The organism is Serinicoccus sp. CNJ-927 (genome assembly GCF_001942435.1).
Classification (GTDB): Bacteria; Actinomycetota; Actinomycetes; order Actinomycetales; family Dermatophilaceae; genus Ornithinicoccus; species Ornithinicoccus marinus.
The window spans coordinates 53,432-103,450 of record NZ_MKKF01000003.1 but is presented as its reverse complement, the minus strand read 5'-3'; the positions used below and the strand labels follow the sequence as shown (position 1 = coordinate 103,450).

Sequence of the window (50,019 nt, the reverse complement as noted above, 5' to 3'; positions counted from 1 at the left end):
TCGCGCGCTCACGCAACTCGTCGCTGTACTTCCTCGGTGCAGGCATGACTCCACTCTCCCGTAGAGATCAAGACCCTCCACCAAACCCGGGGCGGTTCACGTGGACCACCCCGGTTCTCAGGTCCAGGTCGGCGCGGCCCAGCTCGGCCATCTCCCCGAACCGCAGCCCGCACCAGGCACCGAGCAGGACCAGGGCCTGGTACCGGTCGGGCATGTGCGCCACGAGGACGGTGAGCTGGTCCAGGGTGGCTGGTTCGACCCGGCGGGCCCGGGTGGTGGTCCCGGCGCGCGGACCCGGCAGGGGTTCGCGGCCAGGATCTCATCGGCCACCGCGGTGGCCAGGATCGAGCGCAGCAGGGCGTAGGCGTGGGCGCGCTGGGTGGGGCGGTGCGGGTCCAGGCCGGCGTGCCAGCCCCGCACCACGGCCGGGGTGATGTCCCGCAACGCCACCTGCTCGAACTCGGGCAGCAGGAACCGTTCCAGCAGCCGTTGGTAGAGGGCGCGGGTGCGGGGCTTGACGTCGCGCTGGGACAACCAGGCTCCCGCGTATGGGCCGAACGCCTCGGCGGTGCGGGCAACCTTCGCCCGGCGCGAACGGGTCGGGGACCAGGTGTCCTCCTGGATCAGGCGCCGCTCGTGCGCCAGCCACGCCTCAGCGTCGGCCCGCGTCTGGAACGTGGAGGGGGCCCGGTGGAAGTCCTGGTCCGGGCCCATGTAGAACGCCTGGTACCGCCCGCCCGACCGGCGCCGGATCGTCCCGAAGTCACGCTTGGTGCGCGTCATGGCCCCTCCCCCGGCGCTGGGTCGTGGAACCGGCCACGCTTGGGCATAACAGGAGTCATCTCGTGTCCACTCGTGTCCACCATGACGGCGCCCGCTCACGCCCGGCCCGGAGCGTGTCGCCCATCCGGCGCGGGTACCGGGCGCAACTAGGCGAGCGCGACCTTGGGCATAACTGGGGCATAACTAGTGTCATCTCGTGTCCTCTTGTGCCCGAACCTTTCACGCGCTACTGACCTTCCATCGCAGGTCAGGCACTTACGACGCAGGTCAGGCAGTCGGTGACCGTGGCGGAGTGATCTTTTCAAATCCTGTCACCCCGACCAGCAGAGACCGACCCAGACCGGACCACCCGGTCGGGGTCGGTCTTTCTCGTGCCTGCTCTCCCGCGGCCCTCCGAGGGGTTGGTAGATTGCTCCCATGATCCGCCCGGTCGACCGATGCCTCGCTGGCACCGGCCTGTCCAGGGCGGGTCGGCGATGAGCCTGCTCTGGACGTTGGTCATCTCCGCGGTGACCGTCGTCGCGACCTTCCCGCTCACCCGCCTCCTGGGTCGGCACGCCGGGTGGCCGATCGCCGCTCTCTACCTCGCTGCCGCCGGGGCATACTGGCCCGCCGCCACAGAGGTCATGCACCACGGCACCGTGGCGTGGTCGATGCCGTGGGTGCCCACCCTCGGCCTCGAGCTCTCGCTGCGCGCGGACGGACTGGGCACCGTCTTCACCTTCATCGCGCTGGTCATCGGCGCAATCGTGCTGGCCTACTCCACGGCATACCTCAAGCCGGGGCGCAACCTCACCTTCTACTTCTACATGGCGATGTTCACCGTCTCCATGGTCGGGCTGGTGCTGGCGGACGACCTGATCCTGCTGTTCCTGTGCTGGGAGCTCACCAGCCTCGCCAGCTTCTTCCTCATCGCGCGCTCGGGGTATGCCGGTGAGGCGGCCTCGATGCGCACCCTGCTCATCACCTTCCTGGGCGGGTTGGGGCTGCTCGCCGCGGTGACCGCCATCATCGTGCGCACCGGCACGACCACGCTGTCCGAGGCGCTGGCGCACGAGGTGTGGGACACCAGCCCCGGCTTCACCGCGACCGTGGCGCTCCTGGTCATCCTCGCGGCCTTCACCAAGTCGGCGCAGTTCCCCTTCCACGTGTGGCTGCCCGACGCCATGGCCGCCGCGACCCCGGTCAGCGCCTACCTGCACGCCGCCGCGGTCGTCAAGGCCGGGATTTTCCTGCTCATGCGCTTCTCCCCGGCCTTCCACGACGTGCTGGTGTGGAACGTCCTGCTCGTCGTCACCGGCCTGGTGACCTGCGCCATCGGCGGCTGGTTCGCGCTGCAGAAGACCGACCTCAAGAAGCTCATGGCCTACTCCACGGTCAGCCAGCTGGGTCTCATCGTGGCCACCATCGGCATCGGCACGGAGTACGCCCTCGCCGCCGCGATCCTGCACGTCATCGCGCACGCGCTCTTCAAGTCCGGGCTGTTCATGATGGTCGGGGTCGTGGACCACGCGGCCGGCACCCGCGACGTGCGGCGGATGCCGGTGCTCTCCTCCGCCATGCCGGTCGCCTTCTGGGTCACCGTGCTCGGGTGCGCGTCGATGGCCGGGGTGCCGCCGATGCTCGGCTTCGTCTCCAAGGAGAGCATCCTCACCGCGATGCTGGACTCCCCCTTCGGCACCGTGGCCTCGTGGGCCGCCTTCCTGGGCGTCGCCCTGACCGCGGTGCTGACCTTCGCCTACTGCGCCAAGATCGTCTTCAACGGCTTCTACGACGGCCGTGGCGCGGCCAAGTGGCCCGAGGACCGGCCGCTGCACACGACCCCCTGGGCACTGGGCACCTTCGCCGCCATCCCGATCGTCGTGGGCCTGCCGCTCGCCTTCGTCGTGGGCATCCTCGACACCCCGGTCGGCCGCGCGACCGCCGCGATGCTGCCCGCCGACGCCGAGGAGCCGCACCCGCACCTCGCGCTCTGGCACGGGCTCAACCTGGAGCTCTTCACCACGCTGGCGATCATCGCCGTCGGCGTCCTCATCATCCTGCGGCGCCGCTTCTTCTTCCCGGCCCGGGAGCACGACACCTTCTCCTTCGACGGCGCCGACGTCATCAAGGTCATCAACGACACGGCCGCGGACGTCGGGCAGTCGCTGGCGATGCTGGTGCGGGCGGACAACCCGACCCGGCACGTGGCGGTCCAGTTCATCGCGCTCGGCGCGCTGGTCCTCGGCGGGGTGACGGTGCTCGTCTCCGGCGACCACCTCCTGCCGGTCCAGGAGGGCCTGGTGAGCCCGGTGGACGTCGTCGTGCTCGTGGTCATCGCCCTGGCCGTCGGCGTCCTGTGCCGCGCCAACTCCCGGCTGGCCGCCGTGGTGGCGCTGTCCACCGTCGGCGTCGCGGTGACGGTGCAGATCTTCGCGCTCGGCGCGCCCGACGTCGGCATGACCCAGCTGCTCGTCGAGGCCCTCACGGTCCTCATGATCATGCTCGTGCTGCAGCGGCTCCCGCAGACCTTCGGCCGCGGGCCGCGCTGGGGCAACAAGATGGCGCTGCTGCTCGCCGCGATCGGGGGGCTCTCGGCCGGCGTGGCCACCTGGGCGCTCACCGGGCGCCGGGACCGCAGCGACATCGCCCTCTACTACCTGGAGGAGGGCCCGGTCGAGACCGGCGGCGACAACGTCGTCAACACCATCCTCGTGGAGTTCCGGGCGCTGGACACCTTCGGCGAGCTCACCGTCCTGGGGATGGCCGCGGTCGCCATGGTCGCGATCGTCTCCACCGTCCGCGACAAGTACCTCGACCCGCCCCCGGAGGCCGACCGCAACCACGTGCCGCTGCCGGAGGTGCCGCTGCGCGAGCGCGGCTCGACGGCCTACCGCGCCGTCACCGAGGCCTGGGGCAACGCGGTGCCCCTGCAGCTGCTCGTGCGCGTCACGGCCCCGCTGCTGGCGATCATCTCGGCGATCCTCTTCCTGCGCGGGCACAACGCCCCCGGCGGTGGGTTCATCGCCGCCCTGGTCGGCTCCTCGATCGTCGCGCTGATCTACCTCTCCACCTCCCGCGACCGGATGATCGGCCCGCCGCGGCTCCCGCTGCGCCTCGTGGCGATCGGCGTGCTCATCGCGGTGGCGACCGGGCTGCTCGGGCTGGTCGGGCACGTGTCCTTCCTCGAGCCGCTGCACACCTACATCGGCAGCTACAAGCTCATCTCGCCGATGGCCTTCGACCTCGGTGTCTACCTCGCGGTGCTCGGCCTGGTCATGGAGGCCTTCAACCTGCTCGGCGCGACCGGCGGCCGCGAGGGCACTCGCGAGCGTGCCGACGAGTCGGTGGAGGGCGAGATCAGCGGGCCGATGGACACCTCCCGCGGCGAGCGGTATGCCGAGACGCGCCTGGGCATACCCAACCGCGCCTCGAGGTACCTGCAGCAGGACCTGCCGCCGCGCAGGGGAGGTGATCGCCCGTGATCCTGCCCATCACGATCGGCATCCTCACCGCCGGCGCGATCTACCTCATGCTGCAGCGCGGCATGGTACGGATCATCTTCGGCCTGTCGCTGCTGGCGCACGCCGCCAACCTGCTCATCCTGTCCGCCGGTGTCACCGCCTGGCGGGGGGAGCCGCTGCCCGGCCGCGCCGGCGTCGAGGACGCCGGTGACCCGTTGCCGCAGGCCTTCGTGCTGACCGCCATCGTCATCGCGCTCGCCGTCACCGTGCTCATGCTCGCCATGGCCGTCATCGGGCACAACGACGACACCAAGCGGATGCCGGAGACCGGGGAGGCGCGCCGCCGATGATCATGACCGCCGCCCTCCTGCCGCTGCTCGCCGCGATCCCGATCGCGGCGGCCGCGGCCACCGTGCTCTGGCGCAACCCGGTCTGGCAGCGTGCCTGGCTGCTGGGCATACCCGTGCTCACCGGGCTGGCCGGGCTCGACCTGCTCGGCCAGCACCGGGACACCCCGGTGCTGGCCGAGAACGTCGGCGCCTTCGTGCCCGGGGTGGCGATCCCCTTCGTCTCGGACACCTTCAGCGCGCTCATGATCCTGGTGACCTCGTTCACCGTGCTCATGTGCCTGGTCTTCATGGTCATCACCCGCGAGGACCGCTACCGGCTGCTCACGCCGCTGGTACTGATGCTGATCGGTGGCGTCAACGGCGCCTTCCTCACCGGCGACCTGTTCAACCTCTTCGTCTTCGTCGAGGTCATGCTGCTGCCGAGCTACGCGCTCATCGCGATCACCGGCACGTGGCGGCGGCTCGGGGTGGGCCGGACCTTCGTCGTCGTCAACCTGCTGACCAGCACGATCCTGCTCATCGGGGTCGGCCTGGTCTACGCCACCGCCGAGACCGTCAACCTCGCGCTGCTCGTGGGCGCCGGCACCGACCCGCGCACCGCGCTGAGCTCGGGGGTGGTGCTGCTCGCGCTGGCGATCAAGGCCGCGCTCGTGCCGATGCACACCTGGTTGCCGCGCAGCTACCCCGCCACCTCGGCCGCGGTCATGGGGCTCTTCTCGGCGCTGCACACCAAGGTCGCGCTCTACGCGCTGTTCCGGATCACCTCCACGCTCTACGAGGGACGGCCGCCGTGGGCGCTGGTCCTGGCCGTCCTCGTCGGTCTCTCGATCGTCATCGCGTCCTACAGCACCTTGGGCGAGCGGGTCATGCGCCGGGCGCTGTCCTGGCAGCTGGTGGCCAGCACCGGTCACGCACTGCTGGGCCTGCTCCTCTTCACGCAGTTCTCACTCGGCGCCGGCATCTTCTACACGGTCCACAGCATCGTGACCATGGGGGCGCTGATCCTCGGTGCCGGGGCGATCGAGCAGGTCTACGGCTCGGGGCGCTACGAGCGGCTGTCCGGGATCATCCGGCGAGACCGCATGCTCACGATCGGGTATGCCCTCGCGCTCATGTCGATCGTCGGGCTGCCGCCCAGCGCGGGCTTCTTCGCCAAGGTCGTCCTGGTGCAGGCGTCGGCGCAGGCCGGCGGCGCCTGGCAGGCGGTCTTCGTCACGCTGATCTGCATCGGGGCGCTGGGATCCCTCGTGGCGATGCAGCGGTTGTGGGTCGGCGTCTTCTGGGGCCCGGACATGGAGGACTACCTCCCCGACTCCCCCGAGACGGGGCGCGGCCCGAAGACGAAGCTCACCGACGACGTGCGGGTCACTCCCCGGCTCATGGCACCGATGGCCGTGCTCGTGGTAACCCAGCTGGCGATGTTCGTCCTCGCCGGGCCGCTGATGGAGATCACGACGCGGGCCGCGACCGGCCTGGTGGACCTCGCCCCCTACGTCGAGGCGGTGCTCGGATGATCGTCAACCCGCTGCGGGTCGTCGTCTACGGCGGCTGGCTCGCGTCCGAGGTGATCCGCGGCGCGCTGCGGATCGGCGTCGACGTGGTGACGCCGGGGCTGCGCATGTCCCCGGCCATCGTCGCGCTGCCGCTGCACTGCGAGACCGACCTGGAGATCAGCACCATGGCCTCCTCCATCACCATCACGCCGGGGACCATCACCGTCGGCATCGCCCCCCGGACGGGAGACTCCCCGCCGACGCTCTACGTGCACGCGCTCTACGGCACCGACCGCGAGGAGGTCGTCACCGAGCTGCGCGGCATGGAGCGTCGGCTGCTGACCGTGACTCGCGGGCCCCGCCGCAGCGAGCGCACGATGGAGGTGGAGCCCTCGTGAGCCTCATCGTCTGGACGACTGTCGGCATCCTGCTGCTCGCGGCGGTGCTGGGGCTGGTCCGGGTCATGACCGCCCGCGACGACGCCTCGGTCGCGGCGGTCAGCGACCTGGTCTACTTCTGCGCGGTCGGGATCTTCCTCATGATCGGCATGGCCTCGGGGTCGGTCGTCCTGCTCGACGTCGCCTCGTTGGCGGCACTGGTCGGCATCCTCGCGACCGTCTCCCTGGCCCGCATCCTCACCAGGGGGCAGCGATGAACGTCGTCCTGCTCGTGGTCGTCGGCGTGCTGTGCATCGGCGGCGCGCTCTTCGTGCTGACCAGCGCGCTGGCGATGCTGCGGGCCCGCGACGGGCTGTCCCGGATCAACGTGCTCTCCGGCGCGACCGGCATGGGCATCCCGTGGATGGTGACCGGCGTCTACGTCCACCACGTCTGGACCCACGGCTTCGACGTCGTCGACCTGATCAAGCTCCTGGTGGCGATCGCCGGCTTCATCATCATGAGCTCGGTGGCCTCCAACGCGCTCGGCCGCGCCGCCTACCGCTCGGGCGCCCCGCTCGACCCGGCGACCGAGCCCAACGACCTCGCCTGAGGGTGCGCACCGCTGGCTCGGCCCACGTCCCGGCCGAGCGTCGTCCGTGGTTGCTCAGACGCCGCCGTGCAGCGCCGCGAGCTCGGCCTCCATGACCTGCTCGTCGTCCGCGTCCAGGCGCACGTGCGCGAGCAGCGTGTGCAGGACCCGCAGCGCGGACGCCGCCCGCTCCCCCCAGGAGGACAGGTAGCTGAACTGCCACCACCACATCGCCTCGGTGGGTCGGCCCGCCACGAAGTGCTCACGCCCGTGCGCCAGGTCCGCCGCCACGGCGACCAGGTCGTCGGTCAGCGACCCACGGGTGACCTCGCCGGTGAGCACCGGGTCCTCCAGGTCGCAGTAGTCGTCCAGCCCGCCGAGCAGGTCGTGCAGCTGCTCCCGGATGCGCTCCAGGTCGGCGTCCGGGCCCGCGTCCGGCTCGAAGCGTTCGCGCGGCACCACGTCGACCAGGGCACCCAGTCGGGCGCCGGCGGAGCAGAGCTGTCCCACGCTGAGCAGCAGCAACGGCAGCACCGTCCCGGCCTCGTCGCCGGAGGCGACCGTCTCCAGGCTGGTGAAGTAGGCCTCCACCTCGGCGTGCATGTCCTGCGCCGGCTGCGTCCAGTCCTCGTCGACCATGCACCCACCCTAGGGGTAGATGACCGCGGACCTCAGGACCAGAATCCACTCGACCTGCGCCGCCCCGTGCGCAGGCCCGGCGGCAGTGCTGGCTCAGCCCGCGGTCGAGGTGGGCGCGGAGATCATCCGGCGGCCCTCGAAGGCGCGGCCGAGGGTGACCTCGTCGGCATACTCCAGGTCGCCGCCCACCGGCAGCCCGGAGGCGAGCCGGCTGACCCTCACTCCCTCGTAGGGCTTGAGCAGCCGGGCGATGTAGGTGGCCGTGGCCTCCCCCTCGAGGTTGGGGTCGGTGGCGATGATGACCTCGGCGACCTCGCCGTCGGCCAGGCGCGCGACCAGCTCACGGACGCGCAGGTCCTCCGGCCCGACCCCGCCGATCGGGTTGATGGCCCCGCCGAGCACGTGGTAGCGGCCCCGGAACTCGCGGGTCCGCTCGATCGCCGCGACGTCCTGGCTCTGCTCCACGACGCAGATCATGCTCGGGTCACGCCGGTCGTCGAGGCAGATGCGGCACCGCTGCGCCTCGGCGACGTTGCCGCAGATCTCGCAGAAGCGGACCTTCTCCCGGATCTGCAGCAGCGCCTCGGCGAGCCGGGTGATGTCCTCCGGGTCAGCCGCCAGCAGGTGGAAGGCGATGCGCTGAGCACCCTTGGGACCGACGCCGGGCAGCCGGCCGAGCTCGTCGATCAGGTCCTGGACCACGCCTTCATACACAGCACGCCACTGTATGCCGTGCCACCGACACCCGTGCCCACGGCACGCCCGCCGCCCTGGCCGCCGTCGGGACGCGCTCAGGCGGGCAGGTCGCCGGAGCGCTGGGCGTACTCCCCGGCCCACTCCTGCCCGGACATGGCCAGGATGCGCTGCATGACCTCGTCGGTCAGCTCGCGCCGGGCGCGTCCCTGCGGCACGCCGTCGAAGCGCCCGGCGACCTCGATCGGGGTGCCGAACTCGACGCGCACCTTCGCCCGACGGGGGAGCCGGGAGCCGACCGGCTGGATGTCCTGCGTGCCCTGGAGCGCCACCGGCACGATCGGGCAACCTGCCTCGAGCGCCAGCCAGGCCACCCCCGTCTTGCCGCGGTAGAGGCGGCCGTCGCGCGACCGGGTGCCCTCGGGGTAGATGCCGAAGGCGCCCCCCTCGCGCAGGTGCGTCAGGGCCAGGTCCAGCGACTTCTGGGCGGCGCGGGTGTCGTCGCGGTCCACGGGGATCGAGCCGACGCCGGTGAACCACTCGCGGCTGATCCAGCCGCGCACGCCGGTCCCCGTGAAGTACTCCGACTTGGCCAGGAAGGCCACCTGCCGCGGCGAGGTGAGCGGGATGACCACGCTGTCGATGAAGGAGCGGTGGTTGCTCGCGAGGATCACCGGGCCCTGCATCGGGACGTGCTCCCGGCCGACCACCTCGGGCCGCCAGATCGCGGTGGCCAACGGCGTCACCACGGGGTGCAGCAGCTCGTAGATCATGGCCGGCTCGTCCTCACGCCACGGGGTCGTCGTTGATGGCGATGACAGTACCGCCCAGCACGCTCTCCACCACCGGCTGGCCCACGGCCCCGGAGGTCGCCAGGTCCTCGTCGTCGTCGCTCGGCGCATCCCCACCGGGTGCCCGGTCGCGTGCGGACGTCGGTTGGTCACGAGCGCCGAGGGTCGAGCGATCGGGGCCCGAGGAGTCGGGCCCGGAGGGATCAGGCCCGGAGAGCTCGGGAGCCGTGTCGTCGTCCGCGCCCGCCCGCTCGCCCGGGCCCGGCGACCCGCCGGTGGCCCAGTCAGGTGCCCCCTGCGTCCCGCGGGCCTGCTGCGACCACTCGGGCTGGTCGGCGGCCTGCGGACGGCCCCCTCCGGCGCCCAGCTGCTCGGCCAGAGCGGCGTCACCGGTCGACGCCTCTCCCGGTGACGCGGGAGGTCGGCCACCACGACCCCGGACCGGCGCCGCCCCGCTGTCCGACCGCTGGGTCGGGGTGGAGGACCGGTCGGCACGGGTGCGGATCCGGCCGCGCATGGGGGTGTCGGGTATGCCCTGGGGCACCGCCTCGGCGCTCGGGGCACCGCCGAGGTGTCCGGGGGTGGGTGCAGCGCCGTGCTCCGCCTCGCCGGCCCCGACCTCGTCCTCCGGCCCGTGGGGCGGTTCCTCGGGCGGAGGTCCCTCGTCCCCGGCCACGGTCGGCGACGCGACCTCCGGTGCGGCCTCGGGTGCGGGCTCCGCGCCGCCCCCCTCGCGCCCCTCGCGCCCCGCAGCGGGGCCACGGTCACCAGCGGGCCCGCTGCCCGGGCCTCCGGGACCGCTCGGGGGTCCGTCGCCCCCACCGAGCACGGTCGCCTCGATCCTCGTGTCGAGCGCCAGCGCGTCGAGCACGCCCTGCCGCAGCGCCTCCTCGTGGGAGGTGCCCATGAAGTGCCGGATCCAGCGCTCGTCCGGCATCCCGACGAGCAGCCGCTGCCCGTCGTAGTCGACGACCTGCATGGAGTCCAGCGCGCCGGCGGTGCGCCGGCTGATCTGCCGGACCGCCGCGATGATCTCGGGCCACTGCCGGCGCAGGGCCGCGGTGTCGAGGTGCCCGGGCTGCTGGGTCTCCGCCGGTCGCGGGGCCTGCGCAGGCCGCTCGCCGCGGTGGGAGCCGCCGGCGCCCCCGGAACGGTCCGGGCCCGGGACAGCACCCTCGGGCCGGGCGGGACCCGGCGCATCGCCCCCGGCGCCGAGCCGCCGCTCGATCCGCTCCAGCCGGGTGCCGTAGCCGTCCTCGCCCTGGGCGGCCGGCAGCAGCAGCCGGGCGGCGAGCAGCTCCAGCATGAGGCGGTAGGACACCGCGCCGGTCATCTCCGACAGGCCGCGGCTCACCAGGTCTGCCGCGCGCGAGAGCGCGGCCGTGCCGTGGGCCTGCGCCTGTCGCCGCATCCGCTCGACCTGGTCCTCGGGCAGCCCCGGGAGCAGGCCGCCGGAGCGCTCGCCCACCGCCGCCAGCACGATGAGGTCGCGGTAGCGCTCCAGCAGGTCCTCGACGAAACGTCGCGGGTCGTGCCCCGACTCCATGACCCGGTCGATCTGCCCGAAGACGGTCGCGGCGTCACCGGCAGCCACCGCCTCGACCACCGCGTCGAGCAGCTCCACGTCGGTGAAACCCAGCAGCGCGGCGGTCCGCTCGTAGGTGAGACCGCCCTCGCCGGCCCCGGAGATCAGCTGGTCCAGCACCGAGAGCGAGTCGCGCACCGACCCGCCGCCGGCGCGGGTGACGAAGGACAGCACCCCCGGCTCCAGCTCGACGCCCTCGGCCCGGCACAGCTGCTCGAGGTAGGCCGTCAGCCGTTGCGGCGGGACGAGGTGGAAGGGGTAGTGGTGGGTCCGGGAGCGGATGGTCGCCAGGACCTTCTCCGGCTCGGTGGTCGCGAAGATGAACTTCACGTGCGGCGGTGGCTCCTCGACGATCTTGAGCAGCGAGTTGAAGCCCTCCCGGCTCACCATGTGTGCCTCGTCGATGATGTAGATCTTGTAGCGCGCCGCCGCCGGGCCGAAGGCGGCCCGCTCGCGCAGCTCCCGGGTGTCGTCGACCCTCCCGTGGCTGGCCGCGTCGATCTCGATGACGTCGACCGAGCCGGCGCCGTCGCGCGCCAGCGCCACGCAGGACTCGCACTTCCCGCACGGCTCCGGGGTCGGCCCCTGCTCGCAGTTGAGGCACCGGGCGAGGATGCGGGCGCTGGTGGTCTTGCCGCAGCCTCGCGGCCCGGAGAAGAGGTAGGCGTGGTTGACCCGCTCCGCGCGCAGCGCCTGCATCAACGGCTCGGTGACGTGCTCCTGCCCGATGACGTCGGAGAAGGTCTCGGGCCGGTAGCGGCGGTAGAGGGCGGTGCTCACGACACCTGACCCTAACGGCCCCCACCGACGCCGGGGGCGGCCTCGTCCACAGGACGCAGGATGGCGCTGCGGTGCGCGGCACGGGTGAGCACGACGTAGAGCGCGCGGACCCCACCGGGGGACTCGGCGACGATGCCGTCCGGGTCCACCACCACCGTGGCGTCGTACTCCAGCCCCTTGGTGGACAGCGGGTCGACGAGCACGACCTGCTCGCCCGTCACCACCGGCTCCAGCCCTCCGTGCCAGGACCACGGGGCGATGACGGCGATCTGTCCCGGCACCTCGTCGCGCAGCTCGCGCACCGCCTCCGCGACGGCCCCGGGGATCGCGGCCGTCGGCAGTGAGAGCTCCTGCGGCTCGTGCCCGGTCTCGCGGACGGCCCGCGGGATGTCCGCCTCGGGGACGTGCTCGGTGATGACCCGGGCGGCCAGGTCGAAGATCTCCCGCGCGTTGCGGTAGTTGGTGTCCATGTGGAAGGCCTGCCGCGGCGCGGTGCCGAAGGCCTCCTCCCGCGCCTGGCCGGCCTCGCGCAGGTCGTCCCAGGAGGCCTGGGCCAGGTCACCGACGACCGTCCACGACGCCCACCGGCCGCGCCGGCCGAGCATCCGCCACTGCATCGGGGAGAGGTCCTGCGCCTCGTCCACCAGGACGTGGGCATACTCCTCGGCCTCCGCGGGGCGCCCGGCGAGCAACCGCTCCCGAGGGTCGGCCGACACCCGCGACCCCGCCCCGCCGCCGGACACGGCGGCGACGGACTCGCCGTCCGCGCCCACGCGCAGCGCGGAGACGCCGTACTGCGAGGCGTCGTCGAGCTCCTCGATCTCGAAGAACCCGCGGTCCTCGCTCGGCAGCTCGACCGGAGGGCCCAGCCGCGCGGCCAGGTCGTCGACGAGCGCCACGTCCGCGACGCTCCAGGTGCCGAGCTGCAGCGCCTCGCGGTAGGACGCCGCCAGGCCCGCGGCCTGCTGCGGCGACACGCCCCCGAGCCGCCCGACCAGCTCGTCGTCGGCGAGCCACAAGAGCATCTCGCGGGGGTCCACCGGTGCCCACCACTGCCGCATGAAGGCCTCGACGTCGCCGGAGTCGGTGAACCGGTCGACGAAGTCCTCCCGCTCCCCCTGGTCGACCTGTGCCCATGCCAGCTGGGCCAGCGCCTCGACGGCGGCGTCGTGACCGGCGTTGCGGTGGTGGTGCCGCAGCACCTGCGCGCGGGCGCGGTCCAGCGCCGGGGCGTCGAGCCGGATCGCGTGCCCGCCGACGAAGGTCCGCAGCTGGGTGGGCGCACCGGGGATGGGCTCGCGCACGAGGCGCGCCAGCAGCCGACGGATCCGCAGGCTGCCCTTGGTCGCCGCGACGTCGGGCGGGTCGAGCCGGGTGGCCGTGATCCCCGCCAGCACATCGCCCAGCGAGCGGAGCACGACCGAGTCCTCGCCGAGCGAGGGCAGGACCCGCTCGATGTATGCCGTGTAGGCCGCGGACGGTCCGACGACCAGCACACCGCCTCCCTCGAAGCGGCGCCGGTCGGAGTAGAGCAGGTAGGCGGCCCGGTGCAGGGCGACCACCGTCTTGCCGGTGCCGGGCCCACCGGTGATCTCGGTGACGCCACGGGCCGGGGCCCGGATCGCCTCGTCCTGGTGCTGCTGGATGGTCGCGACGATGTCGCGCATCCGCGAGCCGCGGCTGCGGGTCAGGGCGGCCATCAGGGCACCGTCGCCGACCACGACGACGTCGTCCGGCGGGTCGGCGACCATGAGGTCGTCCTCCACCCCGACCACCTGCTCGCCGCGGCACCGGAGCACCCGGCGGCGGAGCACGCCCTGCGGGTCGACCGGCGTGGCGCGGTAGAAGGGTGCGGCGGCCGGCGCACGCCAGTCCACGACCAGCGGCTCGTAGTCGTCGTCGCGGACGCCGAGGCGCCCGACGTAGCGGACCTCCCGGGTCGAGCCGTGCTCGTCGGCCACCTCGTGCTCCAGGTCGAGCCGGCCGAAGACCAGCCCCTCGTGCTGGTGCTCCAGCGAGGCCCGGCGCTTGCTCGCGGAGTAGACCAGCGCGTCCCGCTCGAACAGCCCCGCCAGCTCCTCCTCCCTCGGGTCCCCCGTCCCCCGACGGTCGGTCTGCCCCCGCGACATCCCCTCGGCGTGCACGAGCTCGACCCGCGCGGCTGCCTTGCCCAGCTCGTCGTAGACCCGGTCCACGTGCGCCTGCTCCGCGGCGATCTGCGCCGCGACCTCGCGGTCGGTCGACACCACGTCCGTCATCCGCCCACCTCATATCCGGTGCGTAGGCCCCGGGGCGGTCACGTCCGCCCCCGCAAAGACCGCAGTCTATCCCGCGGGTCCCTCAGACCCAGCCACGCCGCACGGCCTGCGCCCCCGCGTGGAAGCGGGTCGCGGCCCCGAGGTGCTCCATGATGTAGCGGACCCGGCGCTCCACCGTCCGCACCGAGATCCCGCGGCGGCGGGCGATCACCTGGTCCGAGGCGCCGCTGGCCAGCAGCGCGAGGATGGCCTGGTCCCGCTCGTCCAGCGGCGCCGAGGAGCCCCCGACCTCCTTGCGCTCGGCGGCCTCCTGCATCGGCCGCATCGGGGCGGCCAGGGTCCAGGTCCGCTCGATGAGGTTGGCCACGGCGGCCACGGGCGCCGCCAGCCGCGCCTCGAAGGACCCCACGCCGTCCGGCTCGAACCGGCTGATGTCGATGAGCGTCGCGTCGCTGTCGCACACCACCGCGCTCACCGGCACCCCGTTGCCGGTCCGCACCGCGGCACCCTCGCGCAGCGCGGCCTCCATGACGGCGACCGCGCTCGGCAGCTCCAGCAGCGAGGTGTCGAGGATCAGCCGTCGGTCGACCCCCTGGCGGACCGACAGCAAGGAGGGGTCCTCGGCGGCCCGCGCGAGCAGGGTGCGGCTCGCGACCGACCCGTCCACGGCCCACCACAGCCGGTCCGTGGTCGCGATGTGCATGGCGGTGATGCGGCCGATGATGTCGTCGACCCCGCCCAGCAGGTCCATCCCCGGCAACCGTTCGGCCGTGGCGTCCAGCGTCGACCGACGCCACGCACGCTCCAGCTCGCCGGCGGTCGCCCGGGCCAGCCGCAGCCGGTGCTCGGTCACCTCGGCGTGCCGGGCGACCGCCTCCCGGGGCGGGATGACCACCCAGGTGTCGGGGTCGTCACCGGCGCGCAGGAAGCCGCGCGCCTCCAGCTCCGCCGTGGCGTCGTCGATCTCGGCGTCGGTCAGTCCCTCGCCGCGGAAGAGTTCGCGCGTCGGGATGCCGAAGCGGACCGCGCGACGGAACACCCCGATGACGAACTCCTCGTAGGCCGAGCCGTGCAGCCGGGCGGGTGCAGAGGCATCCATGGCACCCATCATGACGGATCTCCGTCAATGGCAGCCCCCGACACGTCTGGGCGTGACATCGCCCCCGCGATATGTCACTGTGGAGCATGTCGGCTTCGGTCGACAGCAGGGAAGTGCGAGTCGCACGGGCAGCCCCCCATCAGTCCGTGCAGACCCTGCCCTGCAGGTGGTCCCCTGGGAGATACCCCCCCTGCCTCTCAGGGGACCACCCCTGTCACCCCGCCGTGCGGCCCGGTCCCGGTCGGTCACCGTCGGCGGCGCGCACACCCCGTCCGACCGGTGGCCCCGGCCCCCGGACCCGCCCACTAGGCTGACATCCCGTGGTGGTCCTCGTCCTCGGCTCCGGTGCGCGCGAGCACGCGCTGGTCCGCTCCCTGACCCTCGATCGCTCGGTCGACCGCGTCGTGGCGCTGCCCGGCAACCCGGGGATCGCCGACCTCGCCGGCTGTCTCCCCGGCGATCCGGCGGACCCCACCGCCGTCGTCGACGCGGCACGCTCCGAGGGTGCCGACCTCGTGGTCGTCGGTCCCGAGCGCCGCTGGTCGCCGGTGTCGCCGACGCACTCCGGGAGTCGGGCATACCGTGCTTCGGACCATCGGCGCAGGCTGCTGCGCTCGAAGGGAGCAAGGCCTTCGCCAAGGAGGTCATGGCTGCGGCCGGCGTGCCGACCGCGGCCGCCCACGTCTGCACCACCGTGAACGAGGTGGAGCGCGCGCTGGACGCGACCGGCTCGCCCTACGTCGTCAAGGAGGACGGCCTGGCCGCCGGCAAGGGCGTCGTCGTGACGACCGACCGGGCACGGGCGAGGGAGCACGCCACCGCCTGCCTGGAGCGCGCGGACGCCGTCGTCGTCGAGGACTTCCTCGACGGTCCGGAGGTGTCGCTCTTCTGCCTCAGCGACGGTCGGACCGTCGTCGCGCTGGAGCCGGCCCAGGACTTCAAGCGGGTCGGTGCGGGGGACACCGGACCCAACACCGGGGGGATGGGGGCCTACTCGCCGCTCACCTGGGCACCGACCGACCTCGTCCCGCAGGTCCTGGACACCGTCGCCCGCCCCACGGTCGCGGAGATGGCGCGGCGGGGCACCCCCTTCGTCGGGGTGCTCTACGTCGGTCTCGCGCTCACCGCGGACGGGCCGCGCGTCGTTGAGTTCAACGCGCGCTTCGGGGACCCCGAGACGCAGGTGGTGCTCGCCCGGTTGCGGACCCCGCTCGGCGTGGTGCTCCGGTCGGCGGCGGAGGGTGAGCTGTCCGGGTTGCCCGAGCTGGAGTGGTCGCCGCGCACGAGCGTCAACGTCGTGGTCGCGGCCGAGCACTACCCCGGCACGCCTGCGACGGGCGACACGATCGGCGGGATCGAGCAGGCCGAGCAGGTCGAGGACGTGCACGTGCTGCACGCCGGAACCCGCCGAGAGACGTCGACGGGCGACCAGCCCGGCGGGCTCGTCTCGTCCGGGGGCCGGGTGCTCAGCGTCGTCAGCCTGGCCGACGACCTGCCCGGGGCCCGCTCGCGCGCCTACGAGGCCGCCGGCCGGATCACGTTGCGCGGCAGTCATACCCGACCTGACATCGGGCTCGCCGCCGAGCGGGGCGAGGTCGTCGTCCCCGGGCAGGAGGCCTGAGGTGACGCGGTCGCTCGAGGGGCACGAGCTGCTCTACTCCGGCAAGGTGCGCGAGCTGTATGCACCGCTGCACGCCGACGGCACCGTCGACGAGTCCCGGCTGCTGCTGGTGGCCTCGGACCGGGTCAGCGCCTACGACCACGTCCTCGACACCCCGATCCCGGACAAGGGCGCGGTCCTGACCCAGCTCTCGCTCTGGTGGTTCGACCAGCTCGCCGACCTCGCCCCGCACCACGTGGTGTCGACCGAGGTGCCGGACGAGGTCGCCGGGCGCGCGGTCTACGTGCGGCGCCTGACGATGCTGCCGGTCGAGTGCGTCGCCCGGGCCTACCTCACCGGTGGGGGTCTGGCGGAGTATGCCGCGACCGGCACCGTGTCGGGTGTCGAGCTGCCCCCGGGCCTGGTCGACGGGTCACGCCTGCCGGAGCCGGTCTTCACCCCGAGCACCAAGGCGCCGGTCGGCGAGCACGACGAGCCGATCAGCGTGGAGCGGGTCGCCGCGCTGGTGGGCCCGCGGCTGGCCGCGCGGGTGCGTGACCTGACGGTGGACATCCTCGACCGGGGCAACGCGATCGCCGCCGACCGGGGCATCCTCATCGCCGACACCAAGGTCGAGTTCGGCGTGGACCCGGCCGACGTGCCGCAGGGTGCCGGCGGTGCGCCGGCGTGGGACGAGGTGGACGCCGACGCCGTGCAGGTCGTCCTCGCCGACGAGGTGCTCACCCCGGACTCCTCCCGCTTCTGGCGCGCCGACGACTGGACGCCGGGCCGGACCCAGACGTCCTACGACAAGCAGGTCCTGCGCGACTGGCTGACCTCGCCGGCCAGCGGGTGGGACCGCGGGGGCGACACCGCTCCCCCTGCGCTGCCCGAGTCCGTCGTGGAGCTCACCCGGGCCCGCTACGTCGAGGCCTACGAGGCCCTCACCGGGCACCCCTTCACCCCCACCCGCTGACCCCGCCGACCCCTCCGGAGCCGCACCGCCATGGCCGACCACGTCCTCACCGTCCTGCCGGGCGGGTCCGCCCTCTCCGACTTCCGCGCCGCCGCCCTGCTGGCCCGGCTGCGGCGGGTCGCCCCGCAGGTCACCTCGGTCGCCGCCCGCCACCTGCACGTCGTCGCCACCGACCAGGAACCGGGCACCGAGGAGCTCGCCGACCTGCGCGCGATCCTTTCCTACGGCGACCCGTGGCCGGGCGAGGAGGACGACGAAGACCGCGGGGACGAGGCCGGCGCCGCGGGAGGGCATACCGCGCGGGTGGTCGTCTCCCCCCGGCTGGGCACCATCTCGCCGTGGTCGAGCAAGGCCACCGACATCCTGCTCAACTGCGGCCTCGACGTGCAGCGGGTGGAGCGGGTGACCGAGCTCCGGCTCGAGGTCGGCGGCGGACCGCTCGACGAGGCCACCTGGATCGCGTGCGCCGACCTGCTGCACGACCGCATGACCGAGTCGGCGCTCCCCGGGCGGGACGCCCTGACGCTGCTCTTCGCCGACCGGGTCGCCGAGCCGATGGAGCGGGTGGACGTCCTCGGGCGCGGACGAGGCGCGCTGGAGGAGGCCGACGCGCGCTACGGGCTGGCGCTCTCGCCGGACGAGATCGACTACCTCGTCGAGGCCTTCACCGCGCTGCGCCGCAACCCGACCGACGTCGAGCTGACGATGTTCGCCCAGGCCAACTCCGAGCACTGCCGGCACAAGATCTTCAACGCCGACTTCGTCATCGACGGCGAGGCACAGGGGCAGAGCCTGTTCGCGATGATCCGGCACACCGAGCAGGTGGCCGGCGCGGGCACGGTCGTGGCCTACAAGGACAACGCCTCGGTCATGGCGGGAGGCCGGACGCAGCGCTTCGCCCCCGGGGACGGGCGCACCGGCCCGAGCCGGTATGCCCTGCGCGAGGACGACGTGCACGTGCTCATGAAGGTGGAGACGCACAACCACCCCACCGCGATCTCGCCCTTCCCGGGCGCCGCGACCGGCGCGGGCGGAGAGATCCGTGACGAGGGCGCCACCGGCCGGGGCAGCGCACCCAAGGCCGGGCTCGTGGGCTTCGCGGTGTCGAACCTGCGGCTGCCGGGCACGGACGAGCCGTGGGAGAGCGTTGGCGGGGCGAGCGGGCCCGACCACCTCGCGAGCCCGCTGGAGATCATGGTCGAGGCACCGCTGGGAGCGGCGGCCTTCAACAACGAGTTCGGCCGCCCAGGCCTCGGCGGGTTCTTCCGCGTCTACGAGCAGACCGTCGACGGCGTGCGGCGCGGCTTCCACAAGCCGATCATGAGCGCGGGCGGGCTCGGGACGATCAGCGCCGACCAGGTGGAGAAGGTGCGCTTCCCCGCCGGCACGCTGCTCGTGCAGCTCGGCGGGCCGGGCATGCGGATCGGCATGGGTGGTGGCGCGGCCAGCTCGATGGCTGCGGGCGCCAACGCCGCCGACCTCGACTTCGACTCGGTGCAGCGCGGCAACCCCGAGATGGAGCGCCGTGCCCAGGAGGTCATCAACCACTGCTGGGCGCAGGGTGAGGACAACCCGGTGCTGGCGATCCACGACGTCGGCGCGGGCGGGCTGTCCAACGCCTTCCCCGAGCTCGTCGACGACGCCGGGCTGGGCGCCCGCTTCGACCTGGCGATGGTGCCGGTGGCCGAGTCCGGCCTCTCCCCCAAGGAGATCTGGTCCAACGAGAGCCAGGAGCGCTACGTCCTGGCGATCGCGCCGGGGTCGCTGGAGGAGTTCGCCGCGCTCTGCGCGCGCGAGCGCTGCCCGTATGCCGTCGTCGGCGTCGCGCAGGACGACGGCGAGCTGGTCGTCACCCAGGGCGAGGCAGATCCTGGCCGCGGCCCAACGGCGCCGAGTGGCCCGGTTGCGCCGGCCGTCGAGGGGGATCCCGGTGCCGGACCGGGCCACTCGGCGGGGTCCCAGGCTGATCACCCGGTCGACATGCCGATGGAGGTGCTGCTCGGCAAGCCGCCCCGGATGACCCGCGACGTGGCGCGGGTGGTGCGGCGCGGGGACGACGTCGACCTCTCCCTCGAGGGCGACGCGCTGCGGGACGCGGCGTATGCCGTGCTGCGGCACCCGAGCGTGGCCTCCAAGCGCTTCCTCGTGACCATCGGCGACCGCACCGTCGGCGGGCTGAGCCACCGGGATCAGATGGTGGGGCCGTGGCAGGTGCCGGTCGCGGACGTCGCCGTGACGCTGACCGACCTGGCGGGCCTGGCCGGGCAGGCGATGGCCACCGGAGAGCGGATGCCGCTGGCGGCGGTGGATGCCCCGGCCTCGGGACGGATGGCGGTCGGCGAGGCGATGACCAACCTGCTCGCGGCCCCGGTCACGCCGCTGGAGGCAGGCGCTCCTCTCTCCGGGGTCAAGCTCTCCTGCAACTGGATGGCCGCCTGCGGCGAGCCCGGTGAGGACGCCGCGCTCTACGACACCGTGCGCGCCGTCGCGCTGGAGCTGTGCCCGGCGCTGGGGGTCTCGGTGCCGGTCGGCAAGGACTCGTTGTCGATGCGCGCCCGGTGGACCGACGGGGACGGGCAGGAGCAGGCCGTCGTGTCGCCGGTGTCGCTCGTCGTCTCCGCCTTCGCCTCGCTGCCCGACGTCCGCGGCACCCTCACCCCGCAGCTGCACGAGGGCTCCGAGCTGCTGCTCGTCGATCTCGGTGGCGGCCGGGACCGGCTCGGCGGCTCGATCCTGGCGCAGGTGCGGGGCGGCTTCGGGGGCACCGTCCCGGACCTGGACGACCCGACGCGGATCACCGGGCTGGCCGCGGCGCTGACCGAGCTGCGGGCGCAGGGGCTGGTGACGGCCTACCACGACCGCTCCGACGGCGGGCTCTGGGCGACGCTGGTCGAGATGGCGATGGCCGGGGGTGTCGGTCTCGACATCGAGGTGCCCCACTCGGCCGACCCGACCGGTGACGGCACGGAGGACAAGCTGACGCCGGCCCTGGCCGCGCTCTTCGCCGAGGAGCTCGGCGTCGTCCTCGAGGTGCCGCAGGGGCGCCTGGAGGAGGCCGTCGCGGTGCTGCAGCCTCACGGCTTCCCCTCGGTCGTCAGCCTGGGGCAGGTCACCGGGGACCGGAGAGTGCGGGTCGCCGTCGGTCAGGCCATCACCCTGGACGAGCCGCTGCGCGACCTCGCGCAGGCCTGGGACGAGGTCTCCTGGCGGATCGCCGCGCTGCGCGACAACCCGGCCTGCGCCGACGAGGAGCACGCCGCGGTCGGCGGGGACGACCCCGGGCTGGTCATGAGCCCGAGCTTCGACCCGGCGCAGGACGTCAGCGCGCCCTACGTCTCGCGCGGCGCGCGGCCGCGGGTCGCGATTCTGCGCGAGCAGGGCGTCAACAGCCACGTCGAGACGGCCTTCGCCTTCGACCGAGCCGGGTTCGACACCTACGACGTGCACATGACCGACCTTCAGTCAGGGCGCTTCGACCTCGCCGACGTGGTCGGGCTCGTGGCCGCCGGCGGCTTTTCCTACGGCGACACCCTGGGTGCGGGCGAGGGCTGGGCGCGCTCCGTGCTCTTCGACCCGCGGCTCACCGACGCCTTCGACACCTTCGTCGCGCGGCCGGACACCTTCGGCCTCGGCATCTGCAACGGCTGCCAGATGTTCGCCGCGCTCGCCGGACACATCCCCGGTGCGCAGGCCTGGCCGCGCTTCGTGCGTAACGCCAGCGAGCAGTACGAGGCCCGGCTGTCCCAGGTGGAGGTCCTCGACGGCCCGTCGATCTTCTTCAGCGGTATGGCGGGGTCACGGCTGCCGGTGGCGGTGGCGCACGGCGAGGGGCGCGCCGACTTCTCCCGGCAGGGTGACCTCGACGCGGTCCGGGCCGGGCTGGCGGCCGTGCGCTACGTCGACGGCCACGGGGAGGTGGCGCGGGCATACCCCGCGAACCCGAACGGCTCCCCCGACGGCCTCACCGCGGTGACCACCCCGGACGGGCGATTCACCGCGATGATGCCGCACCCGGAGCGGGTGCAGCGCAACGCGCAGCTGTCGTGGACGACCGGGACGGTCGAGGAGCCGAGCCCGTGGCTGCGGATGTTCCGCAACGCCCGGGTCTGGGTGGGGTGAGGCGGCTGCCCGTCACGCGCGCGTGCCGATGAGACCGGGGCCCGGGGATGGTCGGAGTGGCATGAGGTTCATCCTGGTGCCCGGGGCGGGCGGACAGGCCTGGGACTGGCACCGTCTGGTCCCGCTGCTCGGCGACGCGGTGGCGGTCCAGCTCCCGGCCGGTGACGACACGGCCGGGCTGGGCGAGTATGCCGATGCGATCGTCGCCGCCGGCACCGACCCGGGGCCGGTCGTCGTGGTGGGTCACTCGATGGGCGGGCTGTCGGCACCGCTGGTGTGCGACCGGCTCGACGTGCGGCGGCTCGTGCTGCTCAACGCGATGATCCCGGCCCCGGGCGAGAGCGGCGGGCAGTGGTGGGAGGGCTCGGGGCACTCCCGCGTGGACATCGGGGAGCTGGACGAGGCCGAGCGGTACTTCCACGACCTGCCGCCGGCGCTGCGGGCCGAGGCGCTCGTCCGGCCGGAGCCGGAGCAGAGCGGGACGCCCTTCGCCGAGCCGTGGCCGCTCGCGTCGTGGCCGGAGGTCGAGACGCAGGTGCTTGCCGGCGCCGAGGACCGGCTGTTCCCGGTCGACTTCCAGCGGCGGCTGGCGCGCGAGCGGCTGGGCCTGGAGGTGCAGGTGGTGCCGGGCGGGCACATGGCCGCCCTGAGCAGGCCGGAGGAGCTCGCCGCCGCCCTGCTCAACTGACCGCGGTGGGTTCGTGTTGCCCTGGCAGCACATCCCCACCGCGGTGGCTCAGGGTCGCTGGGGTCACACATATCCACCGCGGTGGCTCAGGGTCGCCGGGGCAACGCATACCGACCGCGGTGGCTCAGGACTGCCGCGCCCACTCGTCCAGGGCCGCCTGCACGTCGGCGTCGCTCATCCTGACCTCGGTGCCCACGATCCACTCGTGCCCGAACGGGTCGCGGAAGCTCCCTGCCACGACCCGTACCGCTGGTCGTCGACCTCGAAGACCTGCTCCGCACCTCGCTCGAGCGCCCGCGCCATGATGGCGTCGGGGTCGTCGGTGAGGACGTCGAGGATCACGCCGGTCCCCGTCACCCGCCGGGGCGGGGTCGGCGTCGTCCGGGTCTTTGACCTGCACCTGTCCGCCATCAGGGAGCTCCAGGGCGGCGAAGACCACTGACTCCCCCATGGTGTGGCGGGTGAGCAGCCGCGCACCGAGCACCTCGGCGTAGAACGTCAGGGCGGCATCGGCGTCGCTGACGACGAGCTTGGGGGACACACGCATCTGGCTCATGGAACCCAGTCTGCCCCGTCATCGCCGTCGTCCGCTTGGAGGTTTCGGCGCTCCTGCGCGAGCCACACCGTCGGCGGGCAGCCGACCAGATCACGCCACTCCGCGTCGAGGTGGGCGAGGTCGGCATACCCCGTCATCTGCGCGACGTCGGAGAGGCTGCGCCCTCCGTCCGCCACCAGCCCCGCGGCATGCTCGAAGCGGGCGAGGCGGGCCAGGTGCTTCGGCCCGACCCCGAGCTCGGCGCGCACCACCGTCCGCAGCTGACGGGGGCTGAGGTGCACGTGGCGGGCGACCTCGCCGATGCGGACCCGACCGTGCCGGCACCGGATGAGACGGAGGGCGGCGACCACCTCCTGCCTCGGCGGCGGGCCGGCCCCGCCTGTCGGTGCTCGGCGCTACGGTCTCGTCATGAGCACCGCGCGGACCCCGCAGACCGAGCGCCCGACCTTCCCGGAGGGCTACGGCATCCCGGAGACCGCCGAGGGTCAGCTCGGCTGGGACGAGGTGGAGCCGCGGCTGCGGGAGGCGCAGCACTACTGGCTGGCCAGCGTGCGGCCCGACGGCCGACCGCACTCGGTGCCCCGCTGGGGAGTCTGGCTGGACGGGAGGTTCTGGTACGACGGCGCCCCGACGACGAGGCATACCCGCAACGTCGAGGCCAACCCGGCGGTCACGCTGACGCTGGAGAGCGGCACGGAGGTGGTCATCGTCGAGGGCGAGTCGCACGCCACCCGCGCGGCGGCCGACGGGTTGGGCGCGCGGCTGGCGCAGGCCTTCGAGAAGTATGCCGACTCCGGCTACTCCCCCGGGCCGGACTCCTGGTCGGGCGAGGACGGCGGTGGTCTGCGCGTCATCACCCCGCACCGGGCGCTCGCGTGGTTCTCCTTCCCGACCGACTGCACCCGCTTCACGTTCGGCGGCGACTGAGGTGGGCTGGCGCGAGGGTGGCAGCCCGGACCGGCCGGCGGTCTTCTTCGACGGCCCGGAGGACTTCCGCACCTGGCTGGAGGAGCACCACGAGAGCGCCGACGAGCTCTGGATGGGCCTGCACAAGAGGCACGTCGAGCCGCGCGGCCTCACCTGGGCCGAGGCGGTGCCGCAGGCCCTGTGCTTCGGCTGGATCGACTCGGTCAGCCAACGGATCGACGACGACGCGCGGCGCCAGCGGTGGACCCCGCGCCGTCGGGGCAGCATCTGGAGCGCGGTCAACGTCGCCCACGTGGAGCGGCTGACCGCCGAAGGGCTCATGCGTCCGGCCGGGATCGCCGCCTACGAGGCGCGGACGCCCGAGCGCACCGCGATCTACTCCTTCGAGCGGGACGACCGGCACCTCACCCCGGAGCAGGAGCAGGTGCTGCGCGCGGACCCGGCCGCGCTGGCCTTCTGGGAGGCCGCCACGCCCAGCTACCGCAAGCAGGTCGCCACCTGGGTGACGGGCGCCAAGCGGGAGGCCACCCGCACCTCCCGGCTGCAGCAGCTGGTCGCGGACAGCGCGGCCGGTCGGCTCGTGCGGCCGCAGCGCTACGGCGACCCACCGGCGTGGCTGGCGCGCGCGGCACAGGCGGCGGCCGAGGCCGCCGGGCGGGCCGGCTCCGGGGCTACGGGAGCCAGCGCGGACGACACATGGGACAGCCCCGACGACGGGCCCGTGGGCGGCGATGACGGGCAGCCGCCGGGCACGGGGTCATGAGGGCCGACCGCTGGTCCCTGGCCGACGTGGCCCGGATGCGGCTGCTCTCGCAGCGGCTGGTCGACCCGCTGGCCTCGCCCACCGAGGTGGTGCGGCACCTGACCTGCACCCAGGGCCAGGACTACCCCGGCTCGTCGGTGTCGATCGCCCTGCGCACCACGTCCCGCCGGCTCCAGGACGTCCGCGACGCCTACGACTCGGGCACGATCGTGCGCAGCTGGCCGATGCGCGGCACGCTCTTCGTCGTGCCGGCCGAGGATCTCGGCTGGATGCTCGGGCTCACCTCGGAGCGGGTCCAGCGCGAGACGACCCGCCGCCGCGAGCAGCTCGGGCTCGACGAGGGCGTGCTCGACCGGGCCGAGTCGGTGGCGCTGGAGGCGCTGCGTGGCGGGGGCCTCACCCGGGCCGAGCTGCTGCGCGCCTGGGAGGCGGCCGGTCACGAGACCGACGGCGGTCGCGGCTACCACTCGATCTTCCACCTGGCTCTGCGCGGCCTGCTCTGCCAGGGACCGACCACCGGCACGGAGCAACGACTCGTGCTCACGCAGGAGTGGATCTCCACGGCGCGCCCCCTCGAGGGCGAGGAGGCGGTGCTCGAGTGGTTCACCCGGTATGCCCGCAGCCACGGCCCGGTCCCGGTCGCCGACTTCCTGTGGTGGACCAAGCTGCTGCAGCGGGACGTCGCCCCGGTGCTGGACGCCGCGCGCGACACGCTCGAGGTGCTGCTGGTCGACGGGGTGGAGCACTGGGTGGACCCCGCGGTCGTGCAGCGCTACGGCCAGCAGCGGCGCCGCACCTCGGCCCACCTCCTGCTCCCGGGCTTCGACGAGCTGGTCCTCGGCTACGGCGACCGCCGGGCGGTGCTCACCCACGACGAGGAGGCGCAGGTCGTCCCCGGCGGCAACGGCGTCTTCCGCGGCACCGTGGTGCGTGCGGGCCGCGCGGTCGGCACCTGGAAGCGGCCCCGCCGGGCCGGCGACGTCGTCGACGTCACGCCCTTCGGCGCGGGCCTGCCCGGCCCGGTCGAGCGCGCCCTCCCCCGCCTCACCGCCGCCCTGCCCACCTGAGCCCGGGGCATACCTCTCCGGTCAGCTCAACCGGTCCGCGAGGATCGACACGCCCGGTCCCGACAGGTCGGGCAGGTAGGCCGCTCGTCCCGCCATGACCATGACGAGCGCCAGGGTCGAGCCGCGCACGAGCGGACCGTCACCGGCGGCGAAGGTGGTGTCGGTGGCCTCGAGCCGCAGACCCGTGGCGAGGGTCCGGCTGGGCACCGTGAAGTCGCGGCCGGCGAAGAACTCCGCCACCTGCGCGGCACGCCCCGGGTCGGGCTCGCTCGTGAGACCGAGCGGCTCGCGGATGTCCTGGCCGTGGACGATCACCTCACCGAGCCAGGCGGGGGTGTGGCCGGAGGCGGCGGTGGTGCTGGTCACGACCGCCCGGAACCCTGCCAGCGTGTCCTGCGCGGACGCCCCGAGGTGCTCGGCGAGGCGTCGCTGGTTGTGCAGGTCGAAGTCGAAGCGTGCGCCGAGCACGCTGACCAGCCAGCGCACCCTGCCGACGCTGGCCGCCGCGGTGAGGTGGGCCACCACCTCGCGCACGCTCCAGCGGCCGCACAGGCTGGGCGTCTCCCACTGCTCCGGCGCCAGGGTGGCGAGGTCGTCGGCGAGCGCCGCACGCTCGGCGTGCACCGCGGCCCACAGCTCCGTCGTCGTCCAGCTGGTCACAGGCATACCTCGTCTCGTCCCGGGTCGTCGGTGGTCGGACCCGACCGGTGCGCTGAACTCATCGGGACAGACCGTGCGGTCGGTCGACGCACGTCGTGCGGCCGGTCGGGGTGTCAGGCGTGCTCGGCGTCCTGCTCCTCCCGCAGCACGAGCCGCAGCCGCTCCAGATCACGGCGCATGGCGCGCTTCATACCCAGGGTCACCGCACCGGAGGCCAGCGTGGTCATCGCCGTGGGTCGACCGGCGTTGCGCAGGCTCATCCCGGTGCGCGGACGCCCCTCGACCTCCTCCTCGTCCCACCAGGTGTAGGTGGTCTCCATCGGGAAGGGTCCGTCGTCGGTACGCATCACCAGGCGCTCGTCCGGCACGAGGTCGACGATCTCGTAGGTGTAGGCGAGCCGCCGACCGAGGAAGCGGGCGACGAAGTCGACCCGAGCACCTTCCTGGAGCACCGGGTCGCCCTCCCACTGCACGGACCGGATGTTGGCGTACCAGCGCATCGCCTGGTCCGGGTCGCCGGCGACGGCCGCCACGAGGGTGCGCGGCGCGTCGAAGGTGGTGGCGACCGTCACATCCATGGCCACAGGGTATTCCGTTGCGCCCGAGAGCGTCGCCGGTGCGCCCGGCTGTCGAGAGCGGTGGCGTCACTCCCGCTCAGGCCACAGCGGCCTCGTCGCGCCCGAGCAGGTCGTGGCGGACGATGACCTCATCGCGCCCCGGGCCGATGCCGATGACCGAGATCCGTGCGCCGATGAGCTCCTCGAGCCGCTCGACGTAACGCTGCGCGGCGAGCGGGAGGTCGGTGAAGCGGCGGGCACCGGTGATGTCCTCGGACCAGCCGGGCAGCTCCTCGTAGACGGGCCGGGCGTGGTGGAAGTCCGACTGGTTGACGGGCATCTCGTCGAAGCGCTGGCCCTGCACGTCGTAGCCCACGCAGATCGGCACGGTGTCCAGGCCGGTGAGCACGTCGAGCTTGGTGAGCACCACGTCCGTCAGCCCGTTGACCCGCTGGGCGTAGCGCCCGATGACGACGTCCGCCCACCCGCACCGCCGCGGCCGCCCGGTCGTCGTGCCGTACTCCGCGCCCACGTCGCGCAGGTGCTGCCCGTGCTCGTCCTCCAGCTCGGTGGGGAACGGGCCCTCCCCGACCCGGGTCGAGTAGGCCTTGAACACGCCGATGACCCGGTCGATGCGGGTCGGGGGCACCCCCGAGCCGGTGCACGCGCCGCCCGCGGTGGCGTTGGAGGACGTGACGAAGGGGTAGGTGCCGTGGTCGACGTCGAGCAGCGTCGCCTGCCCGGCCTCGAAGAGCACCGTCTTGCCGGCGTCCAGCGCCTCGCCCAGCTCCAGGACGGTGTCGGTGACCATCGGCCGGATGCGCTCGGCGTGCCGGAGCAGCTCCTCCATCACCTCGTCGACCTCGACGGCACGTCGGTTGTAGATCTTGAGCAGCAGCTGGTTCTTGACCTCCAGCGCCGCCTCGACCTTCTGCCGCAGGATCGACTCGTCGTAGAGGTCCTGGACCCGGATGCCCACCCGGCTCATCTTGTCGGCATACGTCGGGCCGATCCCGCGCCCGGTGGTGCCGATGCGCCGCTTGCCCAGGAAGCGCTCGTTGACCTTGTCCAGGACGCGGTTGTAGGGCGGGATGACGTGGGCGCTGGCGCTGATCCGCAGCAGCGAGGTGTCGATCCCGCGCGCCTCCAGCCCGTCCAGCTCCTCGATGAGCACGGCGAGGTCGACGACGACGCCGTTGCCGATGACCGGGGTGCAGCCGGGGGACAGGATGCCGCTCGGGAGCAGGTGCAGGGCGTACTTCTGGTCGCCGATGACGACGGTGTGACCGGCGTTGTTGCCCCCGTTGAACTTCACGACGTAGTCGATGTCCGAGCCGAGCAGGTCGGTCGCCTTGCCCTTCCCCTCGTCGCCCCACTGGGCGCCCACCAGGACGATGGCTGGCATGGTGTGGTGCCTTTCTCTCGCGGCAGGTGACCCCTCACTCTATCGACGCCGGGCACGGGTATGCCGACCGCGTCGCCCCCGCGTCACTCCACGAGTCCCCGGCGGCTCACGGCCAGCCCGAGCTGGAAGCGGGTGTCGACCCCGTGCTCGTCCATGAGCGCCGCGACCCGTCGCCGGACGGTGCGCAGCCCGAGCCCCATCTGCCGGGCGATGGCCTCGTCCTTGAAGCCGAGCGAGAGCAGCTCGAGCAGCTTGACGTCCTGCGCGGAGGCGTCCCGGGACATCAGCGGCTCGGCCCGCCGCCAGAGCTCGTCGAAGAGCGTCACGAAGGCGTCGATGATGGCCGGCGGTCGCAGCAGGAGGAAGTCGGCGTCCTCGCCGTTCTCCTCCAGCAGCACGCCGGAGCGGCCGAAGATCGCGAACTCGACCCGGATGTTGTCGTCGGCCAGGTAGCGCTGCTGCTCCCCCGCGCCCGCCCGCCACTGCGCGAAGGGGTGCCACTCCGGGTCGGTGAGCACCGACAGCGGGAAGATCCCGCGCACGTCCCGGCCCCCGGTCGAGAGCCCGTCCCACTGGCTGCGGACGGTGTCCTCGTGCGCCGGGCCGGTCGCCATCTTGGCCGTGACCTGGCGGATCGACCCGCGTGAGGTGCGGATGAGGTGCTCGACGACGCCTGCCGCCTCCGTCGGCGCCACCTGCTCCCACGGCGGGACGCGCGGGCCGGAGAGCTGCAGCCCACGGCGGTAGTCCGACTCGAAGCTGTCCAACGACTCGCGCAGCCCGAGCAGCCGGCGACGCCGCTCGTCCAGCTCGGACTCCTCGGAGTCGAGCAGCCGCCCCACGCTCGCCCGCGGGTCGTCGACCTTGACGGTCCCCTCCGAGGTGCGGCGGGCCAGCCGCATCCGCTCCAGGTCGCGCATGACCTGCTCGGTCTGCCGCAGCCGCCAGCCCAGGGCCTCGGCGTGCTCGGCCATCGGCGCGGGGGCCGAGCGCAGCACGTGCCGGTAGAGCTGCTCGGCCGCCTCGGTCAGCCCTACGGACCCTGGTTGAGCATTCATCTATGGCAGGATAGGGCCACTGACACACTTATGTCAGTAACAAGTTGTCGGGCGTGGTTGTATGGGCTCGTCGGACCGCACGTCAGGGGACGCGATCGATCCGATCATGGGGAGCGAGCGGCACCCGGGGCGGTCACGGACCCGGGCGCCGCTCGCACATCGGCGGGCCGGTCCGGTGGCGCGACACGACCCTCGCGCCACCGGGCGGGGAGCTCACCAGGACTCAGAACCCCAGTTCACGGGCCCCGGACGCCGAGGAGGCGCGGAGGAACTCGGTGCAGCGGTGCTGCTCCTCGGTCTCCCCGATCCGACCGGCGGCGGTCGCCAGCGCCGCGAGCGCCCGCAGGAAGCCACGGTTCGGCTCGTGCTCCCACGGCACCGGTCCCTGCCCGCGCCAGCCGGCCCGGCGCAGCTGGTCCAGACCGCGGTGGTAACCAGTACGGGCATACGCGTAGGCCGCCACGTCGTCGTCCTCGTGCAGCGCGTCCTCGGCGAGCGTCGCCCACGCGAGGCAGGACGTCGGGTAAGCCGCCGCGACCGTGCGCGGGTCGCCTTCCTCCAGTCCCCTGGCGGCCGGGTCCTCGGGCAGCTCGGTGGGCGGGATGCCCAGCAGGTCCGAGGTGCCGGCGCTCACCGGTGGGTCCCGGCGGAGCGCAGGTTCTCGCAGGCCTCCACCACCCGCTCGGTCATCGCCGCCTCGGCGACCTTGCCCCAGGCGCGGGGGTCGTACTGCTTCTTGTTGCCGACCTCGCCGTCGATCTTCAGCACGCCGTCGTAGTTGCTGAACATGAAGCCGGCGACGGGACGGGTGTAGGCGTACTGGGTGTCGGTGTCGATGTTCATCTTCACCACGCCGTAGTCGACCGCGTCCGAGATCTCCTGCCGGGTCGACCCCGAGCCGCCGTGGAAGACCAGGTCGAAGGGCCGGCTGTCGGCGTCGCCGCCCAGCGCCTGCGCGGCGGCCTCCTGCGCGGTCTGCAGGATCTCCGGGCGCAGCTTGACGTTGCCGGGCTTGTAGACGCCGTGGACGTTGCCGAAGGTGAGCGCGGTGAGGTAGCGGCCCTTGTCGCCGCTGCCCAGCGCGCGCACCGTGGCCACGGCGTCCTCGGGGGTGGTGTAGAGCTGGTCGTTGATCTCGTTGGCGACCCCGTCCTCCTCGCCGCCGACGACGCCGATCTCGACCTCGAGGATGATCCGGGCCGCCGCGCACTGCTCGAGCAGCTCCTCGGCGATCTCGAGGTTCTCCTCCAGCGGGACCGCCGAGCCGTCCCACATGTGCGACTGGAAGTAGGGCAGACCCCCACCCTGCACCCGCTCGACCGAGGCCGCCAGCAGCGGTCGGACGAAGTCGTCGAGCTTGTCCTTCGGGCAGTGGTCGGTGTGCAGCGCGATGTTGACGTCGTACTTCTTGGCGACCTCGTGCGCGAAGGCGCTGAAGGCCATGGCGCCGGTCACCATCTCCTTGACCCCCTGGCCGGACCAGTACTCCGCACCGCCGGTGGAGACCTGGATGATGCCGTCCGAGCCGGCGTCGGCGAAGCCCTTGATCGCGGCGTTCAGCGTCTGGCTGCTGCTGACGTTGATGGCCGGGTAGGCGTAGCTGCCGGCCTTGGCCCGGTCGATCATGTCGGCGTAGACCTCGGGGGTGGCGATGGGCATGGTGTCCTCCTGGGGACGCGGATGACGTCAGGTCACCGCCCATGCTTCCACAGGCGTCCGGGCCACGGGGGCCTCACCCGCGGCCCTTCGCCGGCCACTAGGGTTGCGGCATGACTGGCGCGTTCACCGACTACCCGACCACGCCGTCGATCTTCGACGAGACGATGACCACCGACGGGCAGGTGCGTCCGGGATACGACCAGATCACCACCCAGTTCGACACCTTCGGGCTGGAGGACGTCCGCAACCGGGGTGAGTACGTCAGCAAGAGCTACCACGACCAGGGCGTCACCTTCGACTACGAGGGCGAGGAGCGACCCTTCCCGCTCGACATCGTGCCGCGGGTCATCGACGCCGACACCTGGTCGCACGTCGAGGCCGGCGTGGCCCAGCGGGTCACCGCGCTGGAGGCCTTCCTGGCCGACATCTACGGCCCGATGCAGATCATCACCGACCGGGTGCTGCCTCGGCACATCGTCACCACCTCCAGCCACTACCACCGGGTGGCCTTCGACATCCAGCCGCTCAACGGCGTGCGGGTGCACGTCTCCGGGATCGACCTCATCCGGGACGGTGACGGGACCTTCCGGGTCCTCGAGGACAACGTGCGGATCCCCAGCGGGGTGTCCTACGTCCTCACCAACCGCCGGGCGATGACCTCCACCCTGCCCGAGGTCGTGGGGACCCACCGGATCCGGCCGGTGGCGGCATACCCGAGCAGGTTGCTGCGGGCGCTGCGGGCCGCGGCCCCCTCGGGGATCACCGACCCCGAGGTCGTCGTGCTCACCCCCGGCCCCTACAACTCGGCCTACTTCGAGCACTCGCTGCTGGCCCGGCTCATGGGCTGCCGGCTCGTCGAGGGCCGCGACCTGGTGACGCAGGGCGGCCGGGTGATGATGCGCACGACGCACGGGCTGCAGCCGGTGCACGTGATGTACCGCCGCGTCGACGACGACTTCCTGGACCCGGTCGCCTTCCGCAACGACTCCGTGCTCGGCTGCCCGGGGATCCTCAACGCCGCGCGCGCGGGCAACGTCACCATCGCCAACGCCGTCGGTAACGGGGTCGCGGACGACAAGCTGATGTACTCCTACGTGCCGGACATCATCCGCTACTACCTGGGCGAGGAGCCGATCCTGCCCAACGTCGACACCTGGCGCCTGGAGGACCCCGCCCATCGCGAGGAGGTCATGGACCGCCTCGACGAGCTGGTGCTCAAGCCGGTCGACGGCTCCGGCGGCAAGGGGATCGTCATCGGGCCGCAGGCCAGCAAGGAGGAGCTGGACCAGCTGCGGGCCACGGTGACCGCCTCGCCGCGCGGCTGGATCGCCCAGCCGGTGGTGCAGCTGTCCACCGTGCCGACCATGGTCGACGACGGGCTGCGTCCCCGGCACGTCGACCTGCGGCCGTTCGCGATCAACGATGGCGAGAAGGTCTGGGTCCTGCCCGGCGGCCTGACCCGGGTCGCGCTCGGGGAGGGCGAGCTCATCGTCAACTCCAGCCGGGGTGGCGGCTCGAAGGACACCTGGGTGCTCTCCGGCGACGGCCGCCGGACCCGGGTCGAGCCGCGCGCCCAGCGGCAGGTGCAGATCGGCACCGCGCCGCAGGTCGCGCTGAAACGCTCCGAGGCCGAGCCCGCGGAGCAGGAGCAGCAGCAACAACAGGCCGGACCCGAACGGCAGGAGGCGGCACCATGCTGAGCCGGATCGCCGAGTCGCTCTTCTGGATCGGTCGCTACCTCGAGCGGGCCGAGGACACCTCTCGGCTGCTGGAGGTGCACCTCACCCTCCTGCTGGAGGACCCCGTCGTCGACGAGGAGGCCACCAGCGAGGTGCTGCTCCGGGTCATGGGCATCGACGGCGCCGCCAGCACCGACCACCAGACGGTGCTCCAGCTCCTCGGCTGGGACGAGACCTCGCTCACCTCGATGGTCGCCGCCTTCTACGGCGCCCGTGAGAGCGCCCGACGCTCCCGGGAGACGGTGTCGCTGGAGATGTGGGAGGCCGTCAACACGACGTGGAACATGATGCGGGGCAACCGGCTGCAGCACGTGCCGGCGCACCGCGCCTGCCAGCTCGTCCGGGAGCGCTGCGCGGTCGTCGGGGGCATCGCGGACACGACGATGACCCACGACGAGGGCTGGCAGTACATGATGCTCGGCCGGCAGCTGGAGCGGGTGGACATGACCTCGCGGATCATCGAGTCCGCGGCATACAACGCCGACAGCCCGTATGCCTGGACCCAGACCCTGCGCGCGTGCGGCGCGCACCATGCCTTCATCCGCACCTACCGGGGCGCGGCGACCGACGCGCAGGCGGCGGAGTTCCTGCTGCTCGACCGGCTCTTCCCGCGGTCGGTGCTGGTCTCGCTGCAGGCCGCCGAGGAGGCGCTCGCCTCGCTCGAGTCGGCCACCGGCGGCCGGCGCACCGGGATTACCGGTGAGGCGGTCAAGGCGCTGGGCCGGGCCCGGGCCGAGCTGGAGTTCGGATCACTGGAGGAGACGATGGCCCACCTGCCCGAGCGCATGAGCAGGCTGCAGCGCACCTGCAGCGCGGTCAACGACACGGTCTCGGACCACTACTTCGACGGTGCCGGTGCGTCCGTCTGGCGGGCGGGGGTGCGCTGATGCTGCTGCGGATCGTGCACCGGACCGGCTACGAGTACGCCGGCATGGCCTCCCACTCCTTCAACGAGGCGCGGATGTCGCCGCGCTCGACCCTGCACCAGGCGGTGCTGCACACCAAGGTCGACATCGCGCCGACGGCGTGGACCAACACCTACACCGACTACTGGGGCACCACGGTGACGCAGTTCGAGGTGCACGAGCCGCACCCGCGGCTCGCGGTGACCGCCTCGGCCACCGTCGACGTGCAGCGCCCGGAGGTCACCGGCGAGGGCCTGAGCTGGGAGGCCGTGCGCAGCTCGGAGGTCTTCGACGACCTCAGCGAGTACCTCCTGCAGTCACCGATGGTCGAGCCGCCGGAGGAGCTCAGGTCACGGGTCGAGGAGATCGCCGGACGCAGCGCCACCCCGAGCGAGTGCGCGCGCGAGGTCGTCGAGCTCGTGCACGACGAGATGGAGTACGTCTCCGGGTCGACCGGGGTGCACACCCGCGCATCCGAGGCGTGGGCCAACCGCTCCGGCGTCTGCCAGGACATGTCGAACCTCACCATCGGCTGCCTGCGGTCCGTGGGGATCCCGGCCTGCTACGTCAGCGGCTACCTGCTCCCGGCGCGCGAGCCCGAGATCGGGACGCCGTACACCGGGGAGTCGCACGCCTGGGTGCGCTGGTGGGACGGTGAGTGGGTCGGGATGGACCCGACCAACGCCATCCAGCCCGGCGGCCGCCACGTGGAGGTCGCCCGCGGCCGGGAGTACGGCGACGTGCCCCCGCTGCGAGGCATCTACACCGGCACCAAGAGCAGCTCGATGTTCGTCGAGGTCGAGCTGACCGCCCTGCGACCCTGACGCGAGCCGGTCAGGCGATGGACACCGTGCCGCGGTGGTCGTCGCCGGGCAGGTCTCCCTCGGCGGTCGCCGTGACCTGCAGGCCCTTGAAGGTCATCCCGCCGGAGTGCACGGTGAGGAAGGACGTCTCGCTGGCGTCGGCGCCGGCGCTGATCCGCACCAGCGAGGTGCGCGGCGCCAGCCGGGTCGGGTCCACGACGACCCACCGGTCATCGACCGCCGCCTCGACGACGGCGTGGAAGTCCATCGGCGACAGCCCCGGGGCGTAGCAGGCGACGAGCCGGGCGGGTATGCCGCGGGCGCGCAGCAGCGCGAGCGTCAGGTGGGCGAAGTCCCGGCACACCCCGGTCCTGGACAGGTAGGTGTCGCTCGCGCCGTCGGTCACGGTCGAGGAGCCGATGACGTAGCGGAGGTGCTCGTGCACCCAGTCGGCGACGTCGAGGACGCCCTGCTCGCCGGCGACGTCTCCCACCTCGGCGCGGGCCACGGCCTCCAACCGGTCCAGGTCGACGTAGCGGCTGGGCCGGACGTAGTGGATGCGGTCCAGCGGGGTGACCGGCGCCGCGGCACCCCCGTCGGTGACGGTCGCGGCGTAGCTGACGGCGAGCTCCCCGGGCGGGACGTCGCGGACGACGTGCCACCGGGTGCCGCTGGCCTCGTCGAGGACGTCCTGGACGTCGACCGGGTCACCGTCGAGGGTGACGGTGAAGCGCTCCTGCTCGGTGGCGACGCCGTCGGCCACGGTCACGCCGAGGGTGGCCTCGACCGGGCTCGTGATGGCAGCGGTCAGGTCCGCGGAGAGGTGTCGTCGCATGCCCTCATGGTGTCAGGCGCCCGGCGTGCCGCAGCGCCCAGTGGTACATCACGATCGCTGCGGCCGCCCCGGCGTTGAGCGAGCGGGTGGATCCGTACTGGCTGATGGCGAGCACGTCCGCGCACCCGTCGACCGCCTCGGCGCTCAGGCCCGGCCCCTCCTGGCCGAAGAGGAGCACGCAGCCCCGCGGGAGGGCATACCCCTCGATCGGGATCGAGCCGGGCACGTTGTCGATCCCGATCACCGGCAGCTCGTGCTCCCGTGACCAGGCGAGGAGGTGCGCGACGTCGGGGTGGTGCTGCTCGTGCAGGTAGCGGTCGGTGACCATCGCCCCGCGCCGGTTCCACCTGCGTCGGCCCACGATGTGCACCGCGGCGGCGTTGAAGGCGTTGGCGGTGCGGACGACCGACCCGATGTTGAAGTCGTGGCCCCAGTTCTCGATCGCCACGTGGAAGCCGTGCCGGCGGGTGTCGAGGTCGGCGACGACGGCGTCGTGCCGCCAGTAGCGATAGCGATCCATGACGTTGCGCCGGTCACCGGCGCTCAGGAGCTCGGGATCCAGGTGCTCCGGCAGGGCACCGTGCGCGTCCCGCGGCCACGGCCCGGACCACGGGCCGGCTCCGACGCTCTCCTCCTGCTCGGCGCTCACGCGCACGAGTGTGGCAGCAGGCTCGCCCGTCGTGATGGCCGACCTGCATGTTTCGCACTACGGTAGGGACCGGTCGCGGGCACCAGCCCGCACGCATACCCGAATGCGGCCTGCGGGCCGCCGGAACGGAGGGACCACGATGGACCCCACCACCTGGATCATGCTGATCCTGCTGCTGCTGCTCATCGGCGTCGTCGTCTTCTGGTTGCTGCGTCGCCCGGGGGACGACTCCGGCGCCGCGTTGGACGCCCGGGACGAGGGCGGTGTGGTCGGCAGCGAGGGGCGCGACGGCGTGACGCCCGGCGCGGACCCGACCACCTCGGGGTATGCCGGTGCGGACCCCGCCGCGCCCGAGCGAGCGGCGTCGACCGACCCGGCCGAGGGGACGCGGGCCGAGGAGGCGCCGGTCGAGCCGGCGCCGGGTCAGACGGGCCAGGCGCCCGACGGCGCGCCGGTGGGCGGGACCGAGAGCCACCAGCCGCACGCCGGTGACGATGAGCTGTCCGGGGCCGACGGCGAGGCGGCGGGGGTCGCCCCGACCGAGTCGCGCTACGACACGGCACCTGCGGCCGAGCAGGACCCGGGCCCCATGGGTGCGGACGACGCCGAGCACGACAGCGGGCACGTGGACGAGGACGACCCGGGCCGCTGGCGCGAGGCCGCGGCCATCGGTGCGACCGGCGCAGCCGGGGGCGCTGCCGTGGCCGGGGCGACCCAGGGCGACGGCACGGCCGACGACGGACTGCGTGACGACGAGGGCATGGCCCGCGACGAGGGCGCGCACCACTCCACGGGCGGGGCATACGCCGCCCCGACCGAGGAGGACGGCGTGTCCGCCCTCTCCGATGACGAGGTGAGTGCGGGGGCGAGCGAGGAGCCGCTGCACGCGCAGGAGCAGGCGCCGGCCGGTGAGCCGCTGACCGCCGACGAGGTGCTGGACGCCCAGGGCGGCGGAGCCGGCGAGGAGTACCCCGTCGGCGACCCGGCCACGACCTACCGCAGCGACGAGGGCGGCCAGGCGGTCGTCGTCGAGGAGGCCGGGGGGACCGACGCCGCGGCGACGGACCCCGCGACCTCCGGCACCACGCACGATGCCGGCGTCGTGCCGCCCGCGTCGACGGCGGGCACCGACGGGGGCGAGGACCGGTGGACCGAGGAGACCTCCGCCGGGATGGACTCTCGTCAGGACCAGTCCTGGACCGACCAGGGCACGGCCACGGGCACCGACCCGGTCGCCGACGACCACCCGGAGCAGAGCTGGACCGAGCAGGGCACGGCTGCCGGCGGGGCGTCGGTCACCGAGGACCAGCCCGGGCAGTCGTGGACCGACCAGGGCACGGCGACCGGGGACGAGACGCAGCAGGCGCAGTCCTGGGACGAGGGCACCTCCTCGACCACGGACCTGGGCCGTGGCGACGACGCCGCCACCGGCGAGGAGTCCTGGACCGACAAGGGCACTGCGGCCGGGGTCGCCCCCGCGCAGGAGGGCCACGACGAGACGTGGGCCGGCGAGGGCACCACCGCCGGCGCGGCACCCGTCACCGAGGACCGCGGCGACCAGACCTGGGACGAGCAGGCCCCGGCTGAGGAGCGGATGGATCAGGGCGCCGACGCCGGTGCCCCGGTCTTCGCGGAGTCGATCTACGGCGCCGGCTCCGCGGAGCCGCTGGAGGACGGCTCCGGACCCGCCGGCTGGGCCATCAAGGGCAACTCCGGCTCGATGCTCTTCCACACCCCGGAGTCGCCGAGCTACGACGGGGTGCGTGCCGAGGTGTGGTTCGAGAGCGAGGAGGCGGCCCGCGCCGCCGGCTTCGCGCACTGGGACCGCCGCCAGCGCTGACGGCATTCACCGAGCGGCCCATCTCGCAGGTCTCGCCCCCGCGAGCGCCCGCCGGAGTGGGCCGCTCGGCATGTCCGATCGTGGTGTCCGGTCGGGCGTCCGGTCGGTGTGGGCGGACCGCTAGTCGCCCAGGCCGAGATCGCCCAGCCGGTAGGCCGCCCGGTAGGTCAGGCCCTCGGCCTCGACCCGCTCGCGCGCGCCGCTGTCCCGGTCGACGATGACCGCGACCGCGACCACCTCGGCTCCGGCCTCCCGCACCGCCTGCACCGCGGTCAGCGGGGAGTTGCCGGTCGTCGACGTGTCCTCGACGACCACCACCCGACGCCCGGCGATCGAGGGACCCTCGATGCGCTGCTGCAGCCCGTGGGCCTTCTCGCTCTTGCGGACGACGAAGGCGTCGAGCGGGTGGCCGTCGCGACGGGCGGCGGCGTGGAGCATCGCCACCGCCACCGGGTCCGCCCCCATCGTCAGTCCCCCGACGGCGTCCACGTCCAGGTCGTCGACGAGGTCGAGCATCACCTCGCCGACCAGCGGGGCCGCCTCACCGTGCAGCGTGATCCGCCGCAGGTCGACGTAGTAGTCCGCCTCCGCCCCCGACGACAGCGTGACCCGGCCGTGGACGACGGCGAGGTCGGTGACGAGCTGGAGCAGGCGGTCGCGCGCGGTGGTCATGCCAGCAGCGTAGGCGAGGGTGTGGTCCACCCCCCCGCACGGCGGCCCTGGCTCAGGGTCGGGTCGCCAAGACGACGAGCGCCGCGGTCCAGGCCAGCGGCGCCACCGCCGCCGGGTCGCCGTCGTGCAGGACCTTCTCCGGCAGTGCTCCGGCGTCGGTCCGGTGCTCGTCCAGCCAGTCCAGCCACTCCCGCGCCTCCTCGTCCCGTCCGGTATGCGCGGCCGCCACCGCCTGCAGGGCCGTCTCCGGCGTCCAGGACACCCCGTCGTTGCGCCACCCGGCGCCCGGTGCCAGCCCTCCGGCCGGGCGTCGCTGCGGCGCCTGCGAGCGCCGTCGGGCCAGCTCTGCCCCCGGGACGGCCTCGTCGACGAAGGGCGGCAGGAGGAAGGTGACCGCGGCATCGGGACGGCCCCCGAGGTGTCTGGGGAAGGACGGACCGAACTCGTCCACGATCCGCTCGCGCACCGCCGCGGCGGTCGGCGTCAGGGTGGCAGGGTCCACGCCCGCCGCCTGCCACTCGCGCTCCGCTACCGCGCCGCGGGCGTGCAGGTCGGCGGCCGCCTCGAGCCCCATGAGCGAGGTGGCCGCGATGCCGAGGGTGAGCTCCTCCTCGGGCCGCTCCCAGTAGTCCGGCGAGGGTCGGGGCAGCCCGGTCTGCGGGTCCAGCCGGTCCAGCAGCCGAGCGGTGGAGCGCGTGACCAGGGGCGCGAGCGATCGTGCCGGGTCGTCCTCGGGCGTGGCACCCGGCATACCGATGTCGATGACCTCCCGGGCCGCCCAGAGCGCCCACCCGGGGCCGTCCTCCTGCGCCGGCCGCTCGTCGGGGACCGAGCCGTCGCCGAGCGGGACGTAACGGGCCTGCAGGGAGCCGTCCGTGGCCTGCAGGTCCTGGAGCAGCAGGAGCACCGCGAGCGCGTCCTCCTCGTGACCGGACCGGGCCAGGGCGACGGCGGCGAAGGAGGCGTCCCGCGGCCACACGAACCGCCACGCCGGGGAGGCGCCGGCGAGCACCGCGCCCGGGGCGGCGCCCGTGGGCGCGGTGAGCAGGTGCAGGTCCTCCAGCGCGCTGCGCACGAGGTCACGGTGCGGCGCGGAGACGGACGGCTGCCACCCCGACGCGAGCCACGCCTGCCGCCCCGCAGCCCGGGCCGAGAGCACGGACACCTCGACCGGGCGGGTCTGCCCGTCCGTCGACAACGGGAGCCAGCCGTCGGCGGCCCTTCCGGGCGCGACCGCGACCAGCTCTCCCCAGGCGTCGCGGGTCACCCCGTCCTGGTGCAACGGCACCTGCCGGTGGCTGCCCTGCCAGACCAGCGCCCCTCCGCTGACGAGGGCGAGCACCAGGAGCCCGGCGAGCCGCCCCCGCCGTCTCATCCCGCCCGGCGCGGCGCGCGGCGTCGACTCGCGAGCGATCCCGCCACGGTGCGGGTGAGCCGGCGCGGAGCCAGGCGCAGCACGCCCACCAGCGCCTTGTAGGTGAGCGAGGGCACCGACACCACCCGCCCGGCGGCGACGTCGTCGAGGCTCTCCCGCACCACGTCGGCGGCCTCGAGCCACAGCGCGTCCGGGAGGCGGGACATGTTCATCTCGGCCCGCGCGTGGAACTCGGTGTGCACGAAGCCCGGGCACACCGCCGTGACGGTGACCCCGTGCGGGGCGAGCTCGGTGGCCAGTGCTTCTGAGAAGACCGTGACGTAGGCCTTGATCGCGGAGTAGTGGCCCATGACGGCGTAGGAGGCGACCGAGGAGACGTTGAGGATCGCGCCGCGCCCCCGGCTGCGCATGGCCCCGCCAGCGGCGTGCGAGAGCACCATGACCACCCGCACCATGAGGTCCAGGGCCGCCTCCTCCTCGGCGAGGTCGCCCCTGACGAAGCCCCGCCGCGAGCCGAACCCGGCGTTGTTGACGAGCAGGTCGACCGGCTGTGCCCCCGTGCTGCCGACCCGCTCGGCGACGCGGGTCAGGTCGTCCCGGTCCGAGAGGTCGGCCGGCAGCACCTCGACCGCCACGCGGTGCCGGGTGGCGAGCTCGGTCGCCAGCTCCTCCAGCCGGGCCCGGTCACGGGCCACGAGGACGAGGTCGTGCCCGCGCGTGGCGAGCTGGACGGCATACTCCCGACCCAGGCCGGACGAGGCCCCGGTCACCAGCGCTGTTCCCATGGCGCCCAGCGTAGGCGGACCCTCCGCGCCCGCGCTCAGAGGTGCTCGCGGAGCCAGTCCAGGTCGGCGTTGTGCTCCTGCGCCCCGCCCGGGGTCTCGATCACGACCGGCGCCCCGGCGGCGCGCACGACGTCGGCCAGCTCGTCCGGCGGGAGCTGACCGGCGCCCAGGTTGGCGTGCCGGTCCGCGCCCGACCCGGCGGCGTCCCGGGAGTCGTTGGCGTGCACCAGGTCGATCCGACCGGTGATCGCGCGCACCTGGTCCACGACGTCGTCCAGTGCGATGCCGCCGGCCCACGCGTGGCAGGTGTCGAGGCAGAAGCCCACCCGGTCGGAGCCCTCGGCCGCGCTGATGGCCTCCCAGACGCGGGCGATGCGGTCGAGGTGGCGGGCCATGGCGTTGTCTCCGCCCGCGGTGTTCTCGATGAGCACCGGGGTGTCCCCGATCGTCAGGGACTCGATGGCCTTGCGCCAGTTGTCGAAACCCTTCTCCGGGTCGTCGTCGGCACCGACGTGGCCACCGTGGACGATGAGGCCCTTGGCGCCGATGTCGGTCGCGGCGTCGAGGTGCTGCTGGAGCAGCTTGCGCGAGGGGATGCGGATGCGGTTGTTGAGCGTCGCGACGTTGACGATGTAGGGCGCGTGGACGTAGAGGTCGACGCCCGCGTCCTGCGCCGCCGCGCGCAACGCCGGTGCCCCACCCTCGAAGCGGACCTCGGGCCCCTTGTAGCCCTGCGGGTCCCCGAGGAAGAACTGCACGAGCGGCGCCTGCCGCGCCTGCGCCTCGGCGATCGGGTCGGTCTGCTCGACGTGTGCTCCCAGGCTCGGCGTGCTCATGCGCTCCATCGTAGGCACCGGCTCCGACACGCCTAGACTGGCGCCGTGGCCTCCTTCTGGTTCGACGTCCTCGTCCCCGGCCCCCCGCCGCAGGTGTGGGAGCGGTTGTGGGACCTGGAGCGGCACACCGCTGCCATCCCGCTCACGACGACGCTCGGTGGGCCCCTCGGTCCAGGCGCGGAGTTCGTGGCCCGCACCCGCCTCGGCCCCGTGCAGATCGACGACGAGATGGTGGTCCGCGAGTGGACACCGCACACCCACGCCGTCGTGGACAAGGTCGGCCGACCGCTGAGCGGGCAGATCGAGGTGACCCTGCGCGCCGCCGGGCCGGACACCCGGATCCGCTGGGAGCAGCGGTATGCGGTGACCGGGCTGCCCGACCGCCTCGCGGCGCTGGGGTCACCGGTGGTGCGTGCGGGGTACCTCCGCGCGGTGCGTCAGATCACGGCCCCCTGACGGTTCAGCCGCCCCAGACCGAGGTGGCGCCGGTATGTCCGGCCAGCGTCACCGTGACGACCGCCCAGACCGCAGCGGCAGCGGCGAGGACGCCTAGCGCGGTGCCGACCCAGGCGGGCCACCGGCCCGCCAGACGTGAACGCCCCCAGGCCGAGGTCGCCGCGAAGTGCAGCAGGCTGAGGACCGCCAGGACGATCCCGGCCAGCCCGGCGCGGACCCCCCACGCCCCGTGCTCCTGCAGGATCTGGCTGCTCCCTCGGTCCTGGAGCAGGCTGTCGCCCAAGCTCTGCGTCACCCTGACGACCACTGCTGCCACGACGGCGAGCACCGGCATACCCCAGCCGAGCCAGCGACGGAAGCGAGGGAGCACCACGGCCAGGATCTGGGCCCCGGCCGCGAGGAGCAGCAGGACGATGGCGAAGTGCACGAGCAACGGGTGTGCCGGAAGTCCCATGACCATGCCCGTCTCACTCTCCGGTCGAGGATGCACGAGGTCCATCGCGACCGTCCGATGGCTGTGTCTCACTGTGTCACGGGTGTACGGCTCCGTCGGGGGATCCGGATGTCGAGGGCCCCGGCGCATACGCTGGTCCGGTGCGTATCGCGACGTGGAACTGCAACAGCATCCGGACCCGGGTGGACCGGGCGGTCGCCCTTCTCGAGCGGCACGAGATCGACGTGCTGGCGCTGCAGGAGACCAAGTGCCGGGACGACCAGTTCCCGCTGCTGCCGTTCGAGCAGGCGGGCTACGAGGTGGCGCACGTCGGGCTGAACCAGTGGAACGGTGTCGCCGTAGTCAGCCGGGTCGGGCTGGAGGAGGTCGAGGTCGGCTTCCCCGGGCAGCCGAGCTGGGGCTCCGGCGAGGCCGAGGCGGTGGTCGAGGCGCGGGCGCTCGGCGCGACCTGCGGCGGGGTTCGAGTCTGGAGCCTCTACGTCCCCAACGGGAGGTCGCTGGAGGACCCGCACCTGGACTACAAGCTGGCGTGGCTGGAGGCGCTGCGCGCCGCCGGGTCCGACTGGCTGACCGCCGACCCGGACGCGCGGATCGCGCTCGTGGGCGACTGGAACATCGCCCCCACCGACGAGGACGTCTGGTCGGTCGACTACTACGCCGGTCGCACGCATACCAGCGAGGGTGAGCGTGACGCCTTCCGAGGTGTGGTGGAGGCGGGGTATGCCGACGTCACCCGGGAGCACACGCCAGGCCCCGGGACCTACACCTATTGGGACTACACCCAGCTGGCCTTCGCGAAGCGGCGGGGCATGCGGATCGACTTCTGCCTCGGGTCACCGGCGCTGGCGGCCCAGGTGGAGGGTGCCTTCATCGACCGGGACGAGCGCAAGGGCAAGGGCGCCTCGGACCACGCGCCCGTGGTCGTCGACCTGACAGCCGTCTGAGGACACGGAGTCGACCTGACAGCCGCCTGAGGACACCGAGCGGAACGCCCACGGGCCTTGGGGACCAACGTCGGGATAGCACGACCTTCATCGGCGAACGTCCCGATGAAGCCTGTGCTACCCCGTGGTCGGTCCCCCTCGGCGACGGGCGTGGATCAACGCGAGCGGCAGCGTGAGCAACGAGATCCCGGCGACCAGGGCCATACCCCACCCGAAGCCAGCCCCGACGGCGACCGCACCGACGAGCAGGGCGCCACTGGCGGTGCCGGTGTCGAAGCCGGCGTTCCAGACGGTGCTGGCCGTGCCCACCCGGCGCGGACCGGCCGCCGCGAACGCCTGGAGCATCGTGAGGTTCTGCAGCGCGCCGTAGCAGAGGCCCACGACCGCGCAGGTCAGGATCCACGCTGCGGCCTGACCGGTCGTGACCGGCTCACGCACCAGCCAGGCCATCACCGCGAAGACCACCGCCGTCAGCACGATGAACGGTGCCACGAGACGGTCCACGCCGACGCGGTCGGTGACCTCGCCGATCCGCCAGCGCGTGACAGCCGAGACGAGGCCCATGGCGAACAGGCCCGCCGCGGACAGCCAGGGCAGCGCGACCAGCTGCGGGGCGAAGGTGATGACGGCCCCACCGGCCAGGGTCACGGCCAGCAGGACGAACGTGGGTCGCAGCAGTGCGAGATAGGTGCGCAGGGTCGCCGGCGGCTCGTCCACGTCGGGGTGCCGGGTGTCGTGGGTGGCCCGGGTCGGCAGGTGACGCGCGACCACGACGCAGGCCGGTATGCCCAGCAGCGGGATGGCGCCGACGGCGAAGACCGGCCAGTAACCGAGGGTCTGCGCGGCCCAGCCGCCGAGCGGCATGAAGATGACGTTGGGGATCGACAGCGCTGCGGAGTATGCCCCGACCGCCGCACCCCGGCGCGCGGGCTCGACGAGGAGCACGGCGGCGGCGTTGGCGGCGACGGTGAGGATGCCGAAGCCGACGCCCCGCACGGCGGAGAGGGCGAGGGTCGGTGCCAGCGCGTCGGTGAGCCCGTGCAGCAGCGAGGGGACCCCGAGGAAGACCATGCCGAGGGACAGCACCCACGCCCAGCCGATGCGGCTGATCGACCAGGGCACGGCGAACTGCGTGGCGACCGTCATGCCGAGCAGGACGAAGTTGACCAGCCCGGCGCCGGCGCTGTCGGCCCCGCCCGCCACGGCCCACAGCGGCGCCACCGGGAGGAGCGCGGCATACCCGGAGAAGCCGGTGAGCGCGACGATCCCGATCGCGACCATCCCCGGCGTCGACCAGACGGAGGTCCGTGGCGGTCGACCGTCGGGCCCTGAGGGCCCGGGTTCGGGGACGTGCGCGGTCACGCTCGCGCAGCCTTGGCGGCCGCCTTCTTCTCCTTCTTGTAGGCACGGACCTGCTGCAGGGAGTCGGCGCTCGTGACGTCGGCGATGGACATGTGGACACCGTCCTTGCCGTAGTCTCCGGCCGCCTCGCGCCAGCCGTTCGCGGTCAGGCCGCGCTGCTTGCCGAGCAGGGCGAGGAAGATCTTGGCCTTCTGGTCGCCGAAGCCGGGCAGCGCCTTGAGCCGCTTGAGGACCTCCTTGCCTTCCGGCTCGCCCTGGGACCAGATGGCGGCCGTGTCACCGTCGTAGTCCTGGACGACGGCGGCGGCGAGGTCGTGCACCCGCTGCCCCATCGACTTCGGGAAGCGGTGGACCGACGGTGGGGTGGCGCAGAGGGCGATGAACTCCTCCGGATCGGTCCCGGCGATCGCCGCGGGGTCGACCGACCCGAGGCGCTCGAAGATCTTGCGGGGGCCGTCGAAGGCGACCTCCATCGGGATCTGCTGGTCCAGCAGCATGCCGGTCAGCAGCGCGAAGGGGTGCTCGGTGAGGATGCGGTCGGCCTCGGCCTCGCCGACGAGGTGCAGGGTGTCGCTCATGGTCCCCAGGGTAGGGCGTGAGCGCGGGGCTACGGTGGCCGCATGGAGCCTGACGACCCGGTCGTGCGCGAGGCTGACCCGGAGGTGCAGGTGCGGGCCTTCATCGACCAGCACCGGCAGATGCTGCGCGCCTCGCTCGACGGTCTCACCGAGCAGGAGGCGCGGGCCGCGCTGGTGCCCTCGCTGACGACGTTGCTCGGGCTGGTGAAGCACGCGGCCTTCGTCGAGCGCGTGTGGTTCGGCGAGGCGGTGACCGGGAGCCCGCGGTCGGCGCTGGGGATCCCGGAGACGGTCGAAGAGTCGTTGGAGCTGACCAGTGAGGACACCATCGCGTCCGTCCTGGCCGAGCACGCCGCGGCCGTGGCGCGGTCACGCGCAGCCGTCGCGGGGATGAGCGGGGACGCCGTGCTGCCCGGGAACCGTCGTGGTCCGCTGCCGCTGCGGTGGGTGCACCTGCACGTCCTGCGCGAGCTGGCTCAACACTGCGGGCACGCGGACATCCTGCGCGAGCAGGTGCTGGCAGCTCGGGACTGACACCGGGCTCGGGCAGCCAGACGCGGTATACCCCGGCGAGATGTCTGCGCGGGCCGATGGTCCTGCCGGTGCTCGTGCCCGCGCGACCTAGGCTGGGCTGCATGACGCTCGAAGCAGCCGCCGACGGATCCGCGCTCGGCAACCCCGGACCGGCCGGGTGGGGGTGGTACGTCGACGCGGACCGGTGGGCCAGCGGCGGCTGGGAGCGCGGCACCAACAACATGGGTGAGCTGACCGCGGTGCTCGACCTGCTGCAGCAGACCGAGGACTTGGAGGAGGATCTGCTCGTCTACTGCGACTCGCAGTACGCCATCAAGTCGATCACCCAGTGGATGCCGGGGTGGAAGCGCAAGGGCTGGCGCAAGGGGGACGGCAAGCCGGTGGCCAACGTCGAGATCATGAAGGCGCTCGACGCGGCGATGCGCCCCAACGTGCGCTTCCAGTGGGTCAAGGGGCACGCCGGCCACGGGCTCAACGAGGAGGCAGACCGCCTCGCCAACGCCGCGGCGCAGGCGTATGCCGCGGGCCGTGAGCCGGAGGCGGGTCCCGGTTTCGCCGGGGCGTCTCCGGGCGGGTCCGAGCACGCCTTCGAAGTCACCACGCGGCAGCCGGAGGCCGACCTCTTCTCGCTGTCCGGGGAGGTCAGCGACGAGGACCAGGTCGTGGCCCTGGAGCGCTCGCTGCTCAGCGACGAGGTGCGCGCCGACCCGGCCGGCGTCGCCGGGCTGCTGCACCCGTCGTGGCAGGAGGTCGGCCGGTCGGGGCGGCTGTGGACCCGTGAGCAGATGCTGGCCGAGATCGCGCCACTGGCGGAGCCGGTCGAGCTCGAGGTCGTCGACACCCAGCGGCTGGGCGCCGATCTCGTCCTGGTGCTGTGGCGGGGCTCCGGCGACGGCGGGAGCACGCTGCGCAGCTCGCTGTGGCAGCGCACCGGCCAGCAGTGGCGTCAGCGCTTCCACCAGGCGACGCCCGAGGGCTGAGCCCGCGCGGTCACGTCGCGAGCGGCGTCGCGGCCGTCAGGTCGGGTGCCCGAGATTGCCCGCACCCCGAGGGCGAGCGCGACGACGGCGGCGAGGGCGGCGGCATACCCGGCACCCGTCAGGACCGTCTGCACCTGCACCACGGCAGCGTCGAGCAGGGCGTCGGTGTCGGTGGGGTCCGCTAGCGTCCCGACCTCGAGGTGGAACCGACGCAGGCCGAGGGAGGTGAGCAGCGCCAGACCCACGACCATCCCGACCATGCGCGCCACGACGACGAGCGAGCTGACGGTGCCGTGACCGTCCTCGCGGGCGTCGGCGAGCGCCGCGTCGTTGACCGGTGCGATCGCCAGACCGACACCGAGCCCGGCGCCGACCAGCGCCAGCGTGGTGCTGACGACCTCGTCCAGCGAGGCCCGCTCCCAGCGCGCCATCGCGAAGATCGAGACCGCCGCGACCGCCAGCCCCGGGGCGGCGACCAGCCCGGGGCCGACGCGGCGCAGCAGCCAGCCCCCGAGCAGCGCACCGACGGGCACGGCGACGAGGAAGCGCACCAGCACCAGCGCCGCATCGGTCTCGTCGGTGCCCTGGGTCAGCCGGGACAGCAGCGGGACGTCGACGACGATCGCGACGATCGCCGCGCCGACGAGGAGGCTGACGACCAGCGCGGGCCAGACCCGGCGGCGGACGACGCCCTCGGGGATCAGCGGGTTCGCGGCGAGCCGTTGCCGGAGCAGGAAGGCCACGGTCGAGGCGGCACCCAGCGGCAGCAGCCATACCCCCCACGGGCCGAGCACCTCCTCCTCCGGGTTGGCCGTCGAGAAGGTCAGGACGAGCGACCCGAGGGCGATGGCCACGAGGGTGGCGCCGAGCAGGTCGGCGCGCAGCAGCAGCGGCAGCCAGCGAGGCGCGGTGACGAGCACCAGGAGCAGCGTCGCCACGACCGCGGCGGCACCGATCGGCGTCGCGACCCGGGAGGCCGACGCGGGATCGAAGGGCACGAAGGGCACACCCAGATCGATCGAGGTGGTCAGGGCCTCGGGCGCCCACAGGGTCAGCGTCCAGAGCGCGGTCGCGAGCGCCGCCAGCAGGTATGCCGTCGCCCGCGCCAACCATCCGCGACGCCCGGTGGGTCCGTGGGCAACCACTCCCGACGCTCGGTGGGGCGTGGGGGAACCAGTCGCGACGCCCGGTGGGCGCGTGGGGGCCGAGGGGCGGATGACGGCGACGCCGACCAGGGCCAGCAGCCCGAGCGCCACGTTGAGCCAGAAGATCTCCCGCCACCCGGCGACGGCGAGGACGAGCGCGCCCAGCAGCGGACCGACGACCGAGCCCATCTCCTGCACCGCGCCGACGACGCCCAGCGGCATACCGCGCCGGCCGGGCGGCCAGAGGTCGGCCACCAGCGCGAGAGTCGCGGGCACCAGACCGCCCCCGCCGAGACCCTGGAGGAAGCGGCCCCCCACCATGACCGGCAGCTCGACCGCGGCCGCGGTCACGGCCGAGCCGATGACGAAGACCACCAGGCACCACAGCAGGATCCGGCGCCGGTCGACCAGGTCGGACACGCGGCCGATGAGCGGCAGGACGGCGATGTAGCCGAGCAGGAAGCCCGAGATGATCGGGGTCCCCCGCTGCAGCGACTCGATGCCGACCCCGACGCCGGCCATCATGTCCGTGAGCGCCAGGACGACGACGTAGGTGTCGGCCGCGGCGAGGGCCACCGCGAGCGCGGCGACCGTCAGCAGCGCCCGCGCCCCCCGCGCCGGACGATCAGCCGCAGCGCCCGCTGCGACCCCCTGATCCCCCGCCGGCACTAGGGCTCGGTGACCGTGACCGGCTCGCCGTACTGGTCGAGGGTCACGGTGTAGGTCGAGGTCGTCGGGGGGTAGAACGGACCGGTGATCTCGACGCTGCGGACCTGCCAGGACTCCTCCACCAGCCCGTAGGTGACGTCGAAGGAGGACTCAGCGTCCCCGGCGTAGAGCAGGTCGGTGACGATCTCGCCGGGCAGCGTGCCCACGACCTGCTGCACCACCTCGGCCCCGGCCCGGGAGCGCTCGCCGAACTGAGGGTCGTCGGTCTGGGTGAGCAGCGACACCAGACCGCTCTCCCGGTCGAAGAGCGTGGCCGGGTCGGGCACCCCCAGCTCCTCCGGGTCGGTGTTGACGTGCGCGGGCACGTAGGGCAGCTTCACGAAGAGCTGGCCGTCGAGCGCGACGGTCGGGATGTCGGCCTGGACGCCAGCCACGACCGCGGTGATCGTGCCGTCGAAGGCGGCCGGGTCCATCGTGCCGCTGCCGTCGGCGCTGATGATGTAGGAGCTCTCCTCCTCGGGCAGGTCGGCGCCGGTCATGGTCAGGTGGACCGAGCCGGCGTCGGTGAGGACCCCGTGCGCCTGCTCCAGCCGGTCCTGCGCCGTCGGGGGCGGCGCCGAGCTGGTCGCGCTGTCCTCGCCGTCGTCGTCCGAGCACCCCGCGAGGGCGACGACGGCGGCGAGCCCCACCACCCCGAGCATCCTCGAGCCGGGGGTATGCCGTGCGCCGGGAGACCTCATACCTCCAGTATCACGCAGCCGATCTCACACGGCCCGGCGCGACCCTCTCCACCACCGGAGATACCGAGTCCGCTCCAGAGGCGGACACGCGGAAGGTCCTGTCGGGAGTCTCAGCCGAAGCGGCCGGAGATGTAGTCCTCGGTCGCCTGCTGGCTGGGGTTGTTGAAGATGTTCTGGGTGGAGTCGTACTCCACGAGCTCGCCCGGTTTGCCGGTGGCCTCGAGGTTGAAGAAGCCGGTCTTGTCCGAGACGCGCGCCGCCTGCTGCATGTTGTGCGTGACGATGACGACGGTGTAGTCGACCTTGAGCTCGTTGATGAGGTCCTCGATCGCCAGCGTCGAGATGGGGTCCAGCGCCGAGCACGGCTCGTCCATGAGGATGACCTCGGGCTGGATCGCGATGGCGCGGGCGATGCACAGCCGCTGCTGCTGGCCGCCGGACAGGCCCGAGCCGGGCTTGTCGAGCCGGTCCTTGACCTCGTTCCACAGGTTGGCGCCGCGCAGCGCCTTCTCGGTGAGCTCGTCGGCGGCCTTGCCCGAGATCCGCTTGCTGTTGAGCCGGACGCCCGCGAGGACGTTCTCCTTGATCGACATCGTCGGGAACGGGTTGGGTCGCTGGAAGACCATGCCGACCTGGCGGCGCACGTCGACCGGGTCGACGTTGCGGGCGTAGAGGTTCTGGCCGTCGATCGCGACCTCGCCCTCGACCCGGGCGCCGGGGATCACCTCGTGCATGCGGTTCAGCGTCCGCAGGAAGGTGGACTTGCCGCAGCCGGAGGGGCCGATGAAGGCGGTCACCGA

Annotated in this window: 47 protein-coding genes and 1 pseudogene (1 of these 48 running past the window's edge); 21 read left to right on the top strand and 27 right to left on the bottom strand. The window is 73.1% G+C overall.

Going from position 1 to position 50,019, the window contains the following annotated elements; genetic code table 11:
• Positions 1-117 precede the first annotated feature (117 nt).
• Positions 118-783, bottom strand: coding sequence for a hypothetical protein (locus tag BJF86_RS01565; RefSeq protein WP_075816684.1), 666 nt, complete (start codon positions 781-783; stop codon positions 118-120).
• Between the two features lie 476 nt (positions 784-1,259).
• Between BJF86_RS01565 and BJF86_RS01560 the strand changes: the two genes are divergently transcribed.
• The 6 genes from BJF86_RS01560 to BJF86_RS01535 are packed head-to-tail and all read left to right on the top strand — an operon-like array spanning position 1,260 to position 7,059.
• A complete protein-coding gene (locus BJF86_RS01560) occupies positions 1,260-4,247 on the top strand; it encodes a DUF4040 family protein (RefSeq protein ID WP_075816683.1) in 2,988 nt (995 codons plus the stop codon).
• On the top strand, positions 4,244-4,576 hold the full coding sequence (locus tag BJF86_RS01555; RefSeq protein WP_022925416.1) for a sodium:proton antiporter: 333 nt from the start codon (positions 4,244-4,246) through the stop codon (positions 4,574-4,576). The genes BJF86_RS01560 and BJF86_RS01555 overlap by 4 nt, the downstream gene beginning before the upstream one ends.
• 2 nt (positions 4,577-4,578) lie before the next feature.
• Positions 4,579-6,090 (top strand): proton-conducting transporter membrane subunit, encoded by a 1,512-nt coding sequence (locus BJF86_RS01550; protein ID WP_075812207.1) that lies wholly within the window; start codon positions 4,579-4,581, stop codon positions 6,088-6,090.
• A complete protein-coding gene (locus BJF86_RS01545; protein ID WP_075816682.1) occupies positions 6,087-6,467 on the top strand; it encodes a Na+/H+ antiporter subunit E in 381 nt (126 codons plus the stop codon). Before BJF86_RS01550 ends, BJF86_RS01545 begins: the two co-directional genes overlap by 4 nt.
• A complete protein-coding gene (locus BJF86_RS01540) occupies positions 6,464-6,724 on the top strand; it encodes a monovalent cation/H+ antiporter complex subunit F (RefSeq protein WP_075812205.1) in 261 nt (86 codons plus the stop codon). Before BJF86_RS01545 ends, BJF86_RS01540 begins: the two co-directional genes overlap by 4 nt.
• Positions 6,721-7,059: a cation:proton antiporter gene (locus BJF86_RS01535; RefSeq protein ID WP_022925412.1), complete on the top strand. Its 339-nt coding sequence runs from the start codon at positions 6,721-6,723 to the stop codon at positions 7,057-7,059. The genes BJF86_RS01540 and BJF86_RS01535 overlap by 4 nt, the downstream gene beginning before the upstream one ends.
• A 54-nt stretch (positions 7,060-7,113) precedes the next feature.
• Here BJF86_RS01535 and BJF86_RS01530 read toward each other — a convergent pair whose 3' ends face one another.
• The 6 genes from BJF86_RS01530 to BJF86_RS01505 all read right to left on the bottom strand — a co-directional run bounded on the left by BJF86_RS01530 (position 7,114) and on the right by BJF86_RS01505 (position 14,883).
• Positions 7,114-7,677 carry a DUF5063 domain-containing protein gene (locus BJF86_RS01530; protein ID WP_075812134.1) on the bottom strand — a complete coding sequence of 188 codons (564 nt, stop codon included), beginning with the start codon at positions 7,675-7,677 and terminating at the stop codon, positions 7,114-7,116.
• Positions 7,678-7,770: 93 nt separating this feature from the next.
• On the bottom strand, positions 7,771-8,391 hold the full coding sequence (recR, locus tag BJF86_RS01525) for a recombination mediator RecR (RefSeq protein ID WP_022925410.1): 621 nt from the start codon (positions 8,389-8,391) through the stop codon (positions 7,771-7,773).
• 77 nt (positions 8,392-8,468) lie between these two features.
• Positions 8,469-9,143 carry a lysophospholipid acyltransferase family protein gene (locus BJF86_RS01520; protein WP_022925409.1) on the bottom strand — a complete coding sequence of 225 codons (675 nt, stop codon included), beginning with the start codon at positions 9,141-9,143 and terminating at the stop codon, positions 8,469-8,471.
• Positions 9,144-9,156: 13 nt separating this feature from the next.
• A complete protein-coding gene (locus BJF86_RS01515) occupies positions 9,157-11,526 on the bottom strand; it encodes a DNA polymerase III subunit gamma and tau (RefSeq protein ID WP_075816681.1) in 2,370 nt (789 codons plus the stop codon).
• Between the two features lie 11 nt (positions 11,527-11,537).
• Positions 11,538-13,784 (bottom strand): HelD family protein, encoded by a 2,247-nt coding sequence (locus BJF86_RS01510; protein WP_075816680.1) that lies wholly within the window; start codon positions 13,782-13,784, stop codon positions 11,538-11,540.
• Between the two features lie 82 nt (positions 13,785-13,866).
• Entirely contained in the window at positions 13,867-14,883 is a 1,017-nt protein-coding gene (locus tag BJF86_RS01505) for a helix-turn-helix transcriptional regulator (RefSeq protein WP_158068341.1), read from the bottom strand.
• 320 nt (positions 14,884-15,203) lie between these two features.
• On the opposite strand from BJF86_RS01505, the pseudogene purD reads away from it, so the two are divergent.
• The 4 genes and pseudogenes from purD to BJF86_RS01485 all read left to right on the top strand — a co-directional run bounded on the left by purD (position 15,204) and on the right by BJF86_RS01485 (position 22,266).
• Positions 15,204-16,504: pseudogene (gene purD / locus BJF86_RS01500) on the top strand (phosphoribosylamine--glycine ligase).
• A 1-nt stretch (position 16,505) separates the two neighbouring features.
• Positions 16,506-17,459: a phosphoribosylaminoimidazolesuccinocarboxamide synthase gene (locus BJF86_RS01495; protein WP_075816678.1), complete on the top strand. Its 954-nt coding sequence runs from the start codon at positions 16,506-16,508 to the stop codon at positions 17,457-17,459.
• A gap of 30 nt (positions 17,460-17,489) precedes the next feature.
• The gene (gene purL / locus BJF86_RS01490) at positions 17,490-21,578 is read left to right on the top strand and encodes a phosphoribosylformylglycinamidine synthase (protein ID WP_075816677.1); all 4,089 of its coding nucleotides are present in this window, start codon (positions 17,490-17,492) and stop codon (positions 21,576-21,578) included.
• A 61-nt stretch (positions 21,579-21,639) separates the two neighbouring features.
• A complete protein-coding gene (locus BJF86_RS01485; RefSeq protein WP_075816676.1) occupies positions 21,640-22,266 on the top strand; it encodes an alpha/beta fold hydrolase in 627 nt (208 codons plus the stop codon).
• A 124-nt stretch (positions 22,267-22,390) separates the two neighbouring features.
• Here the strand turns inward: BJF86_RS01485 and BJF86_RS17240 are convergent, their stop codons facing one another.
• Together BJF86_RS17240 and BJF86_RS01475 are read right to left on the bottom strand one after the other, a co-directional pair.
• Positions 22,391-22,822 (bottom strand): VOC family protein, encoded by a 432-nt coding sequence (locus tag BJF86_RS17240; protein WP_075816675.1) that lies wholly within the window; start codon positions 22,820-22,822, stop codon positions 22,391-22,393.
• Complete coding sequence (locus tag BJF86_RS01475; RefSeq protein ID WP_075816674.1) at positions 22,819-23,172, bottom strand: helix-turn-helix transcriptional regulator; 354 nt, start codon at positions 23,170-23,172, stop codon at positions 22,819-22,821. The genes BJF86_RS17240 and BJF86_RS01475 overlap by 4 nt, the downstream gene beginning before the upstream one ends.
• Positions 23,173-23,230: 58 nt before the next feature.
• On the opposite strand from BJF86_RS01475, the gene BJF86_RS01470 reads away from it, so the two are divergent.
• The 3 genes from BJF86_RS01470 to BJF86_RS01460 are packed head-to-tail and all read left to right on the top strand — an operon-like array spanning position 23,231 to position 25,579.
• A complete protein-coding gene (locus BJF86_RS01470) occupies positions 23,231-23,749 on the top strand; it encodes a pyridoxamine 5'-phosphate oxidase family protein (protein ID WP_075816673.1) in 519 nt (172 codons plus the stop codon).
• 1 nt (position 23,750) lies between these two features.
• Positions 23,751-24,512 (top strand): YdeI/OmpD-associated family protein, encoded by a 762-nt coding sequence (locus BJF86_RS01465; protein ID WP_187345578.1) that lies wholly within the window; start codon positions 23,751-23,753, stop codon positions 24,510-24,512.
• Complete coding sequence (locus BJF86_RS01460; protein WP_083652629.1) at positions 24,509-25,579, top strand: winged helix DNA-binding domain-containing protein; 1,071 nt, start codon at positions 24,509-24,511, stop codon at positions 25,577-25,579. Before BJF86_RS01465 ends, BJF86_RS01460 begins: the two co-directional genes overlap by 4 nt.
• A gap of 21 nt (positions 25,580-25,600) precedes the next feature.
• Here BJF86_RS01460 and BJF86_RS01455 read toward each other — a convergent pair whose 3' ends face one another.
• The 6 genes from BJF86_RS01455 to fbaA form a co-directional block, all read right to left on the bottom strand.
• On the bottom strand, positions 25,601-26,245 hold the full coding sequence (locus BJF86_RS01455) for a maleylpyruvate isomerase family mycothiol-dependent enzyme (RefSeq protein ID WP_075816672.1): 645 nt from the start codon (positions 26,243-26,245) through the stop codon (positions 25,601-25,603).
• 107 nt (positions 26,246-26,352) lie between these two features.
• Complete coding sequence (locus BJF86_RS01450; RefSeq protein WP_075812105.1) at positions 26,353-26,817, bottom strand: SRPBCC family protein; 465 nt, start codon at positions 26,815-26,817, stop codon at positions 26,353-26,355.
• A gap of 76 nt (positions 26,818-26,893) precedes the next feature.
• Positions 26,894-28,201, bottom strand: coding sequence for an adenylosuccinate synthase (locus BJF86_RS01445; protein WP_075816671.1), 1,308 nt, complete (start codon positions 28,199-28,201; stop codon positions 26,894-26,896).
• 83 nt (positions 28,202-28,284) lie between these two features.
• Positions 28,285-29,259: a response regulator transcription factor gene (locus BJF86_RS01440; protein WP_143553624.1), complete on the bottom strand. Its 975-nt coding sequence runs from the start codon at positions 29,257-29,259 to the stop codon at positions 28,285-28,287.
• Between the two features lie 223 nt (positions 29,260-29,482).
• Complete coding sequence (locus tag BJF86_RS01435) at positions 29,483-29,893, bottom strand: DUF3151 domain-containing protein (RefSeq protein ID WP_075812097.1); 411 nt, start codon at positions 29,891-29,893, stop codon at positions 29,483-29,485.
• Positions 29,890-30,918: a class II fructose-bisphosphate aldolase gene (gene fbaA, locus BJF86_RS01430; protein ID WP_075812095.1), complete on the bottom strand. Its 1,029-nt coding sequence runs from the start codon at positions 30,916-30,918 to the stop codon at positions 29,890-29,892. Before fbaA ends, BJF86_RS01435 begins: the two co-directional genes overlap by 4 nt.
• Positions 30,919-31,028: 110 nt before the next feature.
• On the opposite strand from fbaA, the gene BJF86_RS01425 reads away from it, so the two are divergent.
• Genes BJF86_RS01425 through BJF86_RS01415 form a run of 3 tightly spaced genes read left to right on the top strand, consistent with a single transcriptional unit; the run spans position 31,029 to position 34,386 of the window.
• The gene (locus BJF86_RS01425; RefSeq protein ID WP_075816669.1) at positions 31,029-32,618 is read left to right on the top strand and encodes a circularly permuted type 2 ATP-grasp protein; all 1,590 of its coding nucleotides are present in this window, start codon (positions 31,029-31,031) and stop codon (positions 32,616-32,618) included.
• Positions 32,612-33,544 (top strand): alpha-E domain-containing protein, encoded by a 933-nt coding sequence (locus tag BJF86_RS01420; RefSeq protein WP_022925389.1) that lies wholly within the window; start codon positions 32,612-32,614, stop codon positions 33,542-33,544. The genes BJF86_RS01425 and BJF86_RS01420 overlap by 7 nt, the downstream gene beginning before the upstream one ends.
• Positions 33,544-34,386 (top strand): transglutaminase family protein, encoded by an 843-nt coding sequence (locus BJF86_RS01415; protein WP_022925388.1) that lies wholly within the window; start codon positions 33,544-33,546, stop codon positions 34,384-34,386. The genes BJF86_RS01420 and BJF86_RS01415 overlap by 1 nt, the downstream gene beginning before the upstream one ends.
• 10 nt (positions 34,387-34,396) lie before the next feature.
• On the opposite strand, the gene BJF86_RS01410 is transcribed toward BJF86_RS01415, so the two are convergent.
• Together BJF86_RS01410 and BJF86_RS01405 are read right to left on the bottom strand one after the other, a co-directional pair.
• Positions 34,397-35,200 (bottom strand): transglutaminase-like domain-containing protein, encoded by an 804-nt coding sequence (locus tag BJF86_RS01410; RefSeq protein WP_075816668.1) that lies wholly within the window; start codon positions 35,198-35,200, stop codon positions 34,397-34,399.
• A gap of 4 nt (positions 35,201-35,204) precedes the next feature.
• The gene (locus BJF86_RS01405) at positions 35,205-35,849 is read right to left on the bottom strand and encodes a TrmH family RNA methyltransferase (protein WP_075816692.1); all 645 of its coding nucleotides are present in this window, start codon (positions 35,847-35,849) and stop codon (positions 35,205-35,207) included.
• 139 nt (positions 35,850-35,988) lie between these two features.
• On the opposite strand from BJF86_RS01405, the gene BJF86_RS17775 reads away from it, so the two are divergent.
• Positions 35,989-37,689 (top strand): hypothetical protein, encoded by a 1,701-nt coding sequence (locus BJF86_RS17775; protein ID WP_075812089.1) that lies wholly within the window; start codon positions 35,989-35,991, stop codon positions 37,687-37,689.
• Positions 37,690-37,809: 120 nt separating this feature from the next.
• Here the strand turns inward: BJF86_RS17775 and pyrE are convergent, their stop codons facing one another.
• From pyrE to BJF86_RS01380, 4 genes are read right to left on the bottom strand one after another with little or no spacing between them, the layout of a single operon-like run.
• Entirely contained in the window at positions 37,810-38,361 is a 552-nt protein-coding gene (gene pyrE, locus BJF86_RS01395; RefSeq protein ID WP_075816691.1) for an orotate phosphoribosyltransferase, read from the bottom strand.
• A 52-nt stretch (positions 38,362-38,413) separates the two neighbouring features.
• Positions 38,414-39,736, bottom strand: coding sequence for a hypothetical protein (locus BJF86_RS01390; protein ID WP_075816667.1), 1,323 nt, complete (start codon positions 39,734-39,736; stop codon positions 38,414-38,416).
• The gene (locus BJF86_RS01385; protein WP_075816666.1) at positions 39,733-40,521 is read right to left on the bottom strand and encodes an SDR family NAD(P)-dependent oxidoreductase; all 789 of its coding nucleotides are present in this window, start codon (positions 40,519-40,521) and stop codon (positions 39,733-39,735) included. The genes BJF86_RS01390 and BJF86_RS01385 overlap by 4 nt, the downstream gene beginning before the upstream one ends.
• 35 nt (positions 40,522-40,556) lie before the next feature.
• Positions 40,557-41,357, bottom strand: a complete 801-nt coding sequence (locus BJF86_RS01380) for a deoxyribonuclease IV (RefSeq protein ID WP_083652635.1) — start codon at positions 41,355-41,357, stop codon at positions 40,557-40,559.
• A 45-nt stretch (positions 41,358-41,402) separates the two neighbouring features.
• Here BJF86_RS01380 and BJF86_RS01375 point away from each other — a divergent pair, with 45 nt between their 5' ends.
• A complete protein-coding gene (locus tag BJF86_RS01375; protein ID WP_075816665.1) occupies positions 41,403-41,813 on the top strand; it encodes a hypothetical protein in 411 nt (136 codons plus the stop codon).
• A 4-nt stretch (positions 41,814-41,817) separates the two neighbouring features.
• On the opposite strand, the gene BJF86_RS01370 is transcribed toward BJF86_RS01375, so the two are convergent.
• Positions 41,818-42,267 (bottom strand): DUF2231 domain-containing protein, encoded by a 450-nt coding sequence (locus tag BJF86_RS01370; protein WP_143553623.1) that lies wholly within the window; start codon positions 42,265-42,267, stop codon positions 41,818-41,820.
• Between the two features lie 140 nt (positions 42,268-42,407).
• Here BJF86_RS01370 and BJF86_RS01365 point away from each other — a divergent pair, with 140 nt between their 5' ends.
• The gene (locus BJF86_RS01365) at positions 42,408-43,211 is read left to right on the top strand and encodes an exodeoxyribonuclease III (protein WP_075816663.1); all 804 of its coding nucleotides are present in this window, start codon (positions 42,408-42,410) and stop codon (positions 43,209-43,211) included.
• A gap of 117 nt (positions 43,212-43,328) precedes the next feature.
• On the opposite strand, the gene BJF86_RS01360 is transcribed toward BJF86_RS01365, so the two are convergent.
• Complete coding sequence (locus BJF86_RS01360) at positions 43,329-44,492, bottom strand: MFS transporter (protein WP_075816662.1); 1,164 nt, start codon at positions 44,490-44,492, stop codon at positions 43,329-43,331.
• Between the two features lie 77 nt (positions 44,493-44,569).
• Complete coding sequence (locus BJF86_RS01355; RefSeq protein ID WP_075816661.1) at positions 44,570-45,151, bottom strand: HhH-GPD-type base excision DNA repair protein; 582 nt, start codon at positions 45,149-45,151, stop codon at positions 44,570-44,572.
• Between the two features lie 42 nt (positions 45,152-45,193).
• Here BJF86_RS01355 and BJF86_RS01350 point away from each other — a divergent pair, with 42 nt between their 5' ends.
• Together BJF86_RS01350 and BJF86_RS01345 are read left to right on the top strand one after the other, a co-directional pair.
• Positions 45,194-45,685 (top strand): DinB family protein, encoded by a 492-nt coding sequence (locus BJF86_RS01350; protein WP_075816660.1) that lies wholly within the window; start codon positions 45,194-45,196, stop codon positions 45,683-45,685.
• A gap of 101 nt (positions 45,686-45,786) precedes the next feature.
• Positions 45,787-46,665, top strand: coding sequence for a ribonuclease HI family protein (locus BJF86_RS01345; RefSeq protein ID WP_075816659.1), 879 nt, complete (start codon positions 45,787-45,789; stop codon positions 46,663-46,665).
• On the opposite strand, the gene BJF86_RS01340 is transcribed toward BJF86_RS01345, so the two are convergent.
• From BJF86_RS01340 to pstB, 3 genes are all read right to left on the bottom strand, one after another.
• On the bottom strand, positions 46,632-48,479 hold the full coding sequence (locus tag BJF86_RS01340; RefSeq protein WP_083652626.1) for an MFS transporter: 1,848 nt from the start codon (positions 48,477-48,479) through the stop codon (positions 46,632-46,634). The two genes, BJF86_RS01345 and BJF86_RS01340, sit on opposite strands and share 34 nt — an antisense overlap.
• Entirely contained in the window at positions 48,479-49,219 is a 741-nt protein-coding gene (locus BJF86_RS01335) for an LppX_LprAFG lipoprotein (protein ID WP_083652625.1), read from the bottom strand. Before BJF86_RS01335 ends, BJF86_RS01340 begins: the two co-directional genes overlap by 1 nt.
• A gap of 110 nt (positions 49,220-49,329) precedes the next feature.
• Positions 49,330-50,019 carry the 3' portion of a phosphate ABC transporter ATP-binding protein PstB gene (gene pstB / locus BJF86_RS01330; protein WP_075816657.1) on the bottom strand. The gene runs 90 nt beyond the window's last position, so 690 of the gene's 780 nt are visible here — the last part of the coding sequence; the start codon falls outside the window, past its right edge; its stop codon occupies positions 49,330-49,332.

Bases quoted from the DNA above. Each gene is read 5' to 3' on its own strand.
- BJF86_RS01565 (WP_075816684.1), bottom strand. From the start codon at position 783: ATGACGCGCACCAAGCGTGACTTCGGGACGATCCGGCGCCGGTCGGGC.
- BJF86_RS01560 (WP_075816683.1), top strand. From the start codon at position 1,260: ATGAGCCTGCTCTGGACGTTGGTCATCTCCGCGGTGACCGTCGTCGCG.
- BJF86_RS01550 (WP_075812207.1), top strand. From the start codon at position 4,579: ATGACCGCCGCCCTCCTGCCGCTGCTCGCCGCGATCCCGATCGCGGCG.
- BJF86_RS01545 (WP_075816682.1), top strand. From the start codon at position 6,087: ATGATCGTCAACCCGCTGCGGGTCGTCGTCTACGGCGGCTGGCTCGCG.
- BJF86_RS01535 (WP_022925412.1), top strand. From the start codon at position 6,721: ATGAACGTCGTCCTGCTCGTGGTCGTCGGCGTGCTGTGCATCGGCGGC.
- BJF86_RS01530 (WP_075812134.1), bottom strand. From the start codon at position 7,677: ATGGTCGACGAGGACTGGACGCAGCCGGCGCAGGACATGCACGCCGAG.
- BJF86_RS01520 (WP_022925409.1), bottom strand. From the start codon at position 9,143: ATGATCTACGAGCTGCTGCACCCCGTGGTGACGCCGTTGGCCACCGCG.
- BJF86_RS01510 (WP_075816680.1), bottom strand. From the start codon at position 13,784: ATGACGGACGTGGTGTCGACCGACCGCGAGGTCGCGGCGCAGATCGCC.
- BJF86_RS01505 (WP_158068341.1), bottom strand. From the start codon at position 14,883: ATGGATGCCTCTGCACCCGCCCGGCTGCACGGCTCGGCCTACGAGGAG.
- purL (WP_075816677.1), top strand. From the start codon at position 17,490: ATGGCCGACCACGTCCTCACCGTCCTGCCGGGCGGGTCCGCCCTCTCC.
- BJF86_RS01485 (WP_075816676.1), top strand. From the start codon at position 21,640: ATGAGGTTCATCCTGGTGCCCGGGGCGGGCGGACAGGCCTGGGACTGG.
- BJF86_RS17240 (WP_075816675.1), bottom strand. From the start codon at position 22,822: ATGAGCCAGATGCGTGTGTCCCCCAAGCTCGTCGTCAGCGACGCCGAT.
- BJF86_RS01470 (WP_075816673.1), top strand. From the start codon at position 23,231: ATGAGCACCGCGCGGACCCCGCAGACCGAGCGCCCGACCTTCCCGGAG.
- BJF86_RS01460 (WP_083652629.1), top strand. From the start codon at position 24,509: ATGAGGGCCGACCGCTGGTCCCTGGCCGACGTGGCCCGGATGCGGCTG.
- BJF86_RS01455 (WP_075816672.1), bottom strand. From the start codon at position 26,245: ATGCCTGTGACCAGCTGGACGACGACGGAGCTGTGGGCCGCGGTGCAC.
- BJF86_RS01450 (WP_075812105.1), bottom strand. From the start codon at position 26,817: ATGGATGTGACGGTCGCCACCACCTTCGACGCGCCGCGCACCCTCGTG.
- BJF86_RS01445 (WP_075816671.1), bottom strand. From the start codon at position 28,201: ATGCCAGCCATCGTCCTGGTGGGCGCCCAGTGGGGCGACGAGGGGAAG.
- BJF86_RS01440 (WP_143553624.1), bottom strand. From the start codon at position 29,259: ATGAATGCTCAACCAGGGTCCGTAGGGCTGACCGAGGCGGCCGAGCAG.
- fbaA (WP_075812095.1), bottom strand. From the start codon at position 30,918: ATGCCCATCGCCACCCCCGAGGTCTACGCCGACATGATCGACCGGGCC.
- BJF86_RS01425 (WP_075816669.1), top strand. From the start codon at position 31,029: ATGACTGGCGCGTTCACCGACTACCCGACCACGCCGTCGATCTTCGAC.
- BJF86_RS01420 (WP_022925389.1), top strand. From the start codon at position 32,612: ATGCTGAGCCGGATCGCCGAGTCGCTCTTCTGGATCGGTCGCTACCTC.
- BJF86_RS01415 (WP_022925388.1), top strand. From the start codon at position 33,544: ATGCTGCTGCGGATCGTGCACCGGACCGGCTACGAGTACGCCGGCATG.
- BJF86_RS01410 (WP_075816668.1), bottom strand. From the start codon at position 35,200: ATGCGACGACACCTCTCCGCGGACCTGACCGCTGCCATCACGAGCCCG.
- BJF86_RS17775 (WP_075812089.1), top strand. From the start codon at position 35,989: ATGGACCCCACCACCTGGATCATGCTGATCCTGCTGCTGCTGCTCATC.
- pyrE (WP_075816691.1), bottom strand. From the start codon at position 38,361: ATGACCACCGCGCGCGACCGCCTGCTCCAGCTCGTCACCGACCTCGCC.
- BJF86_RS01390 (WP_075816667.1), bottom strand. From the start codon at position 39,736: ATGAGACGGCGGGGGCGGCTCGCCGGGCTCCTGGTGCTCGCCCTCGTC.
- BJF86_RS01385 (WP_075816666.1), bottom strand. From the start codon at position 40,521: ATGGGAACAGCGCTGGTGACCGGGGCCTCGTCCGGCCTGGGTCGGGAG.
- BJF86_RS01380 (WP_083652635.1), bottom strand. From the start codon at position 41,357: ATGAGCACGCCGAGCCTGGGAGCACACGTCGAGCAGACCGACCCGATC.
- BJF86_RS01370 (WP_143553623.1), bottom strand. From the start codon at position 42,267: ATGGGACTTCCGGCACACCCGTTGCTCGTGCACTTCGCCATCGTCCTG.
- BJF86_RS01360 (WP_075816662.1), bottom strand. From the start codon at position 44,492: ATGGTCGCGATCGGGATCGTCGCGCTCACCGGCTTCTCCGGGTATGCC.
- BJF86_RS01355 (WP_075816661.1), bottom strand. From the start codon at position 45,151: ATGAGCGACACCCTGCACCTCGTCGGCGAGGCCGAGGCCGACCGCATC.
- BJF86_RS01350 (WP_075816660.1), top strand. From the start codon at position 45,194: ATGGAGCCTGACGACCCGGTCGTGCGCGAGGCTGACCCGGAGGTGCAG.
- BJF86_RS01345 (WP_075816659.1), top strand. From the start codon at position 45,787: ATGACGCTCGAAGCAGCCGCCGACGGATCCGCGCTCGGCAACCCCGGA.
- BJF86_RS01335 (WP_083652625.1), bottom strand. From the start codon at position 49,219: ATGAGGTCTCCCGGCGCACGGCATACCCCCGGCTCGAGGATGCTCGGG.